Origin of the sequence: Phytopseudomonas dryadis (assembly GCF_004327355.1) — a bacterium.
In the GTDB taxonomy this organism is placed as follows: domain Bacteria; phylum Pseudomonadota; class Gammaproteobacteria; order Pseudomonadales; family Pseudomonadaceae; genus Aquipseudomonas; species Aquipseudomonas dryadis.
Genome location: NZ_QJUM01000030.1, coordinates 1 through 55,561 on the forward strand (window position 1 = coordinate 1; position 55,561 = coordinate 55,561).

The 55,561-nt window shown below is 65.4% G+C and carries 53 protein-coding genes (1 of these 53 cut by a window edge); 23 read left to right on the forward strand and 30 right to left on the reverse strand.

Annotated elements, in window-relative coordinates:
• Positions 1–126: 126 nt before the first annotated feature.
• The 11 genes from DNK34_RS20805 to ccoN (DNK34_RS20855) form a co-directional block, all read right to left on the reverse strand.
• Entirely contained in the window at positions 127–2,562 is a 2,436-nt protein-coding gene (locus DNK34_RS20805; protein WP_425273941.1) for a heavy metal translocating P-type ATPase, read from the reverse strand.
• Positions 2,562–3,068 carry a FixH family protein gene (locus DNK34_RS20810; RefSeq protein WP_131173702.1) on the reverse strand — a complete coding sequence of 169 codons (507 nt, stop codon included), beginning with the start codon at positions 3,066–3,068 and terminating at the stop codon, positions 2,562–2,564. Before DNK34_RS20810 ends, DNK34_RS20805 begins: the two co-directional genes overlap by 1 nt.
• 144 nt (positions 3,069–3,212) lie before the next feature.
• A complete protein-coding gene (ccoG, locus tag DNK34_RS20815) occupies positions 3,213–4,625 on the reverse strand; it encodes a cytochrome c oxidase accessory protein CcoG (protein ID WP_131173701.1) in 1,413 nt (470 codons plus the stop codon).
• Positions 4,626–4,862: 237 nt separating this feature from the next.
• Positions 4,863–5,861, reverse strand: a complete 999-nt coding sequence (ccoP, locus tag DNK34_RS20820; RefSeq protein ID WP_131173700.1) for a cytochrome-c oxidase, cbb3-type subunit III — start codon at positions 5,859–5,861, stop codon at positions 4,863–4,865.
• Complete coding sequence (locus DNK34_RS20825; RefSeq protein WP_131173885.1) at positions 5,858–6,052, reverse strand: cbb3-type cytochrome oxidase subunit 3; 195 nt, start codon at positions 6,050–6,052, stop codon at positions 5,858–5,860. The genes ccoP (DNK34_RS20820) and DNK34_RS20825 overlap by 4 nt, the downstream gene beginning before the upstream one ends.
• Positions 6,053–6,057: 5 nt before the next feature.
• Complete coding sequence (gene ccoO / locus DNK34_RS20830) at positions 6,058–6,666, reverse strand: cytochrome-c oxidase, cbb3-type subunit II (RefSeq protein WP_131173699.1); 609 nt, start codon at positions 6,664–6,666, stop codon at positions 6,058–6,060.
• Positions 6,666–8,120, reverse strand: a complete 1,455-nt coding sequence (gene ccoN / locus DNK34_RS20835) for a cytochrome-c oxidase, cbb3-type subunit I (protein WP_131173698.1) — start codon at positions 8,118–8,120, stop codon at positions 6,666–6,668. Before ccoN (DNK34_RS20835) ends, ccoO (DNK34_RS20830) begins: the two co-directional genes overlap by 1 nt.
• A 522-nt stretch (positions 8,121–8,642) precedes the next feature.
• On the reverse strand, positions 8,643–9,584 hold the full coding sequence (gene ccoP / locus DNK34_RS20840) for a cytochrome-c oxidase, cbb3-type subunit III (RefSeq protein WP_131173697.1): 942 nt from the start codon (positions 9,582–9,584) through the stop codon (positions 8,643–8,645).
• Entirely contained in the window at positions 9,581–9,766 is a 186-nt protein-coding gene (locus DNK34_RS20845) for a cbb3-type cytochrome oxidase subunit 3 (RefSeq protein WP_242675268.1), read from the reverse strand. Before DNK34_RS20845 ends, ccoP (DNK34_RS20840) begins: the two co-directional genes overlap by 4 nt.
• Before the next feature lie 4 nt (positions 9,767–9,770).
• Positions 9,771–10,379, reverse strand: coding sequence for a cytochrome-c oxidase, cbb3-type subunit II (gene ccoO / locus DNK34_RS20850; RefSeq protein ID WP_131173696.1), 609 nt, complete (start codon positions 10,377–10,379; stop codon positions 9,771–9,773).
• Positions 10,379–11,818, reverse strand: coding sequence for a cytochrome-c oxidase, cbb3-type subunit I (gene ccoN / locus DNK34_RS20855; protein WP_131173695.1), 1,440 nt, complete (start codon positions 11,816–11,818; stop codon positions 10,379–10,381). The genes ccoO (DNK34_RS20850) and ccoN (DNK34_RS20855) overlap by 1 nt, the downstream gene beginning before the upstream one ends.
• A gap of 105 nt (positions 11,819–11,923) precedes the next feature.
• Between ccoN (DNK34_RS20855) and DNK34_RS20860 the strand changes: the two genes are divergently transcribed.
• Positions 11,924–12,619: an alpha/beta family hydrolase gene (locus DNK34_RS20860; protein ID WP_131173694.1), complete on the forward strand. Its 696-nt coding sequence runs from the start codon at positions 11,924–11,926 to the stop codon at positions 12,617–12,619.
• A 242-nt stretch (positions 12,620–12,861) separates the two neighbouring features.
• Here DNK34_RS20860 and DNK34_RS20865 read toward each other — a convergent pair whose 3' ends face one another.
• From DNK34_RS20865 to acnA, 4 genes are all read right to left on the reverse strand, one after another.
• Positions 12,862–13,167: a hypothetical protein gene (locus DNK34_RS20865; protein ID WP_131173693.1), complete on the reverse strand. Its 306-nt coding sequence runs from the start codon at positions 13,165–13,167 to the stop codon at positions 12,862–12,864.
• A 72-nt stretch (positions 13,168–13,239) separates the two neighbouring features.
• On the reverse strand, positions 13,240–13,758 hold the full coding sequence (locus DNK34_RS20870) for a hypothetical protein (protein ID WP_131173692.1): 519 nt from the start codon (positions 13,756–13,758) through the stop codon (positions 13,240–13,242).
• A gap of 65 nt (positions 13,759–13,823) precedes the next feature.
• Positions 13,824–15,389, reverse strand: a complete 1,566-nt coding sequence (locus tag DNK34_RS20875; RefSeq protein ID WP_131173691.1) for a methyl-accepting chemotaxis protein — start codon at positions 15,387–15,389, stop codon at positions 13,824–13,826.
• 304 nt (positions 15,390–15,693) lie between these two features.
• Positions 15,694–18,432 (reverse strand): aconitate hydratase AcnA, encoded by a 2,739-nt coding sequence (acnA, locus tag DNK34_RS20880; protein WP_131173690.1) that lies wholly within the window; start codon positions 18,430–18,432, stop codon positions 15,694–15,696.
• Positions 18,433–18,676: 244 nt separating this feature from the next.
• Between acnA and rlmM the strand changes: the two genes are divergently transcribed.
• Both rlmM and tusA read left to right on the forward strand, forming a co-directional pair.
• Positions 18,677–19,732: a 23S rRNA (cytidine(2498)-2'-O)-methyltransferase RlmM gene (gene rlmM, locus DNK34_RS20885; RefSeq protein ID WP_131173689.1), complete on the forward strand. Its 1,056-nt coding sequence runs from the start codon at positions 18,677–18,679 to the stop codon at positions 19,730–19,732.
• A gap of 45 nt (positions 19,733–19,777) precedes the next feature.
• Positions 19,778–20,020 (forward strand): sulfurtransferase TusA, encoded by a 243-nt coding sequence (tusA, locus tag DNK34_RS20890; protein ID WP_131173688.1) that lies wholly within the window; start codon positions 19,778–19,780, stop codon positions 20,018–20,020.
• A 210-nt stretch (positions 20,021–20,230) separates the two neighbouring features.
• Here tusA and DNK34_RS20895 read toward each other — a convergent pair whose 3' ends face one another.
• Together DNK34_RS20895 and DNK34_RS20900 are read right to left on the reverse strand one after the other, a co-directional pair.
• Positions 20,231–21,628: an MATE family efflux transporter gene (locus DNK34_RS20895; protein WP_131173687.1), complete on the reverse strand. Its 1,398-nt coding sequence runs from the start codon at positions 21,626–21,628 to the stop codon at positions 20,231–20,233.
• Positions 21,629–21,717: 89 nt separating this feature from the next.
• Entirely contained in the window at positions 21,718–22,635 is a 918-nt protein-coding gene (locus DNK34_RS20900) for an EamA family transporter (RefSeq protein WP_207401579.1), read from the reverse strand.
• Positions 22,636–22,906: 271 nt separating this feature from the next.
• On the opposite strand from DNK34_RS20900, the gene DNK34_RS20905 reads away from it, so the two are divergent.
• On the forward strand, positions 22,907–23,809 hold the full coding sequence (locus DNK34_RS20905; RefSeq protein WP_165497285.1) for a LysR family transcriptional regulator: 903 nt from the start codon (positions 22,907–22,909) through the stop codon (positions 23,807–23,809).
• Between the two features lie 83 nt (positions 23,810–23,892).
• On the forward strand, positions 23,893–25,041 hold the full coding sequence (gene pdxB, locus DNK34_RS20910) for a 4-phosphoerythronate dehydrogenase PdxB (RefSeq protein ID WP_131173685.1): 1,149 nt from the start codon (positions 23,893–23,895) through the stop codon (positions 25,039–25,041).
• Positions 25,042–25,056: 15 nt separating this feature from the next.
• Here the strand turns inward: pdxB and DNK34_RS20915 are convergent, their stop codons facing one another.
• Positions 25,057–25,236 carry a PA1571 family protein gene (locus DNK34_RS20915; RefSeq protein WP_131173684.1) on the reverse strand — a complete coding sequence of 60 codons (180 nt, stop codon included), beginning with the start codon at positions 25,234–25,236 and terminating at the stop codon, positions 25,057–25,059.
• 197 nt (positions 25,237–25,433) lie between these two features.
• On the opposite strand from DNK34_RS20915, the gene DNK34_RS20920 reads away from it, so the two are divergent.
• Positions 25,434–25,991 (forward strand): DUF1287 domain-containing protein, encoded by a 558-nt coding sequence (locus DNK34_RS20920; RefSeq protein ID WP_131173882.1) that lies wholly within the window; start codon positions 25,434–25,436, stop codon positions 25,989–25,991.
• A 427-nt stretch (positions 25,992–26,418) separates the two neighbouring features.
• Here the strand turns inward: DNK34_RS20920 and DNK34_RS20925 are convergent, their stop codons facing one another.
• Together DNK34_RS20925 and DNK34_RS20930 are read right to left on the reverse strand one after the other, a co-directional pair.
• Positions 26,419–26,706 carry a DUF3509 domain-containing protein gene (locus tag DNK34_RS20925; protein ID WP_131173683.1) on the reverse strand — a complete coding sequence of 96 codons (288 nt, stop codon included), beginning with the start codon at positions 26,704–26,706 and terminating at the stop codon, positions 26,419–26,421.
• Between the two features lie 120 nt (positions 26,707–26,826).
• A complete protein-coding gene (locus tag DNK34_RS20930; protein ID WP_131173682.1) occupies positions 26,827–27,048 on the reverse strand; it encodes a hypothetical protein in 222 nt (73 codons plus the stop codon).
• Positions 27,049–27,477: 429 nt separating this feature from the next.
• On the opposite strand from DNK34_RS20930, the gene dnaX reads away from it, so the two are divergent.
• From dnaX to DNK34_RS20960, 6 genes are all read left to right on the forward strand, one after another.
• Positions 27,478–29,580 carry a DNA polymerase III subunit gamma/tau gene (gene dnaX, locus DNK34_RS20935; RefSeq protein WP_131173681.1) on the forward strand — a complete coding sequence of 701 codons (2,103 nt, stop codon included), beginning with the start codon at positions 27,478–27,480 and terminating at the stop codon, positions 29,578–29,580.
• Between the two features lie 17 nt (positions 29,581–29,597).
• Complete coding sequence (locus DNK34_RS20940; RefSeq protein ID WP_131173680.1) at positions 29,598–29,924, forward strand: YbaB/EbfC family nucleoid-associated protein; 327 nt, start codon at positions 29,598–29,600, stop codon at positions 29,922–29,924.
• Positions 29,925–30,130: 206 nt separating this feature from the next.
• A complete protein-coding gene (gene recR, locus DNK34_RS20945; RefSeq protein ID WP_131173679.1) occupies positions 30,131–30,730 on the forward strand; it encodes a recombination mediator RecR in 600 nt (199 codons plus the stop codon).
• 272 nt (positions 30,731–31,002) lie between these two features.
• Positions 31,003–31,515 carry a sigma-70 family RNA polymerase sigma factor gene (locus DNK34_RS20950; protein ID WP_131173678.1) on the forward strand — a complete coding sequence of 171 codons (513 nt, stop codon included), beginning with the start codon at positions 31,003–31,005 and terminating at the stop codon, positions 31,513–31,515.
• A gap of 3 nt (positions 31,516–31,518) precedes the next feature.
• Positions 31,519–32,481 (forward strand): FecR domain-containing protein, encoded by a 963-nt coding sequence (locus DNK34_RS20955; RefSeq protein WP_131173677.1) that lies wholly within the window; start codon positions 31,519–31,521, stop codon positions 32,479–32,481.
• 205 nt (positions 32,482–32,686) lie between these two features.
• Positions 32,687–35,215: a TonB-dependent siderophore receptor gene (locus DNK34_RS20960; protein ID WP_131173676.1), complete on the forward strand. Its 2,529-nt coding sequence runs from the start codon at positions 32,687–32,689 to the stop codon at positions 35,213–35,215.
• Positions 35,216–35,467: 252 nt separating this feature from the next.
• Here the strand turns inward: DNK34_RS20960 and DNK34_RS20965 are convergent, their stop codons facing one another.
• Complete coding sequence (locus tag DNK34_RS20965) at positions 35,468–36,382, reverse strand: AraC family transcriptional regulator (protein ID WP_131173675.1); 915 nt, start codon at positions 36,380–36,382, stop codon at positions 35,468–35,470.
• 289 nt (positions 36,383–36,671) lie between these two features.
• On the opposite strand from DNK34_RS20965, the gene DNK34_RS20970 reads away from it, so the two are divergent.
• Together DNK34_RS20970 and DNK34_RS20975 are read left to right on the forward strand one after the other, a co-directional pair.
• Positions 36,672–37,409: an SDR family oxidoreductase gene (locus tag DNK34_RS20970; RefSeq protein WP_131173674.1), complete on the forward strand. Its 738-nt coding sequence runs from the start codon at positions 36,672–36,674 to the stop codon at positions 37,407–37,409.
• 156 nt (positions 37,410–37,565) lie between these two features.
• Positions 37,566–37,844 (forward strand): putative quinol monooxygenase, encoded by a 279-nt coding sequence (locus tag DNK34_RS20975; RefSeq protein ID WP_131173673.1) that lies wholly within the window; start codon positions 37,566–37,568, stop codon positions 37,842–37,844.
• Between the two features lie 35 nt (positions 37,845–37,879).
• Here DNK34_RS20975 and DNK34_RS20980 read toward each other — a convergent pair whose 3' ends face one another.
• The 3 genes from DNK34_RS20980 to DNK34_RS20990 all read right to left on the reverse strand — a co-directional run bounded on the left by DNK34_RS20980 (position 37,880) and on the right by DNK34_RS20990 (position 40,305).
• Positions 37,880–38,896, reverse strand: coding sequence for an alpha/beta hydrolase (locus DNK34_RS20980; protein ID WP_131173672.1), 1,017 nt, complete (start codon positions 38,894–38,896; stop codon positions 37,880–37,882).
• Positions 38,897–38,946: 50 nt separating this feature from the next.
• Entirely contained in the window at positions 38,947–39,375 is a 429-nt protein-coding gene (locus tag DNK34_RS20985; protein WP_131173671.1) for an organic hydroperoxide resistance protein, read from the reverse strand.
• 480 nt (positions 39,376–39,855) lie between these two features.
• Positions 39,856–40,305 (reverse strand): MarR family winged helix-turn-helix transcriptional regulator, encoded by a 450-nt coding sequence (locus tag DNK34_RS20990; protein WP_131173670.1) that lies wholly within the window; start codon positions 40,303–40,305, stop codon positions 39,856–39,858.
• 219 nt (positions 40,306–40,524) lie between these two features.
• Here DNK34_RS20990 and DNK34_RS20995 point away from each other — a divergent pair, with 219 nt between their 5' ends.
• Positions 40,525–40,926 (forward strand): hypothetical protein, encoded by a 402-nt coding sequence (locus DNK34_RS20995; protein ID WP_131173669.1) that lies wholly within the window; start codon positions 40,525–40,527, stop codon positions 40,924–40,926.
• 15 nt (positions 40,927–40,941) lie between these two features.
• On the opposite strand, the gene DNK34_RS21000 is transcribed toward DNK34_RS20995, so the two are convergent.
• From DNK34_RS21000 to DNK34_RS21010, 3 genes are read right to left on the reverse strand one after another with little or no spacing between them, the layout of a single operon-like run.
• Entirely contained in the window at positions 40,942–41,373 is a 432-nt protein-coding gene (locus tag DNK34_RS21000; RefSeq protein ID WP_131173668.1) for a hypothetical protein, read from the reverse strand.
• 10 nt (positions 41,374–41,383) lie between these two features.
• Positions 41,384–41,653, reverse strand: a complete 270-nt coding sequence (locus DNK34_RS21005; RefSeq protein ID WP_131173667.1) for a YgaP family membrane protein — start codon at positions 41,651–41,653, stop codon at positions 41,384–41,386.
• A 15-nt stretch (positions 41,654–41,668) separates the two neighbouring features.
• Complete coding sequence (locus tag DNK34_RS21010) at positions 41,669–42,046, reverse strand: Rho termination factor N-terminal domain-containing protein (protein WP_131173666.1); 378 nt, start codon at positions 42,044–42,046, stop codon at positions 41,669–41,671.
• A 421-nt stretch (positions 42,047–42,467) separates the two neighbouring features.
• Here DNK34_RS21010 and DNK34_RS21015 point away from each other — a divergent pair, with 421 nt between their 5' ends.
• Both DNK34_RS21015 and DNK34_RS21020 read left to right on the forward strand, forming a co-directional pair.
• A complete protein-coding gene (locus DNK34_RS21015) occupies positions 42,468–42,866 on the forward strand; it encodes a DUF2513 domain-containing protein (protein ID WP_131173665.1) in 399 nt (132 codons plus the stop codon).
• Between the two features lie 19 nt (positions 42,867–42,885).
• Positions 42,886–45,339: a glycogen/starch/alpha-glucan phosphorylase gene (locus tag DNK34_RS21020; RefSeq protein ID WP_131173664.1), complete on the forward strand. Its 2,454-nt coding sequence runs from the start codon at positions 42,886–42,888 to the stop codon at positions 45,337–45,339.
• 127 nt (positions 45,340–45,466) lie between these two features.
• Here DNK34_RS21020 and DNK34_RS21025 read toward each other — a convergent pair whose 3' ends face one another.
• From DNK34_RS21025 to DNK34_RS21035, 3 genes are read right to left on the reverse strand one after another with little or no spacing between them, the layout of a single operon-like run.
• Entirely contained in the window at positions 45,467–45,706 is a 240-nt protein-coding gene (locus DNK34_RS21025; protein WP_131173663.1) for a hypothetical protein, read from the reverse strand.
• Entirely contained in the window at positions 45,703–46,347 is a 645-nt protein-coding gene (locus tag DNK34_RS21030; protein ID WP_165497284.1) for an NAD(P)H-binding protein, read from the reverse strand. The genes DNK34_RS21025 and DNK34_RS21030 overlap by 4 nt, the downstream gene beginning before the upstream one ends.
• A 10-nt stretch (positions 46,348–46,357) precedes the next feature.
• Complete coding sequence (locus tag DNK34_RS21035; RefSeq protein ID WP_131173661.1) at positions 46,358–46,576, reverse strand: hypothetical protein; 219 nt, start codon at positions 46,574–46,576, stop codon at positions 46,358–46,360.
• A 378-nt stretch (positions 46,577–46,954) separates the two neighbouring features.
• Between DNK34_RS21035 and DNK34_RS21040 the strand changes: the two genes are divergently transcribed.
• From DNK34_RS21040 to treS, 6 genes are all read left to right on the forward strand, one after another.
• Complete coding sequence (locus tag DNK34_RS21040; protein ID WP_131173660.1) at positions 46,955–47,446, forward strand: MgtC/SapB family protein; 492 nt, start codon at positions 46,955–46,957, stop codon at positions 47,444–47,446.
• A 69-nt stretch (positions 47,447–47,515) separates the two neighbouring features.
• Positions 47,516–47,758 carry a hypothetical protein gene (locus DNK34_RS21045; protein WP_131173659.1) on the forward strand — a complete coding sequence of 81 codons (243 nt, stop codon included), beginning with the start codon at positions 47,516–47,518 and terminating at the stop codon, positions 47,756–47,758.
• 91 nt (positions 47,759–47,849) lie between these two features.
• A complete protein-coding gene (ku, locus tag DNK34_RS21050) occupies positions 47,850–48,674 on the forward strand; it encodes a non-homologous end joining protein Ku (protein ID WP_131173658.1) in 825 nt (274 codons plus the stop codon).
• 20 nt (positions 48,675–48,694) lie between these two features.
• Complete coding sequence (gene ligD, locus DNK34_RS21055; protein ID WP_131173657.1) at positions 48,695–51,229, forward strand: DNA ligase D; 2,535 nt, start codon at positions 48,695–48,697, stop codon at positions 51,227–51,229.
• A gap of 724 nt (positions 51,230–51,953) precedes the next feature.
• Positions 51,954–53,963, forward strand: a complete 2,010-nt coding sequence (locus tag DNK34_RS21060) for an alpha-1,4-glucan--maltose-1-phosphate maltosyltransferase (RefSeq protein WP_131173656.1) — start codon at positions 51,954–51,956, stop codon at positions 53,961–53,963.
• A 13-nt stretch (positions 53,964–53,976) separates the two neighbouring features.
• Positions 53,977–55,561 carry the beginning of a maltose alpha-D-glucosyltransferase gene (gene treS, locus DNK34_RS21065; RefSeq protein ID WP_131173655.1) on the forward strand. Its footprint extends 1,745 nt past the window's final position, so the window shows 1,585 of its 3,330 coding nt (coding positions 1–1,585); its start codon is at positions 53,977–53,979; its stop codon lies off the right edge, out of view.

A 55,561-nucleotide genomic window follows, 5' to 3' on the forward strand; every position in this document is an offset into this window, starting at 1 on the left:
CCAGCCTCCAGCCTCCAGCCTCCAGCCTCCAGCCTCCAGCCTCCAGCCTCCAGCCTCCAGCCTCCAGCCTCCAGCCTCCAGCCTCCAGCCTCCAGCCTCCAGCCTCCAGCCTCCAGCCTCCAGCCTCTAGCTTTTAGCCAGACGCAGCGCATTGAGCACCACCAGCAGCGAACTGAAGGACATGCCCAGGGCGGCCCAGAGCGGGGTGATCCAGCCCAGGGCGGCGAACGGCAGCACCAGGCCATTGTACAGCCCGGCCCAGGCCAGGTTCTCGATGATGATGGTGCGGGTGCGTCTGGCCAGGTGCAGGGCGTCGACCAGGCTGCCCAGGCGGTTGCTCAGCAGCACCGCGTCGGCGCTGGTCTTGGCCAGGTCGCTGGCACTGCCCATGGCCACGCTGATGTCGGCGGCGGCGAGCACGGGGACGTCGTTGACGCCATCGCCGAGCATCAGCACGCGGCGACCCTGTTCGTGCAGCTCGCGCAGAACGGCGAGCTTGGCGTCCGGGGTGAGGCCGCCGCGGGCCTGCTCGATACCCAGTTGGCGGGCCACTTCGGCGACCATCGGCGAGCTGTCGCCGGACAGCAGCAGCACCTGCCAGCCGCGTTCCCGGCAGGCGTCGAGCAGCGCGGGCGCATCGTCGCGCAGGCGATCGTCGAGCACGAACCAGGCCAGCGGGCCATGGTCGTCGCCGAGCAGCAGCCATTGGCCCTGGTCGCCGGGGATGGCGGGTGCCGGCTGGCCGCTCAGTTGGCTGACGAACTCCGCCTGACCGATGCGCAGCAGGCGTCCACCGACCTTGCCCTGCAGGCCTAGGCCCGGTTGGTTGTCGACCTGTTCGGCGGCCTGCGCCGGCTGGCCGAAGGCGCGGGCGATGGGGTGTTCCGAGCGGCTCTCGAGGGCGGCGGCGAGGGCCAGGCAGGCATCGCCGTCGAGTTCGCCGAGGGGGTGGATGGCGCTGAGGGTCAGGCGTCCCTCGGTGAGGGTGCCGGTCTTGTCGAAGATCACCGTATCGATCTGGTTGAGGCCTTCGAGCACGTGGCCGCGGGTCAGCAGCAGGCCTTTTCTGTGCAGGGCGCCGGTCGCCGCGGTCAGGGCGGTCGGTGTGGCCAGGGCCAGGGCGCAGGGGCAGGTGGCGACCAGCAGCGCCAGCACCACCCAGAAGGCCCGCGCGGGATCCAGTTGCCACCAGGCCAGGCCGACCAGGGTGGCGACCACCAGCACGATGAGCAGGAACCACTGCGCCACCCGGTCGGCGATTTCCGCCAGGCGCGGTTTGTCGCTCTGCGCCCGTTCCAGCAGGCGCACGATGGCCGACAGCCGGGTGGCGTCGCCGAGGGCCTGCACCTCGACGGTCAGGGCGCCTTCGACATTCAGGGTGCCGGCGGTAACCGGGTCGCCGATGCCACGGGGCTGGGGCAGGTACTCGCCGGTGAGCAGCGATTCGTCGACGCTGGAGTGGCCGGCGACGATACGCCCATCGGCCGGCAGCAGGGCGCCCGGGGGCACCAGCACCTGGTCGCCGCAGCGCAGTTCGCTGAGCAGGATGCGCTGGCTGTGCCGCTGTTCGTCCAGGCGCAGGCACGAGGCCGGCAGCAGCTTGACCAGTTGCGCGGTGGCCGCGGCGGTGCGCTCGCGGGCGCGGCGTTCCAGGTAGCGGCCGCTGAGCAGGAACAGGGCGAACATGCCCACGGCATCGAAATACAGTTCGCCGCTGCCGCTGAGGGTGGACCAGATGCCGGCGGCATAGGCGCCGCCGATGGCCAGGGACACGGACAGGTCCATGCTCAGATGGCGGGTGCGCACATCGCGCAGGGCGCCGCGGAAGAACTGACCGCAGCAGTAGAAGACGATCGGCGTGGTGAGGAACAGGCTGACCCAGCGCAGGATACTGTCCAGCTCGGGGCTCAGGTCGATGTTGAATTCCGGCCAGGTGGCCATGCTCGCCATCATCACCTGCATCCACAGCAGCCCGGCGACGCCCAGCTCGCGCATGGCGCGGCGGTTTTCCCGGGTCAGTTGTTCGGCGGCGGCGTCGGCCTGCCAGGGGTGGGCGGCGTAGCCGATCCGGCGAACCTCGCCGAGCAACTGGCTGAGTGGCAGCTGCGCGTCGGCCCAGCGGATCTGCAGGCGATGGCTGGACAGGTTGAGCCGGGCTTCGGCCACCGCGGGCAGGCTGCGCAGGTGGCGCTCGATCAACCAGGCGCAGGCGGCGCAGCTGATGCCTTCGATCAGCAGGCAGGTCTCGCTCAGTTCGCCCTGGTGCGCGACGAAGGGTCGCTGCACGTCGGCACGGTCGTACAGCGCCAGTTCATCGGGCAGCGGCTGGGGCAGCTGTTGCGGGTTGTTGGCGGTATCGCTGCGGTGCCGGTAGTAGTGCTCCAGGCCGCCTTCGACGATGGCTTCGGCCACCGCCTGGCAGCCCGGACAGCACAGCGCCCGCGACTCGCCGAGGATGCGTGCCTGGAAGCGCCCGCCGGCGGGTACCGGCAGGCCACAGTGGTAGCAGGGCGTCGGTGTGGCCGCGGTCGAGGCCGCCGGCGCGGTCAGTGAGACGTCGATCAGTATTCGTCCCCGAGCAGGATGGTCTTGCTCTGTTCCAGGGTTTCTTCTTCGAACAGGCGCCAGTCCTGCCCGCCTTCCTGGCCGATCAGCTCGACGAAGCGCCGGCCTTGCACGCTGTCCTGCAGGTGGCCGCGGTACAGGCCGTTCGGCTGGCGCTGCAGGACCACGCGGCGATCGCGTTCCGGCTGGGTCGGCGACACCAGGTTGAGCACCAGTTGCTGCGGGCCGCTGTTGCCTTGCAGCTGCAGTTCGGCGACGCCGCTGTCGTCATGCAGTTGCAGGGTGGCGCGCAGTTGCAGGCGCTCGGCCAGGTTTTCGCGCTCCAGGGACTGGTTGATGCCCTTGCCGACATCGTAGTAGTCGTCGGAGATCAGGCCGGGCGGGTTGCGCGTGGCGATGGTCAGCAGGGTCAGGCCCTGCACCACGGAGTAGCCGAGCAGGGCGATCAGGAACCAGGGCCAGAACTGCTTGTACCAGGGGGCGGGTTGTAGGTTTTCATTCATGGCTGGCCTGTTCCTGTACTGTTGTTGGAGCACGGGCGTAGGGTGGATCGGGGCGCGTAGCCAACGCTCTTTTTGTCCACCATGGGGATTGCAGAGTGGTGGACGGGTGAAGCGTCGTCCACCCTACGGAAAATTGCTTCACTCCTAGCGTACGCTGGGGCCGATGAAGCGGCTGGAAGCGTCATTATGGATGCTCTCGTCATCCGTGGCGCGGATGCGGAAGGTGATTTCATTGGCGCTCGACGGCAGGTTCTGCGGGTCGATCGACAGCTCCACCGGCACCGCCAGCACTTCGCCGGCCAGGGCGCGGACCTCGCGGCGGCCTTCGTAGACCAGGCCCGGCAGGCCGTCGGCCTCGATGCGGTAGACGATATCGTGCTGGGCCTTGTTCATGATCTTCAAGGTATAGACGTTCTCGATCCGGCCCTGCTCGTTTTCCCGGTAGAGCACGCGATCCTTGAGTACGTCCAGCTCGACCAGCGAGCGGTTGGTCACGGCCCAGGCGAACACGGCGATCATGGCCAGCAGGGCTACGGCGTAACCGATCAGGCGTGGGCGCAGCAGGCGGGTCTTCTGGCCGGAGAGGTTGTGCTCGGTGGTGTAGCTGATCAGGCCACGGGGATAGTGCATCTTGTCCATGATGCCGTCGCAGGCGTCGATGCATGCCGCGCAGCCGATGCATTCGATCTGCAGGCCGTCGCGGATGTCGATGCCGGTGGGGCAGACCTGGACGCACAGGGTGCAGTCGATGCAGTCGCCCAGGCCCTGGGCCTTGTAGTCGGCGTCTTTCCGGCGCGGCCCGCGACGCTCGCCGCGGCGCGGGTCGTAGGAGACGATCAGGGTGTCCTGGTCGAACATCACGCTCTGGAAGCGCGCGTAGGGGCACATGTAGATGCACACCTGTTCGCGCAGCCAGCCGGCATTGCCGTAGGTGGCCAGGGTGAAGAAACCGATCCAGAACAGCGCCCAGCCGCCGGCCTGGAAGCTGAGCAGGTCGCCGAGCAGTTCGCGGATCGGGCTGAAGTAGCCGACGAAGGTCAGCGCGGTGGCCAGCGACACCGCCAGCCAGATGCCGTGCTTGGCCAGCTTGCGCAGCAGTTTGCGCGGAGTCAGCGGCGACTTGTCCAGTTTCATGCGCTGGTTGCGGTCACCCTCGGTGACCTTCTCCGCCCACATGAAGATCCAGGTCCATACGCTTTGCGGGCAGGTGTAACCACACCAGACGCGGCCGGCGAACACGGTGATGAAGAACAGGCCGAAGGCGGCGATGATCAGCAGCGCCGAGAGCAGGACGAAGTCCTGGGGCCAGTAGGTGGCGCCGAAGATGTGGAACTTGCGCTCCGGCAGGTCCCACCATACGGCCTGATGGCCGTTCCAGTTCAGCCAGACGGTGCCGAAGTACAGGGTGAACAGCAACGCCCCGCCGACCCGGCGCAGGTTGCGGTAGAGCCCGGTGAAGGCGCGGGTGTAGATCTTCGCACGACTGGCATAGAGGTCGACGGCGTCGCCCTTGGCCGGGGCCGGGCTGACGTTCTTGACCGGGATCTGTTGGCTCATCGGTTCCTACCACAACGGTTGGTCGGGCTGTCCCGGCCGATACGTGCCGTCCGGGATCATGCTCGGGCGCTGTTCGCGGCGCCTCGAGCTGTAGCTGCTGCATGCCTGGCAGGGCGCCGTGTCGGGGGTATGGTACGCCCGCCAGCGTGGATCGGCATGCGACTGCCCCAGGCCCGTGCATCCTAGCCGCCTGGGTGGCGCCGCGTCCTGATCCAGGTCAGTGCCGCCGCTGTTGGCTCATTCGGACGCCTCCACATCGGGGCTCTGCGACAGGCTGTAGACGTAGGCGGCGAGCAGGTGCACCTTGTCGTTGCCGAGAAAGTCCTTCTGCGCCGGCATCTGGCCGTTGCGGCCATGGCGCAGGGTCTGCTGGATCTGCGCGAAGCTGGAGCCATAGAGCCAGACCCTGTCGGTCAGATTCGGCGCGCCGAGCGCCTGCATGCCCTGGCCTTCGGGGCCGTGACAGGCGGCGCAGGTGGTGGCGTAGATCTGCTCGCCGGCCGCCATGTCGAGCGGGATGTCGTCCGGATTGTTCAGGCCGGAAAGGCTGCGTACGTAGCCGGTGACGTTGCGGATGCCGTCCTCGCGCAGCACCTCGAGCCAGGCCGGCATCACGCCCTGGCGGCCCTGCATGATCGAGGTCTTGATGGTTTCCGGGTCGCCGCCGTAGAGCCAGTCGGCGTCGCTCAGGTTGGGAAAGCCGTAGGCGCCCTTGGCATCGGAGCCGTGGCACACCGAACAGTTGGAGGCGAACAGGCGGCCACCCATTTTCAGCGCCTGCTCGTCCTTGGCCACTTCGGCGATGGGCATGGCCGCATATCGGGCGAAGATCGGCCCGTACAGGGCATCGGCCCTAGCCATTTCCTTTTCCCACTGGTGCACGCTACTCCAGCCGTCGTTGCGCCGCTCGCCGGCGGCGACCTGCACATCGGTGGCGAAAGGCGTCCGCGCCTGGTTGTCCAGGTAGGCGTAGCCCGGCAGCAGGCCCCTGAAGTTGCCCAGGCCCGGGTAGAGCAGCAGGTAGACCAGGGCGAACAGCAGGGTGCCGACGAACAGCAGGAACCACCACCTGGGCAGCGGGTTGTCGTATTCCTCGATGCCGTCGAAGCTGTGCCCCACGGTCTGCTCGGTGTCGTTCGGGCGCTGGCCCTTGCGGGTGGCGAACAGCAGCCAGGCCATGGCCGCCAGGGTACCCAGCGACAGGAGGGCGACGTACCAGTTCCAGAATGTGCTCATCGCGGGTCGCGGTCCTCGTCGTCTGTGTCGGTTGGCTTCGGCTCGTCGGCGAAGGGCAGGTTGGCGGCGTCGTCGAAGCTCGATTTGCGCTTGCTGCTGTAGGCCCAGAGCACCACGGCGACGAAGGCGATGAATACCACCAGGGTGCCGATGCCGCGAATGGTGCCGATGTCGGTCAGGAAGGCTGGCATGGTGTTCACCGTTTGTTCTTGATCGTGGTGCCGAGCACCTGCAGGTAGGCGACCAGGGCGTCCATCTCGGTCTTGCCCTTCACCGCGTCGGCGGCGCCGGCGATGTCCGCGTCGCTGTAGGGCACGCCGAGAAAGCGCATGGCCTCGATCTTGGCGGCGGTTTCCTTGCCGTCCAGGGTGTTTTCCACCAGCCAGGGGTAGGCCGGCATCTTCGATTCCGGGACGACGTTGCGCGGGTTGTACAGGTGGGCGCGGTGCCACTCGTCCGAGTAGCGCCCGCCGACCCGGGCCAGGTCCGGGCCGGTGCGCTTGGAGCCCCACAGGAAGGGGTGGTCCCAGACGCTTTCGCCGGCCACCGAGTAGTGGCCGTAGCGTTCGGTTTCGGCGCGGAACGGGCGGATCATCTGCGAGTGGCAGCCGACGCAGCCTTCCTTGATGTAGACGTCGCGGCCTTCCAGCTGCAGCGCGGTGTAGGGCTGCATGCCCTCGATCGGCTGGTTGGTGAGGTCCTGGAAGAACAGCGGGACGATCTGGGTCAGGCCGCCGACGCTGACGGCGAGCACCATCAGCAGGGTCATCAGGCCGAGGTTCTTTTCGATCAGTTCGTGCTTCATCAGTGCGTACTCCCGGTGCTGCCGTGGGCGGGAATCCGAGCGCCCGCGTCATGCTCGGCCGGCCTGCTGGCGCGCACGGTCTGCCAGGTGTTCCAGGCCATCAGCAGCATGCCGCTGAAGAAGATCGCCCCGCCGATCATGCGCACCACGTAGCCCGGATGGCTGGCCTCCAGGGCTTCGACGAAGGAGTAGGTGAGCGTACCGTCCTGGTTGACCGCGCGCCACATCAGGCCCTGGGTGATGCCGTTGACCCACATCGAGGCGATGTACAGCACGGTGCCGATGGTGGCCAGCCAGAAGTGCGCGTTGATCAGCGCCACGCTGTGCATCCGCTCGCGGCCATAGACCCTGGGGATCAGGTGGTACAGCGAGCCGATGGATATCATCGCCACCCAGCCGAGGGCGCCGGCATGGACGTGGCCGATGGTCCAGTCGGTGTAGTGGGACAGGGCGTTGACGGTCTTGATGGCCATCATCGGGCCTTCGAAGGTAGACATGCCGTAGAAGGCCAGGGACACCACCAGAAAGCGCAGGATCGGGTCGGTGCGCAGCTTATGCCAGGCGCCGGAGAGGGTCATCATGCCGTTGATCATGCCGCCCCAGCTGGGGGCGAGGAGGATGATCGACATGACCATGCCCAGCGACTGCGCCCAGTCCGGCAGCGCGGTGTAGTGCAGGTGGTGCGGGCCGGCCCAGATGTACAGGGTGATCAGCGCCCAGAAGTGGACCACGGACAGGCGATAGGAATAGATGGGACGCTCGGCCTGCTTGGGCACGAAGTAGTACATCATCCCCAGGAAGCCCGTGGTGAGGAAGAAGCCCACGGCGTTGTGCCCGTACCACCACTGGATCATCGCGTCGGTGGCACCGGCATAGGCCGAGTAGGATTTGAACAGGCTGACCGGCACGGCGGCGCTGTTGACGATGTGCAGCATGCCGGTGACCAGGATGAAGGCGCCGTAGAACCAGTTGCCGACATAGATGTGCCGGGTCTTGCGCTGGGCGACGGTGCCGAAGAACACCACCGCGTAGGTGACCCAGACGAGACCCAGGAGGATGTCGATCGGCCATTCCAGCTCGGCGTATTCCTTGGAACTGGTGTAGCCCAGCGGCAGGCTGAGCACCGCCAGCACGATCACCGCCTGCCAGCCCCAGAAGGTGAAGGCGGCCAGGCCGTCGGAAAACAGCCGGGCCTGGCAGGTGCGCTGCACCACGTAGTAGCTGGTGGCGAACAGGGCGCAACCGCCGAAGGCGAAGATCACCGCGTTGGTGTGCAGCGGGCGCAGGCGGCCGAAGCTCGTCCATTCCATGTCCAGGTTGAGCTGCGGCCAGACCAGTTGCGCGGCGATGAATACGCCGAGCGCCATGCCGATCACGCCCCAGACCACCGTCATGACGGCGAACTGGCGGACGACCTTGTAGTTGTACGCAGCCGGACTGCTGGCTGTGCTCATGCTGGGCTCCACGCTGGGTTGCGGCTATGGGGTTGCAGGCGGCGCGAGTATCCCCGACAGGCTTCGGCAGTGCAATGCGTGGGAAATGTGGTGCAAGCTTTCTGTCGGGCACGGCGTGCAGGTTGTGGTGCTGGCGGGGGACGGGAGAAAGGCGGTTACGGGGCGGCAGACGGAGGAGGTGTGACCCGTTGATCGGCGAGTGAAGTGATATCGGGGCGATTGCTTCCTGGGTATCGCTGCGCTCAACGCCAGGCTACGGATGCGCGCCTGGCTTTTGTAGCCCGGTTAGAGCGAAGCGAAACCCGGGATTGCTTCCTGGGTATCGCTGCGCTCAACACCAGGCTACGGATGGACGCCTGGCTTTGTAGCCCGGTTAGAGCGAAGCGAAACCCGGGATTGCTTCCTGGGTATCGCTGCGCTCAACGCCAGGCTACGGATGGACGCCTGGCTTTGTAGCCTGGGTAGAGCGGAGCGAAACCCAGGTGAGGGCACTCGGCTTATCGCTCCACTCGGGCCAAGGACTTACTCGGCGTTCGCCTCGCTATTGCCCTGGTTGCGGCTCAGGCTGAGCACGTAGGCCGCGAGCAGGTGCACCTTGTCGTTACCCAGGTACTGCTCCTGGGCCGGCATCTGGCCGTTGCGGCCGTAGCGGATGGTCTGCTGCAGCTGCGCCAGGCTGGAACCGTAGATCCAGCCGCCGGGATGGGTCAGGTCAGGCGCGCCGAGCAACGCCAGGCCGCTGCCGTCGGCGCCGTGGCAGGCCACGCAGGTGCTGGCGAACAACTGTTCGCCCTGGGCCAGGTCGGACTGGTCGCCCTCGGGCAACGGCAACTTGGCCAGGCCGTGGCGCACGTAGGCGGCGACGTTCTTCACGCCTGCGTCACCGAGTGCCTCGCCCCAGGCCGGCATGGTGCCGATGCGCCCGTGCAGGATGCTGGTCTTGATGCTTTCGGCGTCGCCGCCCCAGCGCCAGTGCTGATCCGTCAGGTTGGGAAAGCCCACCGCGCCCTTGGCATCCGAGCCATGGCAGATGGAGCAATAGGTGGCGAACAGGCGGCCGCCCATTTTCAACGCCTGCTCCTCCTGAGCCACCTGTTCCAGGGGCATGGCCGCGTACTTGGCGAAGATCGGCCCGTACAGCTCGTCGGCCTTGCTGACCTCGCGCTCCCACTGGGCGACCTGGGTCCAGCCGTCCTCGTAGCCCGGCAGCAGGCCCTTCCAGTTGCCCAGGCCCGGGTACAGGGCCAGGTAGGCCCCGGCGAAGACCAGGGTGCCGAGGAACAGCAGGAACCACCAGCGTGGCAGGGGGTTGTCGTATTCCTCGATGCCGTCGAAGGAGTGCCCCATGGTCTGATCGGTGATGTTCTTGCGCTCACCCTTGCGGGTGGCGAACAGCAGCCAGAACAATGCGACCAGGCTGCCGACCGTCAACAGCGTGATGTACCAGCTCCAGAAGGTGGTCATGGGGTGTCGCTCCTCGATGCAGCAGTCTTGGGTTCGTCGGCGAAGGGCAGTTTGGCGGCCTCGTCGAAGGCCTTGGCGCGTTTGCCGCTATAGGCCCACAGGGTCACGCAGGTGAATGCCGTGAACACCAGGATGGTGCCTATGCCGCGCACGAAGCCGATATCGATCATGTCGAAGAGCATGGTTCTACCTCTTGTTCTTCAAGGCAGTGCCGAGCACTTGCAGGTAAGCGACCAGGGCGTCCATCTCGGTCTTGCCCTTCACCGCGTCGGCGGCGCCGGCGATGTCCTCATCGCTGTAGGGCACGCCGAGAAAGCGCATGGCCTCGATCTTGGCGGCGGTTTCCTTGCCGTCCAGGGTGTTTTCCACCAGCCAGGGGTAGGCCGGCATCTTCGATTCCGGGACGACGTTGCGCGGGTTGTACAGGTGGGCGCGGTGCCACTCGTCCGAGTAGCGCCCGCCGACCCGCGCCAGGTCCGGGCCGGTGCGCTTGGAGCCCCACAGGAAGGGGTGGTCCCAGACGCTTTCGCCGGCCACCGAGTAGTGGCCGTAGCGCTCGGTTTCGGCGCGGAACGGGCGGATCATCTGCGAGTGGCAGCCGACGCAGCCTTCCTTGATGTAGACGTCGCGGCCTTCCAGCTGCAGCGCGGTGTAGGGCTGCATGCCGACCACCGGCTCGTTGACCACGTCCTGGAAGAACAGCGGGACGATCTGGGTCAGGCCGCCGATGCTGACGGCGAACACCATCAGCAGTGCCATCAGGCCGACGTTCTTCTCGACGATTTCGTGTTTCATCAGTGGGCTCCCTCTACCGAGAACTGCGCGGCCGCTTCCAGCTCGGCTGGTTTGCTTGCGCGCACGGTTTGCCAGGTGTTCCAGGCCATCAGCAGCATGCCGACGAAGAAGATCGCGCCGCCGATCATGCGCACCACGAAGCCCGGGTGGCTGGCCTCCAGCGCTTCGACGAAGGAGTAGGTGAGCGTGCCGTCCTGGTTGACCGCGCGCCACATCAGGCCCTGGGCGATGCCGTTGACCCACATCGAGGCGATGTACAGCACGGTGCCGATGGTGGCCAGCCAGAAGTGCGCGTTGATCAGGCCGATGCTGTACATCTGCTCACGACCGAAGACCTTGGGTATCAGGTGATACAGCGAGCCGATGGAGACCATGGCCACCCAGCCGAGGGCGCCGGCGTGGACGTGGCCGATGGTCCAGTCGGTGTAGTGGGACAGGGCGTTGACGGTCTTGATGGCCATCATCGGGCCTTCGAAGGTGGACATGCCATAGAAGGCCAGGGACACCACCAGAAAGCGCAGGATCGGGTCGGTGCGCAGCTTATGCCAGGCGCCGGAGAGGGTCATCATGCCGTTGATCATGCCGCCCCAGCTGGGTGCCAGCAGCACCAGGGACATCACCATGCCCAGGCTCTGCGCCCAGTCCGGCAGCGCGGTGTAGTGCAGGTGGTGCGGGCCGGCCCAGATGTACACGGTGATCAGCGCCCAGAAGTGCACGATCGACAGGCGATAGGAGTACACCGGGCGCCCGGCCTGCTTGGGCACGAAGTAGTACATCATGCCGAGGAAGCCGGCGGTGAGGAAGAAGCCCACGGCGTTGTGCCCGTACCACCACTGGATCATCGCATCGGTGGCGCCGGCATACAGCGAGTAGGACTTGGTCAGGGTCACCGGCACTTCCAGGTTGTTGACCACGTGCAGCAGGGCCACGGTGAGGATGAAGGCGCCGAAGAACCAGTTGCCGACGTAGATGTGGCTGACGTTGCGCTTGAAGATGGTGCCGAAGAAGACGATGGCGTAGCTGACCCAGACGACCGTGATCAGGATGTCGATCGGCCATTCCAGCTCGGCGTACTCCTTGGAGCTGGTGTAGCCCAGGGGCAGGGTGATGGCCGCCAGCAGGATCACCAGTTGCCAGCCCCAGAAGGTGAAGGCCGCCAGCTTGGGTGCGAACAGCGTGGTCTGCGAGGTGCGCTGTACGGCATAGTAGCTGGTGGCGAACAGGGCGCAGCCGCCGAAGGCGAAGATCACCGCGTTGGTGTGCAGTGGCCGCAGGCGGCCGAAGCTGGTCCAGGGCAGGTCGAAGTTGAGCGTCGGCCAGACGAGCTGAGCCGCGATGAGCACGCCGAGCCCCATCCCGACTATGCCCCACACCACCGTCATGATGGCGAATTGGCGAACCACCTTGTAGTTATAGGCGGAACTGGTTGTTGTGTTCATGTCTGGGTTTCCATCCACGGTTATGGGCAGATCATTCGAACCATTCAATCTAGCGCGGTCTTGCATAACCGCACTGGAAAAAAGGTTTTTATAAGCGAGGCAAGCATGAGCAAAGGGCAATGTGCCGGTATTGACGGGGATCAATGCGCGCAGGGGCAGCAGCACGCGGGGCTGCTCTGGGAGCGGCCGGCCGGCGGCAGCGTGGCGACGCTGATTCTCGCCCACGGCGCCGGTGCGCCGATGGACAGTGAATTCATGAGCCTGATGGCGCAGAAGCTCGCCGCCCGTGGCGTCACGCTGGTGCGCTTCGAGTTCGCCTACATGGCCGCGCGCCGGGTGGATGGCAGGAAACGCCCACCCAATCCCCAGGCGCGACTGCTGGAACAGTGGCGCGAGGTGCATGCCGCCGTGCGACAACAGGTCGCTGGGCCGCTGGCCATCGGCGGCAAGTCCATGGGCGGGCGCATGGCCAGCATGCTGGCCGACGAACTGGCGGTCGACGGGCTGGTCTGCCTGGGGTATCCCTTCCATGCCATCGGCAAGGCGGACAAACCGCGGGTCGCCCATCTGGCCGACCTGCGCACGCCGACGCTGATCGTGCAGGGCGAGCGCGACGCCATGGGCGACCGCCACACGGTGGCCGGCTATCAGCTGTCCAGAGCCATCGAGCTGTGCTGGCTGGCCGCCGCCGATCACGACCTCAAGCCGCTGAAGGTCTCCGGCTACAGCCACGAGCAGCACCTGGACACGGCTGCCGATGCGGTGGCGGCGTTCCTGAGGCAAGCAGGGCCATGCCCCTGACCCTGCTGTCCATGGGCTTCGGCGCCATGCCCGGTCGCTGCGCAGGGCCTTGATCCTATACCTTGATGCGTTGAGAGCGACCGCCCATTGTGGGAGCCGCGCCCTCGCGGCGAATGGAGCAGGCGACGTGGATGTCGCGGTGTGTCGACCATCGATTCGCGCCAGGGGCGACGTTCCTACGCGGTTGCAGCAGGTATTCCGGTTGTCGCGTCTGAAGAGGCGATGGTGCCCGCATCAGTGCTTCAATCCAGCAGCCGCTGCCCGCAATGCAGGCAGTTGGGTGTCACGGGGTCGTGCCGGTCGCCGCTGACGCTATCGGATTTGTGATGGGGGGATTCGCCGCAACCCGGGCAGGCGTAGCGCTGCAGCGCCTGGTGCTGACGCTGCAGGCTGAGCGATACGCCAGCGATCAGCAGCGCCAGGGCGACGAGCAGCACGCCCTCGGGGCGGAACAGGGCGAGGGCGAACAGCGCGATGACCAGTACCGCGAGCAGCGATTCGAGAAAGTCGACGTGCCTTCTTGTACGGTTGTAGTGCTCCGGGGTCATGGCTGACGGGCTCCAGAGGTAGGCATGGCTGAATCCTGCCGCTGGCGGGGGCGTCTGGCAACCCCCGGGACCTTATCGGCGTGTTGCGTGTTCCTGCTCGCAGCGCTGCTGCAGGTCGCCCTCGCCATCGTTCAGCCCGGCATAGACCGCGCACGGCCAGGCCAAGCCGCCGTAATCCTCGTCCAGGTACCAGTACGGCGGCTCGGCCGCGCAGATCTGCAGGTGCTCGACCTGCCAGTGCCCCGCCGTGCGCTGTACCACCGCCCACAGCATCTTGTCCAGTTCTGGCTCGCAGCCGGTGGCTTTGGCCCAGTCCAGCGAGCGCCCAGCCGGGCCGACCAGCTCACCCACCAGCAGCGCCCAGTCGCCATCCTGATTGAGCCTGTCGACCTTGATCCGTACCGCCTGATTGGCCTGCTGCGCGGCGGCCGGGCGGATGGCGTCGAGGATCTGTTGGCGCTGGCTTGGGGCGGGACTCCCTGCCGAGACCGGGTTGTGCGCGAAGGCCAGCGCCGTGCCCAGGGCAAGGAGCGCAGGCGGGAATCGCCGGAGGCAGCTGCGCCGGTTACCGCGATTATCGAGTGTCGCCATGGCTCTACGCGCAGTCCTTCATCGTTCGGCGGATTATGCCCTTGGGGCGCCTTGTCCGCCTGTTTTCAACGATTGAACCGCGCCACCAGCGAATACTGCCCCTGGGCCGTGCTGGTCAGGGATTCGCTGAGCAGGGCGGTGCTATGGGCCTCGCCGGCGGTCTGGTTGGAGAGCTGGGCGATGGTGGAGATATTGCGGCTGATCTCGTCGGCCACGGCGCTCTGTTGTTCCGCGGCGGCGGCGATCTGGTCGGCCATTTCGGTGATATTGGCCACGGCGTCGCTGATGCCGGCCAGGGCGTGGTCGGCCTGCTGGACCCGTTCGACGCCTTCGTCGGCCTGTTTGCGGCCCATTTCCATGGTCAGCACCGCTTCATCGGCGGTGCGTTGCAGCTTGGCGATCAGTTCGTGGATCTGCCCGGTGGACTGGGCGGTGCGCTGGGCGAGGGAGCGCACTTCATCGGCGACCACGGCGAAGCCGCGGCCCATCTCGCCGGCGCGGGCGGCTTCGATGGCGGCGTTGAGGGCGAGCAGGTTGGTCTGGTCGGCGATGCCTTTGATCACGTCCACCACGCCGCCGATCTCGTTGCTGTCACGGGCCAGGCGGGTAACGGTTTCGCCGGTTTCGCCGACCGATACCGACAGGCGCTGGATCGCTTCGCGGGTTTCGCTGGCGATACTGCGGCCTTCGAGGGTCAGGCGGTTGGCTTCCTGGGTGGCGATGGCGGTGCGGGCCACGTTGTTGGCCACTTCCAGGGTGGTGGCGGCCATCTGGTTGACCGCCGTGGCGACCTGGTCGGTTTCCTCGCGCTGGCGCTGCAGGCCGGCCGAGCTGTTGTGGGCCAGGGCATCGGCCTGTTGGGCCTGTCTGGCGAGGTTCTCGGCGCTGTCCTGCAGGCGGGTCAGGCAGGTCTTGAGGCGTGCTTCCTGGCTGAGGATGGACATCTCCAGGCGCCCCTCGACACCGCGGCTGTCGGTATACATCTGGGCGATCAGCGGGTCGGAGGTGGTCTGCTCGGCCAGGCGCAACAGGCGCTTGATCCCCCGGTTCTGCCAGGCCAGGCCGAGCAGGCCGAGGGGCACCGAGAGTATCGCCGCGGCGATGAAACCCCAGTGGCTGTTGAGCCAGGCGCCGACCAGAAAACCGACCTGGCTGACCAGAATGAAGGGCAGCCAGGCCTGCAGCACCGGCAGCCAGCGATCACGCCCGGGCACCGCCGCCTTGCCGGCGTTGATGCGCTGGTAGAGTGCCTGGGCCCGGCCAACCTGCTCGGCCGTGGGTTTGCTGCGTACCGACTCGTAACCGGTGACCTGGCCGCCGTCGAGAATCGGGATCACGTAGGCATTGACCCAGTAATGGTCGCCGTTCTTGCAGCGGTTCTTGACGATGCCCATCCACGGCCGGCCATCCTTCAGGGTGTGCCACATGTGTTCGAACACGGCCGGCGGCACGTCGGGGTGACGCACCAGGTTGTGCGGTGCGCGTAGCAGTTCGTCGCGCCCGAAGCCGCTGATCTCGACGAAGGCGTCGTTGCAGTAGGTGATCTGGCCTTTGAGATCGGTGGTCGAAATCAAGCGTTGCTGTACCGGAAACGTCCGTTCGTTACCGCTGATCGGCTGGTTGTTACGCATGGCATCTACCCTGATGGTCTTTATCGTTGGCACGTGGCAGGGCAGCAGTGTAACCGGAATCGGAACGGGATCACATTTTGACGCCGGTAAAACGGCGATCCATTGGAGTTGCAACGCCAAGGTCGGGATGCCTGCGTTGACTGTGGCGACTCGGTAGGGTGGAAGACGCTTTTTCCTTCCACCGTCACACCGATAGACATCCATCGGCGCATTCCCGGGTATCGCTTCGCTCCACCCGGGCTACGGGCCGAGGGCCTGCAACCTGCAGCCGCCGCATCCTTGCGGCGACCATGCAGGTTGCCGATCAGTTGGCGATCAACTGACGCAGCACGTAATGCAGGATGCCACCGGCCTTGAAGTACTCGACCTCGTTGAGGGTGTCGATGCGGCACAGCACCTCGACGCTTTGCCGTTTGCCGTCGGTATGGGTGATTTCCAGGGTGAGCGGCATCAGCGGGCGTATCTCGACGCCATCCAGGCCCTTGATGCTGAGGGTTTCCCTGCCGCTCAGGCCGAGGCTCTTGCGGTCCGCTCCTGCGCTGAACTGCAGCGGCAGCACGCCCATGCCCACCAGGTTGGAGCGGTGGATCCGTTCGAAGCTCTCGGCGATCACCGCCTTGACCCCCAGCAGGTTGGTGCCCTTGGCCGCCCAGTCGCGGGAGGAGCCGGTGCCGTACTCCTTGCCGGCGATGACCACCAGCGGCGTGCCCTGCTGCTGGTAGCGCATGGCGGCGTCGTAGATGGCCAGTTTCTCGCCGCTGGGGACGTGCAGGGTATTGCCGCCTTCCTCGCCGTCGAGCATTTCGTTGCGGATGCGGATATTGGCGAAGGTGCCGCGCATCATCACTTCGTGGTTGCCGCGACGCGAGCCGTAGGAGTTGAAGTCCACCGGCTCCACGCCCTGCTCGCGCAGGTAGCGGCCGGCCGGGCTGTCGACCTTGATATTGCCGGCCGGGGAGATGTGGTCGGTGGTCACCGAGTCGCCGAGCAGGGCGAGGATGTTGGCGTCGTGCACGTCGCCGATGGGCGGCGGCGCATCGGCGATATCCTCGAAGAAGGGTGGGTGCTGGATATAGGTCGAGTCGGCCTGCCAGGCATAGGTATCCGACTGCGGCACCTCGATGGCCTGCCACTGTTCGTCACCCGCGAAGACCTCGGCGTACTCCTTGCGGAACATCGCGGTGTCGACCTGCTGCACCGCCTCGGCGATTTCCTGCTGGCTCGGCCAGATGTCGCGCAGGTACACCGGCTTGCCGTCGCGATCCTCGCCCAGGGGCTCGTCGGCGATGTTCACACGCACGCTGCCGGCCAGGGCATAGGCCACCACCAGCGGCGGCGAGGCCAGCCAGTTGGTTTTCACCAGCGGGTGCACGCGGCCTTCGAAGTTACGGTTGCCGGAGAGCACCGAGGCCACGGTCAGGTCGCCTTCCTGGATGGCTTTCTCGATCGGATCGGGCAGCGGCCCGGAGTTGCCGATGCAGGTGGTGCAGCCATAGCCGACCAAGTCGAAGCCGAGTGTGTCGAGGTATTCGGTCAGGCCGGCGGCGGCGAAGTACTCGGTCACCACCTTGGAACCGGGCGCCAGGGAGCTCTTGACCCAGGGTTTGCGTTGCAGGCCTTTCTCCACGGCCTTCTTCGCCAGCAGGCCGGCGGCCATCATCACGCTGGGGTTGGAGGTATTGGTGCAGGAGGTGATGGCGGCGATCACCACCGCCCCGTCGTTGAGGTTGTAGGTGTAGCCGTCGTGCTGGTATTCGATGCCGTTCTGCGCCGCGTTGCCCACGGCGACTCCGCCGCCGCCCTCGCTTTCCAGGCGGCTTTCTTCCTTGGCGGTCGGTTTCAGTTGCAGGCCGAGGAAGTCCTCGAACGCCTTGCTCACCTGGGGCAGGGCGACGCGGTCCTGCGGGCGTTTGGGCCCGGCCAGGCTGGCCTCGACACTGCTCATGTCGAGGGCCAGGCTGTCGCTGAATACCGGCTCGAAGCCGGCATGGCGCCACATGCCCTGGGCCTTGCAGTAGGCCTCGACCAGTTTCACCGTCGCTTCCGGACGACCGGAAAGGCGCAGATAGCCGAGGGTGATCTCGTCGACCGGGAAGAAACCGCAGGTGGCGCCGTATTCCGGGGCCATGTTGGCGATGGTGGCGCGATCCGCCAGGGGCAGGTCGGCCAGGCCGTCGCCGTAGAATTCGACGAACTTGCCGACCACGCCCTTCTTGCGCAGCATCTGGGTCACGGTCAGCACCAGGTCGGTGGCGGTGATGCCTTCCCTGAGTCGGCCGGTCAGCTTGAAGCCGATCACCTCGGGAATCAGCATCGACACCGGCTGGCCGAGCATGGCCGCCTCCGCTTCGATGCCGCCGACGCCCCAGCCGAGTACGCCGAGACCGTTGATCATGGTGGTGTGCGAGTCGGTGCCGACCAGGGTGTCGGGGTAGGCGTAGGTCACGCCGTCCTCTTCTTTCGTCCACACCGTGCGGCCGAGGTATTCCAGGTTGACCTGGTGGCAGATGCCGGTGCCCGGCGGCACCACGCTGAAGTTGTCGAAGGCGCTCTGGCCCCAGCGCAGGAAGGCGTAGCGCTCGCCGTTGCGCTGCATCTCGATATCGACGTTCTCGCCGAAGGCCGCGGGGCTGGCGAACTTGTCGACCATCACCGAGTGGTCGATCACCAGGTCCACCGGCGACAACGGGTTGATCTTCTGCGGGTCGCCACCGGCCTTGGCCATGGCATCGCGCATGGCTGCCAGGTCGACCACCGCCGGTACCCCGGTGAAGTCCTGCATCAGCACCCGGGCGGGGCGGTACTGGATCTCGCGGTCGGAGCGGCGTGCCTGCAGCCAGTCGCTCAGGGCCTGCAGATCCTGGCGGGTGACGGTCTTGTCGTCCTCCCAGCGCAGCAGGTTTTCCAGCAGGACTTTCAGCGATACCGGCAATCTGTCGATATCGCCGAGCTGCCTGGCCGCTTCGGGGAGGCTGAAGTACTCATAGCGCTTGCCCTCGACGTCCAGTGTGCGGCGGCAATTCAGGCTATCGATGGAAGACATCGTGCATCTCCTTGTGGCTTGCACGGTACAAGCCGGTCTGGTTATGGCAGAGTCTCTGCTGGCTCTGCTCGATGGTACCCGCGGCCCTCGTTGCGAGGCGGCCTGAAGGGCGCAAAGGGCCTGTTCAGCGGGCCCGGTGAATACCGGGATTCTGTGCACTGGACCGGGAGCAGGCGCCGAGGGTTCCAGTTTTCGCTATCATGCGCGGCTTGCGCCGAAACGGGAACACCCTCTGAGAGCCCCCATGAATACCCTGTTGCTGCACTGCCGTCCCGGTTTCGAGAGCGAGGTCTGCGCGGAAATCGCCGAACACGCCGCCCGCCTGGAGCTGGCCGGTTACGCCAAGGCCAGGCCCGATACCGCCTGCGCCGAATTCATCTGCAGCGACCCGGGCGGTGCCGAGCGACTCATGGCCGGGGTGCGCTTCAGTCAGTTGATCTTCGTGCGCCAGTGGGCCCGTGGCGGCTTCATCGAACTGCCGGAGAAGGATCGTATCAGCGTGTTGCTGGCGCATCTGGCCGCCTACCCGGCGTTCGGCAGCCTGTGGCTGGAGGTGCTGGATACCAATGACGGCAAGGAACTGTCGGGCTTCTGCAAGAAGTTCGAAGCGCCGCTGCGCAAGGCGTTGACGGCCGCCGGCAGGCTGGTCGAGGACGCGCGCAAGGCGCGCCTGTTGCTGACCTTCAGAAGTGGTCGCGAGGTCTTCGTCGGGGTCGCCGAAGCGAACAACTCGGCGCTGTGGCCCATGGGCATCCCGCGGCTCAAGTTTCCCCGCGAGGCACCCAGCCGTTCGACGCTCAAGCTCGAAGAGGCCTGGCATACCTTCATTCCCCGCGAGCAGTGGGACGAACGCCTGTCCGACGAGATGACCGCTGTCGATCTCGGCGCCGCGCCAGGCGGCTGGACCTACCAACTGGTGCGCCGCGGCATGCTGGTCACCGCCATCGACAACGGGCCGATGGCCGAGAGCCTGATGGACACCGGCCTGGTGCAGCACCTGATGGTCGACGGTTTCACCTGGAAGCCGAAACATCCGGTGGACTGGATGGTCTGTGACATCGTCGAGAAACCGGCGCGCAGTGCGGCGCTGCTGGAAGCCTGGATCGGCGAGGGCCACTGCCGCGAAGCGGTGGTCAACCTCAAGTTGCCGATGAAACAGCGCTATGCCGAGGTTCGACGCTTGCTCGAGCGCATCGCCGAGGGCTTTGCCGCGCGCAGGATCAAGGTCTCGATCGCCTGCAAGCAGCTCTACCACGACCGCGAGGAAGTCACCTGCCACCTGCGCCGTCTGAGCAAATAGGCGGGCCGCCGCCCGCCGTTACCAGAATCTGTTGCGGAGTCCCCGATGCCTGATGCCATTGCCGATGACACCCTCGACGCCACCGGGCTGCTCTGCCCGGAGCCGGTGATGATGCTGCACAACAAGGTGCGCGATCTGCCGGCTGGCGGCCTGCTCAAGGTCATCGCCACCGACCCCTCGACCCGCCGCGATATTCCCAAGTTCTGCGTGTTTCTCGGCCATGAGCTGGTGGCGCAGAAGGAGGACGCGGGCAGTTACCTGTATTGGATTCGCAAGAAGACTGACTGAGTGGTTCAAGGCGATAGCGGCCTTCGGCCTTCGATAAAAGCGCTTGAGGCTGGAAAGCTGGACGAAAGAGCCCATGGGGTTTGCTTGTCGTTCAGGCGTAGGGTGGACAACGCTCTTTTTGTCCACCATTGCGATTGTGGAGCGGTGGACGGGGGCGGGCCGCGTAGGTGAAACGTCGTCCACCCTACGGCCGTTTGCGCCTCAATCCGGTCATTTCATGTCGACGCCTCTTCGTGCCTCGACGAGCCGGATGCGCCGGCGAGCGCTGCTTTTGAGGCGTAACGTCAGCATCAGGGCGGCGCAGGTCAGGCCGACGATCAGGCCTTGCCACAGCCCGGCGGGGCCGCTGGCCGGGCCCAGCAGGTCGCTGAGGCCGAGCAGGTAGCCCACCGGCAGGCCGATGCCCCAATAGGCGAACAGGGTCATGATCATGGTCGCGCGGGTATCCTGGTAGCCGCGCAGGGCGCCGGCTGCCGTGACCTGGATGGCGTCGGAGAACTGGAACAGCGCGGCGTAGACGATCAGGCTCGCCGCCAGGGCGATGACCTCCGGCGCCGGCGTGTAGATCTGCGCGATCTGTTCACGCAGCAACAGCATGCCGCTGGCCGACAGGCAGGCGTAGGCCAGGGCGGTGCCCATGCTCACCCCGGCGGCGAAGCGCGCCTCGCGCGGTTGCCCACGGCCCAGGGCCTGGCCGACGCGTACGGTGGCGGCCATGCCGATGGAATAGGGGATCATGAACACCAGCGAGCTGAAGTTCAGGGCGATCTGGTGGCCAGCCACCACGGTGGCGCCCAGGCCGCCGATCAGCAGGGCGATGACGGCGAAGATGCTCGATTCGGCGAACACCGAAATGCCGATGGGCAGGCCGATGCCCAGCAGACGCTTGATCAGCGCCCAGCGCGGCGGATCGAAGCGCTGGAACAGCTCGCTCGACCGGTACACCGGGTCCCGGCGTACCCACCAGAGCATGCCCAGCAGCATGAACAGCATCACCAGCGCCGTGGCCCAGCCGCAGCCCACGCTGCCCAGCGGCGGCAGGCCGAGCTTGCCGTAGATCAGCACGTAGTTGAGGGGGATGTTCAGCAGCAGGCCGAGCAGTCCCAGCACCATGGCCGGGCGGGTTCGGCCCAGGCCGTCGCTGTAGCAGCGCAGCACATGGAACAGCGCCACGCAGGGAAAACCCAGGGCCACGCCGTGCAGATAACCCATGGCCGGCTCGATCAGATCCGCATCGACCTGCATCAGGCGCAGGACCAACTCGGCGTGCCACAGCAGCGTGGCGGCGATGCAGCCGACGGCCAGGGCCAGCCACAGGGCCTGGCGCACCAGCGGGCCGATCTCGGCCTGCTGGCCGGCACCGAAGCGCTGCGCCACCTTGGGCGTGGTCGCCAGCAGGATGCCGGTCATCAGCAGGAACAGCGGTACCCAGATCGAGTTGCCCAGCGCCACGGCGGCCAGGTCGCGGGCGCTGAAGCGCCCCGACATCACCGTGTCGACGAAACCGATGGAGGTGTACGCCAGTTGCGCGATGATGATGGGCGTGGCCAGGGCCAGCAGCGTGCGCAGTTCGGTGCGTACGCGCCGCAGGCGTGATTCGGCAGGCATGGAGGGTTCGCAGTCGTACATGGAAAACCGCGCAGTCTACGCCTTGACGCTGTGGTCAGGAAAGGCGCCGGGGTGAAGCGAATGCCATCTTATGGTTTGGCGGCGGATTGCTGGTTTCTCAACGCACCAATCGAGGCGGCGACCACGCACACCACACCGACAACCTGCATGGTGGAAAGCGCCTGCGAGAGAATGAGAAAGCCGAGCAATGCACCGATCGCCGGTTCCACGCTCATCAGCAGTCCGAAGGACATTGAGCTGAGCTGGCGCAGCGCCTGCATTTCGAGGATGTAAGGCAGCAGGGGCACCAGGATCGCCAGGCCTGCTCCGTAAAGGAACAGCTCCGGGTTGCGCAGTTCGGTGGCGCTGCTCAGGCCGATGGGGGTCATGATCAGAGCCGCCGAGAGTAGTGAGACCGAAAGTCCTTGCAACCCCTTGAACTGGCTGCCCACCCGTTTCATCAGCAGTATGTAGCCGGCCCAGCCGATGGCGGCACCGAAGGAAAATAGCAGGCCTCGGGTATCGGTGACCCAGGCTGTACCGTTATAGGCGATCAGCAGGACACCGACCAGCGAAAGCGCGGGCCAGGTGTAGGCTCTGTAACCGGAGAGGCCGAGCAGGGCGACGCTGATGGGGCCGAGGAAGTTGATGGCGATCACCAACCCCAGTGGGGCGCTCTGAATGGCCGCGAATACGGATGTCGTCATCAGGGCCATGGCTGCGCCGAGCGAGAGGGCCGCGACCCATTGGCGTCGGTCGAAACTGAGGAAGTTCGGGCGGGCGATCAGGTAGACGATGACGGCGGCGAAGCACAGCCTGATCCAGGTGGTTGTATAGCTGCCAAAGTTTTCCATCACTCCCAAGGAAAGGGAAGCGCCCAACTGGATACTGAACATCGACGCCAGGCAGAACAGAACCGCAACGCTTCTGCTAATTCGAAAGTGCGGGGTTCTGCCCTGTTGTGGCGGTATGTGGCCGGCTTTTCTTTCTTCCATGGTGTCTTGCATGTGCGCCTCAAGCAGCGTCTTCCTACGTTAGTTAGGCAGGAGGTATCAGGACTTCCGATTGGTTTTCGCGTGGACGCTCGTTGCTTGTTTGGTGTCATTCACTCTAAGCAGGAACTTACCGGCCCGCTTTGCCCAAGGCGATCAAGTTATTCTTATTCAAGAATTAGTTATTCTTAATTCAGTCTGTTCGGATGGGCCGCCGCGATGAGGGCGATGCTGCAGGTGTATAGTCGCGCCCATTGGCGAGTGGGGCATGAATGGACGCACGTATATGAAATCTGATCTGGACAGCGATCTGCTGCGGGCCTTCGTGACGATCACGAATATGGGCTCTTTCAGTCGAGCTGCGGAGGTATTGCATAGAACGCAGGCTGCCCTCAGCCTGCAGCTGAAGCGGCTGGAGGACGATCTTGGGGTGAAGCTGCTGGAGCGCTCGCCCAAGGGAGTGACGGCCACGGCAGCCGGCGAGACGCTATTGCCTTATGCCATTAAAATCCTGAGCCTGAGCGAGGATGCCAGGCGCATGATCGCTTGCGTGAGCGAGGTGGAAACCATCCGCATCGGCATGCTGGAAGACATTGCCATCGGGACTTTGCCCAGGGTGCTGGAGCGTTTCACCAAGAGTCATCCGGGCGTGCGCCTGGAAATCATTGTCGGCGACAGCAAGAGGCTCTCCAGGCTGTTGAGTGAATCGAGGCTGGAAATCGTGATCGCTGACAAGGAGCATGTCGAGGCACTACCGGCGCTCACCTGGCACGAGAGCCTGGTCTGGGTCTCCGCGCACGACTTCCAATTGCCGCAAAGTCAGGAAACGCCGATCATCGCCTTCGGTAGCGGTTGTCCCTGGCAGGAGCGGGTCCTGAAAAAGCTGGATGCCCACGGCGTTCCATGGCGGGTGGTTCTCAGCACTGCCAACCTCAGCGCCATCGGTTCCTCCGTCGAGGCGGGTATCGGGATTTCCTTCATGCTGAAATACAGCGTCAACAGTGCGTCATTGCGCATCCTGGGTGAGTGCGATGGGTTGCCGGATAACGATATGGTGGAAATCGGTATTTTCCTGCGGGGTGAGGGCACCCATTCGCCTCAGCTGACCCGTCTGTTCGAGGTCGTTTCTTCAGAGCTGGCAGTCGGGCGTGGCGGTGAGCTTGGCCAATGGCGTCAGGCTTGCGGTTGAACGTATTGACGATGAAGCCTTTGGTCGCTGTTCTTGTGAGCGCGGCCACTGCATAGAATACGCGCCGAACTGCGGAGACCCCCATGCGAATAGTCGCGGACGAAAACATACCCCTGCTCGATGCCTTCTTCGGTGGTTTCGGCGACATTCGCCGGTTGCCCGGCCGTGCCATCGACAGTGCCACCCTGGAGGATGCCGAGGTGCTGCTGGTGCGCTCGGTCACCCGCGTCGACCGTGCCCTCCTGGCGGGGAGTCGGGTGCGTTTCGTCGGTACCTGCACCATCGGTACCGATCATCTGGATCTGGATTACCTGGCCGAGGCGGGCATTGCCTGGAGCAGTGCGCCGGGCTGCAACGCCAGAGGCGTGGTCGACTACGTGCTCGGCAGTCTGCTGGCGCTGGCCGAGCGTCAGGGCGCCGTACTGCCGAGCCTGACGTACGGCGTGGTCGGGGCCGGCCAGGTCGGCGAACGCCTGGTGCGGGTGCTGCGTGGGCTGGGCTGGCCCGTGCTGGTGTGCGATCCGCTGCGCCAGCGCGCGGAGGGCGGGGACTATGTCGAGCTGCAGCAGATCGTCGAACGCTGCGATGTGATCAGTCTGCACACGCCGCTGGTACGCGGCGGCGAGTTCGCCACCCATCACTTGTTCGATGCCGAGCGTTTGCGTCAGCTCAAGCCCGGTGCCTGGCTGATCAACGCCAGTCGTGGCGCGGTGGTGGACAATGTCGCCTTGCGTGAGCGGCTCGCTCAGGGAGCCGATCTGCATGTGGTGCTGGACGTCTGGGAGGGCGAGCCAAGGGTGGATGCCGAGTTGGCCGCCCTGTGCCGGATCGCCACCCCGCATATCGCCGGCTACAGCCTGGACGGCAAGCTGCGCGGAACGGCGCAGGTCTATCAGGCCTTCTGCCGGCACCGGGGGCTGGCGCCGCACGTGGCGCTGGAGTCCTTGATGCCCGGGCGCTGGCTTTCTTCGCTGAGGCTGCAGGCGGGCAGCGATCCGGCCTGGGCGCTGACCACCCTATGCCGTGCGGTCTACGATCCGCGGCGTGACGATGCGGATTTCCGGCGCAGCCTGCAGGGCGATGCGGCGGCGCGTGGCGCGGCCTTCGACCTGCTGCGCAAGGCTTATCCCGTACGCCGGGAAATCGAGGGGCTGGATATCGAGCTATGTGGCGAAGATGCGCGGCTGCACGACCTGACCACCGCGCTGGGCGCCAGGGTGATCAGGTTGTGAGGGCGCACGGCCGGTTCAGGAGGCCGGGTCTTGCTCGGGCTTGCCCAGATCCTTGTCCAGCTTGTCGCAGGCATCCTGGATCATGTGCTCGGTGATGGGTATCTCGCGGCCGTCAGGGTCGATGACGGCACCGTTGAGCAGCTCTTTCGGCGCCTGAGTGGCTGGCTGTGCGCTGGGGTGTTCGCTGGGGCTCATGGTTGTCTCCTCATCGGGTATTCGCACTGTCCGGAGAGTGCCCGGCGGACAGTGTATAGCGGTGTCCATGTCTCCCTACATGGGGTGTCAGGAACCACTTTGGCAAAAAAGTGCGGGCTTAGAAAGGCAATCCGTCGTACAGCTTCGTTCAGCGAGCCGATGGCGGACGATCGAGGAGGGGTGTGGTGAGGTTATGGATGCTGCTGTTGGGCTGCCTGCTGGTTGCGCCGGCCTGGGCCGTCGAGGCGCAGAAGCTGGTGAGCGCCGCTCGCGAGCAGGTCGGCGTGACGCTGTCCTATGATCCGCAGTACCGCCGCCTGGCCTATCCCGGTGGTGATGTGCCGCTGGAAACCGGGGTGTGCACCGACGTGGTGATTCGCGCCTTGCGCCAGCAGGGGCTGGATCTGCAGAAGGCGGTGCACGAGGACATGACCGCCAATTTCGCCCGTTACCCACGGCACTGGGGCCTGACCCGGCCGGATCGCAATATCGATCATCGCCGCGTGCCCAACCTGATGACCTGGTTCGCTCGCCAGGGCCTGGCCGTGCAGAGCAGCGCCGAGGGGGGCGATTACCGCCCGGGCGACATCGTCATCTGGAATCTGGGACGCGGCCTGACCCATATCGGTATCGTTTCCGATCGGCACGGCGCCGATGGCGAGCCACTGATCCTGCACAACATCGGCGCCGGCACACGGGAAGAGGCCATCCTGCTGCGCTTCCCGATCATCGGCCACTACCGCTTCGAACCCTGAAACGCAGGTCATAAAAAGCCCCGCGGCACCAGCCCGTATGGCCGAGCGCAATAGTTTTCACGCAGTCTGTGATCGGATAAGGCTTTGCCTCATCTCCCATTCTGGGGAGCTGGGATGTATAGAAAAGCGGCAAACCACCGGCCGTGTAGGAGCGTCGACCTCGGCGCGATGCGATGGTGGTCATTCCACAGGCTGTGTCACGGCCATCGATCGCCGCAGGGGCTCGGCTCCCACAGGGCCTGATCAAGCCGCCAAACGCTTAACTGGCATTATCGAGCGATGGCCACTGGTAGAACGATGAAGCGTGTTCCACCCTAGGGAAGCAGACCGGTAGCCTGGTGTTGAGCGCAGCGATACCCAGGGCAGCTCCCGGGTGTCGCTGCGCTCGACCCGGGCTACTTTGGGGGCCAGGACGGGGGGCAGGGGCTCAGGCGTTGTGATAGCTGAGCACGCTGTCCTGCTCCTTCAGCGCCTTGCGCATCTCGGCCGGGATGTTGCCGGCACGCACGGCCAGCTCCAGGCGGATGTCTTCCAGGCTCTGGGCGAAGGCTTGCGAATCGTTGAGTTGCAACACTTGCAGCACCCGGCTGTAGGCGGTGGTGTCCGCTTCGTCCAGCAGGGAGAGAACGATGCTGCCATCCGGGCGGGGTGGGCTGAAGGTGGCACGCAGGGGGGCGAATAGCTGCTCGACCAATTGGCGATTACCATTTTCCATTACCGAACTCCATCCTAAGGGTGAAACCCTATGATCCCCCAGGGGGGATTAAGTTCGATGATGGCCGGTATTTCTGCTCAAAATGGTGACTTCTTCCGCAATTTTGCGCGGTTCTTGCCGTTACAGCGCGAGCGACTGGCGGGTGCGCTCGATGACGTTCTGCAGCGAGTCACCGCTGTATTGGCCGGGGTACAGGCGCTGGCTGTGCTGCGCCACGCCGGTGTGATCGACCACGGTGAAGCTGAAACTGCCTTTGCGAGCCGCCAGGATATGGCAGGCCAGGGGCGCGAAAGCGCTGGATAGGGTGCGAATGGCAACCTGAATCTGGTGATGTGTATTCATTTTTTGGGTATTTCCTAAAACAACGGGCGCGTCATTGCGCTAAATGGTGCTCCAGACATTGACTGGATCATCTGATCGGAGCGGACTGCGCGCTGTAAGTTCAGCCTTGTGGCACGAACATCGAGCGGGTCGGTACTTCGGAAGGCTGGCTTGAGTCAGCGCTGGTGCGAGACGGCCAGATCAGTCAGCAGGGTGGATCGTGGCGGGTGAGTGCATCGCTTGGATGCCGACAGGCCAGGAAACCATCGAGGGGGCCGTTGAAGGCCGGGTGACTTGCAGCGTGGTACGAACGCTGCGGATCATACGGGCTTGGACGATTTTTATCCAGCGCGATTTTCATCTTTATATGTCTGCCGACGGACGTCGCGCCGCCGATGCGATTTGCGCTAGCATTAGTCCTCTTCTGCTTTCCTCTGGCGACGGTTTTCGATGAGTTATCAGGTTCTTGCACGTAAATGGCGTCCGCGCTCGTTCCGCGAAATGGTCGGCCAGACCCATGTGCTCAAGGCTCTGATCAATGCGCTCGACAGCCAGCGCCTGCACCACGCCTACCTGTTCACCGGCACCCGCGGGGTGGGCAAGACCACCATCGCGCGGATCATCGCCAAGTGCCTGAACTGCGAAACCGGCATCAGCTCCACGCCCTGCGGCACCTGTTCGGTATGCCGGGAAATCGACGAAGGTCGCTTCGTCGACCTGATCGAAGTGGACGCCGCCAGCCGCACCAAGGTGGAGGACACCCGCGAGCTGCTGGACAACGTGCAGTATTCGCCGAGCCGGGGGCGCTTCAAGGTCTATCTGATCGACGAAGTGCACATGCTCTCCACCAGTTCCTTCAATGCGCTGCTCAAGACGCTGGAGGAGCCGCCACCCCACGTCAAGTTCCTGCTCGCCACCACCGACCCGCAGAAACTGCCGGTCACGGTGCTGTCGCGCTGCCTGCAGTTCTCCCTGAAGAACATGCCACCCGAGCGCGTGGTGGAGCACCTGACCCATGTGCTCGGCGCCGAGAACATTCCGTTCGAGGACGATGCGCTGTGGTTGCTCGGTCGCGCGGCCGATGGCTCGATGCGCGACGCCATGAGCCTGACCGACCAGGCGATCGCCTTCGGTGAAGGCAAGGTGCTCGCCGCCGATGTGCGGGCCATGCTCGGCACCCTCGACCACGGCCAGGTATACGGTGTGCTGCACGCGCTGCTCGAGGGCGATGCCCGAGGGCTGATCGAGGCCGTGCGCCATCTGGCCGAACAGGGCCCGGACTGGAACGGTGTGCTGGCGGAAATGCTCAATGTGCTGCACCGCGTGGCGATCGCCCAGGCGCTGCCGGAGGCCGTGGACAACGGCCAGGGCGATCGCGAGCGGGTGCTGCAGCTGGCCCAGGCACTGCCTGCCGAGGATGTGCAGTTCTATTACCAGATGGGCCTGATCGGCCGGCGCGACCTGCCGCTGGCGCCGGACCCGCGCAGTGGCTTCGAGATGGTGCTGCTGCGCATGCTGGCGTTCAGACCGGCGGACAGCGAAGGTGCTCCGAGGATTGCGCTAAAGCCCCTCGGGATCAGCCAGGCCACGACTGATCCCCGCCCCAACCCAGTGGCCGGTGCGGCCAGTGCCGCGCCGGTTGTCGCCCTGAACGGCGCCCCGGCCCCTGCCGCCGACGCGGCACAGCCTGCGCCCGAGCCTGACCCCGTGGTTGCCCCTGCCGCAGTGCCGGCCGCCGCCGCGATCACGCCGCCCTGGGAAGAATCGCCGGCGGCAGCCGCCGTGGTCGAGACGCCTGCCGCCCCGGTGGTCGAGGCTGTTCAGCCTCAGGCCGTCGCCGAACCCGCGGCCTCGATCGCGCCGCCTGTCGTCCAATCAGAGCCAGAGCCAGAGCCAGAGCCAGAGCCAGAGCCAGAGCCAGAGCCAGAGCCAGAGCCAGTCGCCGTGGCCGCGGTCGAGCCCGAACTGGCCGACGTACCGGTCATCGACAGTGAAGACCTGAATCCGCCCGACAGCGACGATGAGCCGCCGCCCGGCGACTACGAGTATGTCGAGATGGACGCCCAGGGCTTCGAGTACGATTTCGCCGACGTCGGCAGTGACCAGCCCGCCGCGCCTGAGCCCGACCCCGAGCCGGCCGCACGACCGGCCACCGGCCTGGCGGCGCAGTGGCTGGAACTGTTTCCCAAACTGGGGCTGTCCGGCATGACCGGCAGCATCGGCGCCAATTGCAGCCTGATCGCCGTCGAGGGCGACAAGTGGCTGTTGCACCTCGATCCGGGGCACAGCGCCCTGTTCAACGCCACCCAGCAGCGGCGTCTCAACGATGCCCTGAACCAGTACCATGGCCGTGAGCTGCAACTGAGCATCGAACTGATCAAGCCCGAGCAGGAGACCCCGGCCCAGGCAGCGGCGCGCAAGCGCGCCAACCGCCAGCGCGAGGCCGAAGCCTCGATCCACAACGATCCGCTGGTGCAGCAAATGATCGAACAGTTCGCCGCCTCCGTGCGTGCGGACAGCATCGAACCCGTCGATACCATCGTCAATCCCTGACTACCGAGGACAACATCATGATGAAAGGTGGCATGGCCGGCCTGATGAAGCAGGCGCAGCAGATGCAGGAAAAGATGCAGAAGATGCAGGAAGAGTTGGCCAACGCCGAAGTCACCGGTCAGTCTGGTGCCGGCCTGGTCAGCGTGGTGATGACCGGACGTCACGACGTCAAGCGCATCAGTCTCGACGACAGCCTGATGCAGGAAGACAAGGAAATCCTCGAAGACCTGATCGCCGCCGCGGTCAACGATGCCGTGCGCAAGGTCGAGCAGAACAGCCAGGACAAGATGTCCGGCATGACCGCCGGCATGCAGTTGCCGCCGGGCTTCAAGATGCCGTTCTAAGGCGCAAGCGGCCTTCGGCCTTCGATCAAAAGCGCTTGAGGCTGGAAAGCTGGACGAAAGAGCCTGTGCGGTTTGCTTGTCGTTCAGCCTTCAGCCTCTAGCGCTCTCATCGGCCGTCCGCTTTCGCCTTGAAGCACCCATAGGATCGAGTCGCGTAGCGACGCTTTGCCGTACTATCTTCCCGCTTTTATCGTCGAGCCCCGCACATGAGCTTCAGCCCGCTGATCCGCCACCTGATCGATTCCCTGCGCATCCTGCCCGGGGTCGGGCAGAAGACCGCCCAGCGCATGGCCCTGCAGATGCTCGAGCGTGATCGCAGCGGTGCCCTGCGCCTGGCCCAGGCGCTGACCCAGGCGATGGAAGGGGTGGGGCACTGCAAGTCGTGCCGCAGCCTGAGCGAGGACGAGGTCTGCCCGATCTGCCTCGACCCGCGCCGCGATGACAGCCTGCTCTGTGTGGTCGAGGGGCCGATGGATGTCTACGCCGTGGAGCACACCGGCTTTCGCGGGCGTTATTTCGTGCTCAAGGGGCACCTGTCGCCCCTCGATGGCCTGGGCCCGGAGGCCATCGGCATTCCCGAGCTATTGGCGCGCATCGATGCCGGCCAGTTCAGCGAGGTGATCCTGGCCACCAACCCCACGGTCGAAGGCGAGGCGACTGCCCACTACATCGCCCAGTTGCTGGCGGGCAGGGGGCTGGTGGCTTCGCGTATCGCCCACGGCATGCCGCTGGGCGGCGAGCTGGAGCTGGTCGACGGCGGCACCCTGGCCCATGCACTGGCCGGGCGCCGCCCCATCAGCCTGTAGCCTGGCAAGGGACCCAGGGGCAATCGCGCTATGGCGTTAGGGCATGGCCCGCACTCGATGAAAAGCGCTGGAGGCTGGAAAGCTGAACGAGAAACCGTTGTTTCGCATCGTCCTCGAGCCGCTTTTCGTTCAGCCTCCAGCTTTCCAGCGCTGTTTCCGGCTGTTCGAGCGTATCGCGCGATTGCCCCGGCAAGGGGTACGAGCCGCTGTAATTTGATCTTGAGAAGCATTACCATTCGTGCCTTGTTCAGATGCGGTGCCAGGTGCGCTCAATGTCGGTCGGCGAGATTTCCCCTCAGCAGTCTCTGCAACATCTGTATCGCGAGCACAGTGGCTGGCTGATCGGTTGGCTGCGCAAGCGCCTGGGCTGCGCCGACAATGCCGCCGATCTGGCCCAGGACACCTTCCTCCGCCTGCTGGCCCGAGAGCGCGAGCTGCCGGCGCTGCGCGAACCCAGGGCCTACCTGTCGACCATCGCCCATTCCCTGCTGGTGAATTTCTGGCGCCGCCAGGCCATCGAGCAGGCCTACCTAGACGCCCTGGCCCGACAGCCGGAAAGCCTGGCGCCGTCGCCCGAGGCCGGCGAACTGATCATGGAGACCCTGCTGGCCATCGACGCCATGTTGCTGCGCTTGCCGGACAAGGTGCGCCAGGCCTTTCTGCTGTCGCAGCTGGACGGCCTGACCTATGCCGTCATCGCCCGGCGTCTGCAGGTCTCCGAGCGCATGGTGAAGAAGTACATGGCCCAGGCCATGCTGCACTGCCTGATGCTGGCCGAGGCCTGAAGCGTGTCGGCCGATTACCGCGCCCTGCAACAGGCCGCCGAGTGGTTCGCCGTGCTGGCCGATGCGCCGGTCAGCGAAGCCCAGCGCCAGGCCTGGTGCCAGTGGCTGGCCGCGCGCCCCGAGCATGCGGCGGCCTGGCGGCGGGTGGAGGCGATCAGCGGCCAGTTCGCCCGCCTGCCTGGCGATGAGCGCCGCCAGGCGGCGGGGCAGGCGCTGCGTGGGCCGCTCAAGGGCCGTCGCCAGGTATTGGGCCTGTTCCTGCTGCTCGGCGGTGCCGGCCTGCTCGCCGTCGGCGGCGGCGCCCGGCTGCCCTGGCGCGCCTGGGTGGCCAGCGAGCGAACCGGCACTGGGGAGATCCGCGACACGCGCCTGGCCGATGGCACGCACCTGTGGCTGAGCAGCCGCACGGCGGTGGATGTGGACTATGGCGCGTCGTTGCGGCGCCTGCAGGTGTTGCGCGGCGAAGTGCTGATCGACACTGCCCGGGACAGCGTGCAACCGCCGCGGCCGCTGGTGGTCGACAGCGCCCAGGGACGCCTGCGGGCGCTTGGCACGCGCTTCAGCGTGCGCGAGGGCGACGGCTTCACCCAGCTCAGCGTATTCGAGGGCGCAGTACGGATCGAACCGTTCGGCGCCGCTACGCGCCAGGTACTGGGGGCTGGTCGCCAGGTGCGCTTCGACCGCGACGGTATCGCCGCCAGCGAGCCGGTGGATCAGGGCCGCCAGGCCTGGAGCCGGGGCATCCTGCTGGCCGACGACATGCGCCTGGGGGATTTCGTCGAGGAGCTGGGCAATCATCTGCCGGGGTACCTGGGCTGCGATCCCCGGGTGGCCGATCTGCGCCTGGTCGGCGCCTATCCCCTGGCCGATGGCCAGCGCATTCTCGATGCCCTGCAGAACAGCCTGCCGATTCGGCTCAATCGGCGCTTGCCCTGGTGGGTGACGCTGGAGCCGCTGGATGGCTAGATAGCCCGAACCCTCACCCCCGGCCCCTCTCCCGGGGGGAGAGGGGAGCAAGGCGGGCGCGGCCGTGCTGGAACGTCAACAAACCCTGAGCAACGCCGCATAAGAATATTTTCATTCAGCGGTTCCCCTTTTCCTTTCTCGCCTGGCTTCAGTTGCATCCGGCACGCGCGCTACGCGCGGCCCTACCTGCAACGGAGAACTTTTCATGCATTCGAGTCGCTCCCTGTTCATCCCCTCGACGACGTACCTGCGCCGCTCGATTCGTCTGGCCGCACTGACCTTGACAGCGCTGTCGCCGTCCCTGCTGATGGCGCAGAGCGTGGCCTCCGATGTGGCCTACCAGCAGGGCGCGCGCAGCTACCAGATACCGGCCGGGCCGCTGTCTTCGGCGTTGAGCCGTTTCGCCGGCGAAGCGGGGGTGCTGTTGTCGGTGGACGCGCGTCTGACCGAAGGCAAGCTCAGCCCCGGCCTGCAGGGCAGCTATGGGATCGAGGCCGGCTTTGCCGAACTGTTGCGCGGCAGCGGTCTGCAAGCCGTGGCCGATGGCAACGGCGGCTATTCGCTGCAGGCCGCCGGCCAGTCGAGCGCGGGCAGCCTGCAACTGGGCGGCACCGATATCAAGGCCTTCGCCCTGGGCAACGCCCTGGGCAGCATGGAGGGCTACAACGCCACCCATAGCAGCGTGGCGACCAAGACCAGCATGCCCTTGCTGGAAACCTCGCAGACCGTGTCCGTGGTCACCCGCAAGCAGATGGACGACCAGGGTTCGCGCAGCGTCGCCCAGGCCCTGCGTTACACGCCGGGCCTGATGAGTACGCCGTATGGCGCCACCACCCGCTACGACTACGTGGCCATGCGCGGCATCAACGATGGCTCGGTGGACAACCTGTTCCTCGACGGCCAGAAACTGCTGGGCGACAGCGGTACCTACAGCAGCCTGCAGGTGGACCCGTTCTTCGTCGAACGGATCGACGTGCTCAAGGGGCCGTCTTCCGTGCTCTACGGGCGCAGCCAGCCGGGCGGCCTGGTGGCCCTGACCAGCAAGAAACCGGAGTACGAGACGCGCCGGCACCTTCAGTTTTCCTACGGCTCCCACGATTACAAGCAGACGGCGTTCGATTTCACCGGGCCGCTGAACGATCGACAGGATGTCGCCTACCGGCTGGTCGGTGTGGTCAAGGATGCCGGTACCCAGGTCGATGGCGTCGAGGAGCAGCGCTACGCGCTGATGCCGTCGCTGAGCATCGACTTCAGCGAGGATACCCGCCTGACGCTGCTGGCCATGCTCCAGCACGACCCCAAGAGCGGCTACCACGGCGGCCTGCCGGCGGCGGGCTCGGTGACTTCCTACAACGGCCAACGTATTTCCCGCCACTTCTTCGAGGGCGACGATGACCTGGAGAAGTTCGAGCGTGACCAGCAGATGCTTGGCTACCAGCTCGAGCATCGCTTCAACGATGTGCTGTCGGCCCGGCAGAACTTCCAGTACCTGGATTCCACGGTGAAGTCCGGGCAGGTCTACCAGTATGGTTACAGCCTGGATCAGTACGTGCCCTATGGCGGCGTGGGGGATCTGCACCGTCCCTACTCGGGTGGCGATGAGGTGCTGCACGCCTGGAGCGTGGATAACCAGTTGCAGTTCGAGTTCGACACCGGCGCGCTCAGCCATACGCTGGTCACCGGGCTCGACTATCAGCGGCGCAAGGCCAAGGTCGCCTACAGCGGTGGCCTGGGCAGCGAGGCCAGCCTGATCAACCCCTACGGCAGTGGTCGGCCGGCGGTCAGCTACGACTACTACCACCAGTACGACGAGTTGCGTCGTCTGGAGCAGACCGGCCTGTACCTGCAGGATCTGATCGCCCTGGGCAACTGGCGCCTCTCCCTCGGCGCGCGTCAGGACTGGGTCGACGTGTCCTTCGATCACACCCGCGATCCGAGCTATGGCGATCAGGCCGACGAGGCCCGGCAGGAGCAGTTCACCGGGCGTGTCGGCGTGCTCTACGCCTTCGACAACGGCGTATCGCCCTACGTCAGCTATTCGGAGTCGTTCAACCCCAATACCACCAGCGCCTACAACCTCAATGCCAGCGGCGGCTACGACATCAGCCTGCTCGATCCGACCAAGGGCAAGCAGACCGAGGTGGGCATCAAGTACCAGCCGCCGGGCACGGACAACCTGTTCACCCTGTCCTACTTCGACCTGACCCAGTCCAACCTGGCGAGCAAGGATTCCAACGAATACTTCTTCCGCTCGGTGGGCGAGGTCAGCTCCCGTGGCGTCGAGTTCGAGGCTCGCTTCAGCCCCCTGGACAACGCCAACGTGCTGGCCAGCTACACCTATATGGACGTGGAGTATTCCAGGGATGTGATCAACGCCGCGGGGGTGAACAACCGTGGCAACCGCCCCAACGTGGTGGCGCGCAACATGGCCAGCCTGTGGGCCGACTATACCTTCGAGGCCGGCCCCTTGGCGGGCGTGCGGATCGGTGCCGGCGCGCACTATTTCGGCAGCAGCTGGGCGGATGCGGAAAATACCCTGCAACTGCCGTCCTACACCCTGTTCGACGCTTCCCTGGGCTATGACCTGGCGCGGCTCGGCCTGGATGGCGTCGGCGTGCGCCTGAACCTCAACAACCTCACCGACGAGAAGTACGTCGCCGCCTGCAACTCGCTGCTGCAGTGCTACTACGGCGAGGGGCGCAATGTGATGGGAACGGTTTCCTACGATTTCTGAACATCAGGTATCGCGGCATGCCGCGATCATGGTGGGCAGAACAAAGGCGGAAGCAGCCATAAGCTGCAAGCCTCAAGCTTCAAGTTAAAGGCGGGAGCGGACGTTGAGCTGCAAGCCACAAGCTTCAAGCTAGAAGCGAGGCAACCTGTAGGATGGGTGAAACCCATCAATATGCCGATGGGTTTCACCCATCCTACGTCCGCTTCCGCCTTGGAGCCGCCACCTGGCATTCACCCGCTTTATGGCCGCGGCTCAGCCGGCGTTGCGCAAGCGGTTCAGGTCGCGCAGCGGCGGGGCGCCGAACAGGCGGCTGTATTCGCGGCTGAACTGCGACGGGCTTTCATAGCCGACGCGAAAGCTGGCCGAGGCCGCCTCCAGGCCTTCGCAGAGCATCAACCGCCGCGCCTCCTGCAGGCGCAACTGCTTCTGGTACTGCAGCGGGCTCATGGCGGTAACCGCCTTGAAGCGATGGTGCAGGGTGGATGGGCTGAGGCTGACCTCGCGCGCCAGTTCCTCGATTCGCAGGGCCTGGTCGAAATGGTTGTTGATCCATTCGATGGCCCGGGCGATGCGGTGGCTCTGGCTGTCGGCCATGGCGAGCTCGCGCAGGCGATGGCCCTGGGGGCTGCGCAGCAGCCGATAGAAGATCTCGCGCAGCGCCAGCGGCGCCAGCATGTCGGTATCGCGCGGCGTATCGAGCAGCCGCAGCAGGCGGATCAGCGCATCCAGCATCGGCAGATCCAGGCGGTCGACGAACAAGGCACAGTTCGCTCCGGGATTGGGCTCACCGATCGGCCCGGCCTCGGCGAGCAGATTGCCGATCAGGGTCGGATCGATGTCCAGTCTCATGCTCAGGTAAGGCTGCTGCGGCGTCGCCTCGATCACCTGGCCGGTGACCGGCAGGGTGACCGAGGCCACCAGGTAGTTGAGTGGATCGTAGATGTACTGTTCGGCCCCCAGGCGGATGTCCTTGCGCCCCTGGGCGATGACGCACAGGCAGGGGCGGTACAGCGTCGGCATGGGCAGGCTCGGCTGCGTGGCGCAGGCCACGCCGAGGCCGGCGATGGCGGTTTCGTGGATACCGTCAATCGGGCTGAAGCGTTGAATGAGCGCCGCCAGCTCGGTCTGGCGTATGGCGAAATCGTCTGGGCTTTCGGGCAGTGTCATGGTTCGCTCCTGATGTACCGAGCAGAGCCTATCCGGGTTTCCGGGCGTCGTCTCGCGTGCCCGACAGGTGTTGCAGGATCAGGCAATCATCTGCCCGGAATAGGCAATTTCTTGCTGCTGCAACTGCCTCTTATGGTCGTATTCGCCCGGTCGGGGCGCGTGCAGGCCAATCGCCTTTGCAGTTTCAGGCAATAATGGGCCAGTAATCGACTAACGTTGATGGGCCCCGTGCCCCTAACCTCTGGAGCTGTTGCGGCAGTCCTGCCGCTTGCCTGCAGAGGATCGTGTCATGCCGGACATAGAAGAAAAAGTCGTTCTGATCACCGGCGCCAGCAGCGGTATCGGCGAAGCCTGTGCACGCCTGCTGGCGCAACAGGGTGCCCATGTGCTGCTCGGCGCACGACGCGGCGAGCGCCTGGAGCGGCTGGTGGAGGACATCCGCGCGGCGGGTGGCAGCGCGGCCTGCCAGCGTCTGGACGTCACCGATGCCGCTGACGTTCAGGCTTTCGTCGACAACGCACTGAGCCGTTTCGGGCGGGTCGACGTACTGATCAACAACGCGGGCGTCATGCCGCTGTCCAGGCTCGAGACCCTGCAACTCGAGGAGTGGAACCGCATGATCGACGTGAACATCCGCGGCGTGCTGCACGGCGTCGCCGCGGCCCTGCCGGTGATGCAGCGCCAGCGCAGCGGCCAGTTCGTCAATATCGCCTCCATCGGCGCCTACCAGGTGGCGCCGACCGCCGCCGTCTACTGTGCGACCAAGTACGCCGTGAGGGCGATCAGCGATGGCCTGCGCCAGGAGGTGGGCGGCGATATTCGCGTCACTCTGGTGTCGCCCGGGGTGGTCGAGTCGGAACTGGCCGAGAGCATTTCCGATGCGCCGACGCGCGAGGTCATGCGCGAATACCGCAAGGTCGCCATCGGTGCCGACGCCATCGCCCGGGCCGTTGCCTACGCCATCGGGCAGCCCGCGGACGTCGATGTCAGCGAACTGGTGGTGCGGCCTACCGCCAGCCTGCATTGAGTCCCAGGCAGAGTTGAGGCCCCGCATGGACCAGTACCCCATGTTGCCACTCGCCCTCGGCAGTCCGCCTCGGCGCGTCATCGACGCCGCCCAGGCTCTGGGCGAGGCCGCCGCCGGGCGCGATGCCTTTACCTGTGAAAAAGGGAGATTGTGACGATGCAGACCCATATCACCGTGCTTAACGCTGTTCCCGGGCGCTCCGATGAACTGGGTGCCTGCCTGGCCGTCTTGCCGGAATCCATGCGTCGGCTCGATGGCTGCCTGGCCTTCGAATTGTGCCGGGACGGGCACGATCCGGCGCAGTGGCAGCTGCGCGGCAGCTGGCAATCGACCGCCGATCTGCACCGCTACTTCGCCACACCGCTGGTGCAGCAGGTGCTGGACAAGGCCTGGCGTGAGGGTGTGATCCAGTACCTGGACAGTCGCACGGCATGACGGCAATGTCCCGGCGGGGCCGGGACGGCTGGCGGTCATTCGAGGTGTTGCTTCAGCGCCGCGGCGGCCTGTTGCATGGCGCTGCGGGCGCCCTGAGTCTGGCTGAGCGCATTGAGCAGGCCAAAGTCGTGGATCATGCCGTTGTAGCGCACCGCGGTCACTTGTACGCCGGCTGCGTCCAGCTTGCGGGCATAGGCTTCGCCTTCATCGCGCAGTACGTCGAACTCGGCGGTCTGTACCAGTGCCGGCGGCAGGCCCTCGAGCTGTTCGAGGGAGGCCCGCAGCGGCGAAGCATGGATCTGCGCGCGCTGTTCCGGGTCGCGGCTGTAGTTGTCCCAGAACCACTGCATCATGGCTTTGCTGAGAAAATACCCCTCGGCAAACTGCCGGTACGAGGCATTGTCGAAGCGGGCGTCGGTCACCGGCCAGAGCAGGGCCTGGAAGCGGATCGCCGGAGCCCCTTTGTCCTTGGCCATCAGGCTGACCACGGCCGCCATGTTGCCGCCGACGCTGTTGCCGGCCACCGCCAGGCGCGTACCGTCGACCTCGATCTGCTCGCCATGGCTCGCCACCCAGCGGGTCGCCGCATAGGCCTGATTGATCGCCGTCGGGTATTGGGCTTCGGGTGACGGCGTGTAATCGACATAGACCGCGGCCGCGCCGGAGCCGACCACCAGGTCGCGGATCAGGCGTTCGTGAGTCGGGTAGTCGCCCAGCACCCAGCCACCACCATGGAAGAACATGAACACCGGCAGGCGGCCCTGGGCAGCGGCGGGGCGCACCACTTTCAACCTGATCTCATGCCCGTCCACCCTGATGGTCTTGTCGTGGACCGTGATGCCGGAGACATCCACCTCGACGCTGGCCTGGGCCCCGGCCAGTACGGCCCGTGCCTCCTTGGGCGGCAACTGTTGCAGCGGCTTGCCGGCGCCAGCCGCCAGGGTTTCGAGAAAGCCCTGGGTCTGGCGCTCAACGCCAGGGCCGCCGGCCGCGAAGGCGCCGTCGATGGCCAGCGCGAGTACTGCGATGGAAAGGCTGTGCTTGATGTTCATGGGTATTTCCTCGGAATAGGTTCGCCTGTTGCGGCCAACCGTCGTTGTGCTCAGTCGACCAGGGTCAAGGTGACGTCGATGTTGCCGCGGGTGGCGTGGGAGTACGGGCAGACGATATGCGCCTTGTCGATCAGTGTCCGGGCTTCCTCGGGGTCGAGGCCCGGCAGGCTGATCTTCAGTTCCACTTCGATGGCGAAGCCGGTGGGCACGGCGCCGATACCGACGATGCCTTCGATCCAGCTGTCGGCGGAGACCTTGTGCCGGTCGCGGGCGGCGACGAACTTGATGGCACCGAGGAAGCAGGCCGAGTAGCCGGCGGCGAACAGTTGTTCCGGGTTGCTGCCCTGGCCGCCGGCGCCACCCAGTTCCTTGGGCGTGGTGAGGGCTACGTCGAGCACGCCGTCAGAGGAAACGGCACGACCTTCACGGCCGCCGGTGGCTTCTGCAGAGGCGCGGTAAGCGATGTTTTCGATAGGCATGGGGCGATTCCTGAATAGAGAAATGGACATGGATTGGAGTTGCGATAAATATTTGTGCGCAAACTAAATCCATGGGTGGAATCTAGGTGGGATTTATTTTGCGCGCAAGATATTTTTTGATTTTTTACCGATGTGCTTCGAGACGCCGCAGTGAGTGGGCGCCGGGTAATACGGCAAAAAGGCGGAAGTGGCCTTCGGCCTTCGATCAAAAGCGCTGGAGGCTGGAAAGCTGGACGAAAGAGCCTGTTGTCGTTCAGTTGTAGGGTGGATGACGCTTTTTTCATCCACCATTTCGATCGCAGAGCGGTGGACGGGGCGGGCCGCGTAGGTGAAGCATCGTCCACCCTACGAACTTCGATCAAAAACGCTAGAGGCTGGAAAGCTGGACGAAAGAGCCTATGGGGTTTGCTTGTCGTTCGGCCTCCAGCCTCTAGCGCTCCTATCGGCCGTCCTGTCTGTATCTAAGACCTTGATGGGGGCTTAGATACTGCCGCGCAGGTTGTTGCGCAGTGCGATCAGCTCTTCTTTCAGGGCGTTGAGGCGTTGCGCCGTCTGGGCGCTGGCCGTGAGGATGCAGCCGGGGATGCGCCGCGCCTGTGCATGAAGGGCGCGCCCCTTGTCGGTGAGTTTCAGGTGCACCACGCGTTCGTCGACGCTGCTGCGCGTGCGTTGCAGCAGGCCTTCGCCTTCCAGGCGTTTGAGCAGGGGGGTCAGCGAGCCCGGGTCGGTGAGCAGGCGCGCGCTGATGTCGCCGACGGTGATGCCATCCCGCTCCCACAGCACGAGCATGGCCAGATACTGCGGATAGGTCAGCCCGAGTGCCTGCAGCAGGGGTTTGTAGACCTTGGTCATCATCAGCGAGGTCGAGTGCAGGGCGAAGCACACCTGGTTGTCGAGCAGCAGGTCGGCGCAGGTGTCGTCGGTGGTCATGGGCACTCCGGATCATGGTGGGGGTCGACGCAATTTAGCGTGCCAACAGCCGTGATGCCAATTGAGGTGCCCGTCAGCGTGTGACCGGGTCTGGCCGCCGGGCGTGCCGCAGTGGCCGAGGCCGCCGCTGAACCGCAGCGTTGTCCATGGGCCGTTTGTCGCAGCCGTGCGCATGAGGCTGCCCTGTTAGAATGCTGTCTTTTTCGACAGGGGGACGTCATGAAAACGATGATCGGATGGATGGCCGCTGTGTTGCTGGTCGCCGGCTGCAACAGCGTGCCGCCACCGCCTGTGCTACCCGAAACGGGCGCGAGCAAGGCCGGGAAGAACGAGCCGGAGCGGGTGCTGGTGGATATCTCCGCAGCCGACGAGCGTGCGGCGAAGGCCAAGCTGTTCACCGCCGTCGATCGCGCCGGCCTGCGCTTCGGCCCCCTGTTCGGCACCGCGGCCAATGCCCAGGGCGAGGATCTGGCCGTGTGCGGCTTCGCCAGCCGTGGCCATGGCGACGGTAACCTGTACTTCGCCTATTACAACGGCGAATTGCTGCTGAGGGACGAGACCGCCCCCCATGGCGCCAGTATCGAGAACCAGTTCCTGGCGCTGATCTGCTCGCACGACTGAACAGTGCCCGGTCGCCTAAGGCGAGTCCTGCCAGGTGCCACCGCCGTTCTCGCAATCCAGCCGGGTCTGGGCCTTGTCCGCCACGCTGTAGTAGTAAGTGATGAGCCGGGCGTTTTCCGGCACCTGGCCGATGCCGCTGCTGGCGCGATCGCTGCCGGCGCTGTGGTCGGCCAGCGAAGCCTGGGTCAGCCTGGCGCTGCACTGGCCGAAGTGGCCGCTATCGCAGCGTTGTACCTTGCGTTTTTCGGTATCGAGCATGTCCTTGCTCTCGTTGCTGCACGACCAGTCGATCGAGCCCGCGGGCATGTTGCGGTACTCGTAGCAGCTTTCGTTTTCCGGGCTGGGAATGCGCTCGCTGGCCGAGCGCGTGCTGACCTGGCAGGCATCGGCCATGGCGTAGCTGCAGGCCAGGCTGGCGACCAGGGCCGACAGGGGTTTGAGCAGCATCTTCAGTTCCTCAGGGCGACAGGGCGCCGATCAGCTTGGTTGGCGACGGCAAGCGCTTGAGCGTCGCCGCCGGTGTCGTGGTCGCCATGCGCTGCTTGGCCGGGCAGAAGCCGGTCACGCCGCGGTAGACCCCCAATGCCCCGGCGGCGATATCGGCCAGGCCGAAGATCCCCTTGACCATCAGTCCCTTGCGAATCAGTAGTGCGCCGCCGGCAATCGACAGGACGCGCTCCAGAGGAGCCAGGTTGGTGCCTTGCTTGTGCTTGCGCTGCTGACGCATGGTTCGTTACTCCTTTCAGGACGCTTTCTTCAGGGCACTGATCAATTCGGCCTTGCGCATGGTCGAGCGTCCGGGGATCTGCCGGGCCCTGGCTAGGTGCAACAGTTCCTGCTTGCTCTGGGTTTCCAGAGGCGAATCCGCCCGCGGATTGCCACGTCGGGTCGAGGCCGCCTGGCGGGCGGAGTCGCGCCGGGCGCGGGCCTTCTGCGCGGCGCTGGTGGCGTTGCCGGAGCCGCCGCGGCGTTCGCCGCCGCCCGACTGCTTGTTGACGGTCGCCCAGGCCCTGGCCTCCGCCTCTTGCTTGGGTACGCCGCGGTCTTCGTAAGAGGCTTCGATTTGCGCGGCCTTGTGTTTTTGCGCAGCGGTATATTTGCTCTTGCTTCCTCGTGGCATGACGCGTCTCCTCGGTAGGAATGGGGGTACGGCCTGTTGCGCCCTCTCAAGGGCATGCCTTTCAACATGTTGGCGGCTCGAGAAAGAGCGCTGGATGCTCGAGGCTGGACGAAATGCGGCGTTGCTCCTCTCGTCCAGCCTTCAGCGCTCTTTGCGGCTTTAATGGCTGTTGTTACCCGATAGCCGTCTTTCGAAGACGTTGAAAGGCATGCCTCTCAAGGGTTGTGAATGACACGACGCGGGCGAGTTCAGGTCGCGGGATAAGTGGTCGTTCGCGGGGCGCATGCGTCGATGGATTGAACTCTGCCGCGAGTGCCGGACTCATTGCTTAGTGTCTTTTCGAGGGCGGGGTGATCGCGTGCCGATCGTTCTGCCGATGACGCCAGCTAGAGCCGCCGATAGAACCAGAGGGGGATGAACGATGAAGAGAGATTGGGAACTGATCCGTGAGCTGTTGCTGCAGATCGAAGCGCTTGAAACCGGGCACCATTTTTTCCCGCAGGCGGTCAACGAGCATTCGGCCGAATCGGTCGGTTATCACATCCACCTCATGTGCCAGGCCGGCCTGATCGAATGCTCCCAGCACCATCCGTGGAATGGCGGCCCCGTGTCGATCGCCAACGGCCTGACCCTGACCGGGCACGACCTGCTCGACGGCATCCGCGAGGACTCGCTGTGGGAGGCGAAAAAGGCCTTTCTGCAGGCCCGTGTCGGCGGCATCACCTACGAAGGCCTGAAGGGATCGCTGCCCGCCGGCGCCATGCTCTATGCTGGCGATAGCACCCAGGATGAGGGCCATAACGGTCACGTCTACAACTGACTCATGGAGTGAACCCGCAATGGCCGAGGAACCCCGTGCCCACGACCCCGTCGATACCTTTCGCCAACTGATTCTGGCCAAGCTCAAGTATGCGGTGGGCAAGGACCCGGGCAATGCCTTCGGCCATGACTGGTTCGAGGCCGTCGCCCTGGCCGCCCGCGATCATCTCGTCGACCACTGGGAGGAAGCGTCCCTGCAGGTCGAGCGGCAGGAGCAGAAGCGGGTCTATTACCTGTCCCTGGAGTTTCTCATCGGCCGCCTGCTGGTCGACAGCCTGAGCAATCTCGGCCTGCTGGATACCGCCCGTGAGGCACTGGCCCGGTTGAACGTGGACTTCGAGCAGATCCGCAACCTGGAGCCGGATGCGGCGCTGGGCAATGGCGGGCTCGGGCGCCTGGCGGCCTGCTTCATGGAAAGCATGGCGACCCTCAATATCGCCGCCCACGGCTACGGCATCCGCTACGAGCATGGGCTGTTCCGCCAGGTGCTGGTCGATGGCTGGCAGCAGGAGCATACCGAGACCTGGCTGGATTTCGGCAACCCCTGGGAATTCGAGCGCCCCGAAGTCAGTTACAGCGTCGGCTTCGGCGGCAGCGTGGTGAATATCACCGAGCCGGGCGAGGTGCCGCGCCACGAGTGGCAGCCCAACGAGATGGTGCGCTCGATCGCCTACGACACCCCGGTGGTCGGCTGGCGCCACTCCAGCGTCAACACCCTGCGCCTGTGGCGCGCCCGGGCCGAGGAAGACCTGCAGCTGGAGCGTTTCAACGCCGGCGATCACTTCGGCGCGGTGGTCGACGTGGTCAAGGCCGAGAGCATTTCCCGGGTGCTCTATCCCAACGACAGCACCGAGGCCGGCCTGGAGTTGCGCCTGCGCCAGGAGTTCTTCTTCGTCTCCGCCTCGCTGCAGGACCTGATCAAGCGCCACCTGGATCAGCATGGCGATATCCACACGTTGCCCGAGCGCGTCGCCATCCAGCTCAACGACACCCACCCGGCGATCGCGGTGGCCGAACTGATGCGCCTGCTGGTGGACGTGCACCGGCTCGAGTGGTTCGAGGCCTGGACGCTGACGGTGGCCACGCTGTCCTATACCAACCACACCCTGCTGCCCGAGGCGCTGGAGTCCTGGCCGGTGTCGCTGATGGAGCGACTGCTGCCGCGGCACATGCAGATCATCTACCTGATCAACGCCTATCACATCGATTCGCTGCGGGCCAAGGACATCCACGATTTCGACCTGCTGCGCTCGGTTTCGCTGATCGAGGAAGAGCATGGCCGGCGCGTGCGCATGGGCAACCTGGCGTTCCTCGGCTCGCACAGCATCAATGGCGTTTCGGCGTTGCACACCGAGTTGATGCGCAAGAGCGTATTCAGCGATTTCCATCGCCTGTACCCGCAACGCATCAACAACAAGACCAATGGCGTGACGCTGCGGCGCTGGCTCTATCAGGCCAACCCGCAGCTGACCGAACTGCTGGTCGGCGCGGTCGGTGACGAGCTGCTCGACTCCCCGGAAACCGTGTTGCGCAAGCTCGAGCCCTTCGCCGCCAAGGCGTCGTTTCGCAAGCAATTCGCCGCCCAGCGCCAGCACAACAAGCGCGCGCTGGCGGCGCTGGTGCAGGAGCGCATGGGCATCAGCCTGGATACCCAGGCGATTTTCGACGTGCAGGTCAAGCGCATCCACGAATACAAGCGCCAGTTGCTCAACCTGCTGCACACCGTGGCGCTGTACCAGGCGATGCGCAACGACCCGACCACCGACTGGGCGCCGCGGGTGAAGATCTTCGCCGGCAAGGCCGCCGCCAGCTATCACCAGGCCAAGCTGATCATCAAGCTGGCCAACGACATCAGCCGCACCATCAACGTCGACCCGACGCTGCGTGGCCTGCTCAAGGTGGTGTTCATCCCCAATTACAACGTCAGCCTGGCGGAAGTCATCATCCCGGCCGCCGACCTGTCCGAGCAGATCTCCACCGCCGGGCTCGAGGCGTCGGGCACCAGCAACATGAAGTTCGCCCTCAACGGCGCGCTGACCATCGGCACCCTGGATGGCGCCAATGTGGAGATGTCCGAGCAGATCGGTCGCGAACACATGTTCATCTTCGGCATGACCGCCCAGCAAGTGGCGACCCGCTCGCGTCGGGACCTGGGCATGGCGGCGGAAATCGCGGCGTCGGAGCGCCTGGCCGGCGCCATGGAGGCGATTCGCTCGGGCATCTTCTCGCCGGATGATCCGAATCGTTATGCCGGGCTGATCGATGGCCTGATCGCCCATGACCGCTTTCTGGTCTGTGCCGATTTCCAGGCCTACTGGGATGCCCAGCGCCAGGTCGACGCACTGTGGCGTACGCCGGATCGCTGGTGGCACTCGGCGGTGCTGAACACGGCCCGGACGGGGTGGTTCTCCTCCGATCGCACGATTCGCGAGTACGCCAGCGATATCTGGAAGGTGCCCGGTATCGAGAAGTGAGCCCATCGGCAGCCCGCGCGAAGCGTTTGCGCTTTGCGCGGCTGCCTTCGTCAGGATAGGGACAGTTGGGAGTTGGGAATGTGGCTGCGCGTGCAGCCGTCGTTGCGCGGGCGTTCGTGGCGTCGTTTCAGTGCGCGTGCTGCTGGGGCAGGTGCCGGTACACGCGCTCGCGTACCCGGGCCCGGCGTGGGGCATGCTGCTTGCGCCGCGCGCTGGCCGTCTGCGGTTGATGGCGGTTCTGCTCCTGGGCGGCCAGTTGCGCTTCGAGCTGGTGCCGGTGCACCAGGCGCAGCATGGCCCACAGCAGCGCGGCTGACAGCAGCAGCCAGCCCGAGATCATCAGCAGGATGTAGCTTTCCGGGTTCATAAGGCCTCCTCGGCGCGCAGTCGGCGTTCGGCGGACGTCTCGATGTGCAGGCGTTGGTGAACGTTCGTCCCTTGCAGGCACTCGTCCATCACGCTGCTGGCGAAAGGTTGCAGGGCGATGACCGTGTCGCGCTGGACGCTGTGCGCGGGGTGCAGACAATCCTCCAGGGTGAGCCAGGGGCCGATCTGCCTCGGTGTATCCACCAGCGTCCAGGCAATCGGCGATTTGAACAGGCTGTGCTGCAGGTGCTCGACGCGCTCTGCCGGCAACGCCCGATCGTCCTGCAGCCAGGCATGGTCGGCAATCAGCAGCAGGCGTTCGACACCGGCCACGGCCAGGCCGTCGAGCAGGGCGATGGTGCTGTCGTAGATACGGCTGAAACCGGCGGCCTCGTTGCCGTCGGCGAGGTGGGGGCTGCTCAGCACGGCGATGACCGCGTCCATTCCGGCCACGCTGCGGCCCACGCTGTCGGCCTCGAAGGGCGTGCCGTTGCGGGTACTGAGCCCGGGGCTGGCGGCGATGGCGTTCAGCTCATCGACGATGGCCGTGGCGTTCAACTGCCGGCTCAGGGTCTCGGCCAGCAGGGCGTTGGCCAGGCTGCATGGCGCACCGTAGAGGGCAACCTTGTGGATACTGTTCATCTGCATCTGCTCACGTCTGCCGGGCCTGGCCCGGCTCCTGGCTGGTCGCCTTGCCCAGCGGTTGCACCTGGATATCGGTGATGTCGCTGGGCAACGCATCGCTATGCAGCGATTCGATGTGATAGCGCGCCTGCTCGGGCGTCAGCGCCGGCGCCTCGGCCTGCACCTCGGTGGAACGGCTGTGTTTTCCAAGCCTGTAGCTGACGACAAAAAAATGATTCTTCGACATGGCCTACCTCTGTGTTGCCTGCTCCCGGACAGCCAGCGCCGCCGTTCGCAGCGCTGTCGTGGCCCGGTCATGGCATTCGTGCGAGGCGCTGCCAGGCGCTTCTCTCGAATGGGGTCATCGTGGGCCGCCACTTACTCTATCCAGACCGGCTGCCGAGACGCTTGGTTCAGGTTGTTTGCTGGCCGTTCGGCGTGAAATAGAGCAAACCTCTGTGCCCGGCGGCAGTCGATAGTCAGGTGCTCAAGGGAGCGTTTGGGAGGTGGTCATGGGCGGTTTCAGGAACTGGCGGAGTCACCACTGCCGGTCGCAGGTGCTGGACGAGAAGGGGCGCTGCGCTGTTCGGGTGCGGCAGGGCGCTGGCCCGCTGGGAGCGCCGTCGTGAGTTTCTGGGATGCGGTGGCGGCCACCCTGGCCGCCGAATTCTCCGATCTGGACAACCCCGAGCAGTTCACCCAGGTAACGCTGCGCCTGTTGCTGGCCGCGCTGCTCGGCGGTCTGCTGGGCCTGGAGCGGGAAACCCATGGCAAGGCGGCCGGTATCCGCACCCACATGCTGGTGGCCATGGGTTCGGCGCTGTTCGTGCTGGTGCCGGCGCAGATGGGCGCGGAGCATGACGCCATGAGCCGGGTGATCCAGGGCCTGGTGGCGGGGATCGGTTTCCTCTGCGCCGGCACCATCATCAAGAAGGGCGATTCCCAGGCCGAGGTCAAGGGCCTGACCACCGCCGCCGGTATCTGGCTGACCGCGGCCATCGGCATCACCGTCGGTATGGGGCGGGAGGCCACTGCGGTCCTGGTCACCCTGCTGGCGCTGTTCGTCTTCAACACCGTGCCGCACTTCATCACCTGGCTGGAGAAACGCTCCAGGTGAAACCAGGGGGAACGCCTGTCGCCAAGCGGACTCGAACGAATCAGGCTCGGAAAAGAAGTGGAGTTCGTCATGTTCAGAAACTTCAAGGGATGCATCGCTTGGACGGACGCGATGAAAGATGGCCAGCAGTACGTCGGCCTGATCGAGTACCAGCCCAAGTGCGCCGGCGCCGGCGTGCAGATGCTCTGGGTGATAGCGCCCGGCTGCATCTGCGAGAGCGAGGCGGAAACGGCGGCCGACAACATGCTGCGCGAGATCCGCGACATCACCGTCGAGGGCAGCGTCATCTACCGTGACGGCGTGACACTGTAGCGCGCCCGCCGAACCTGCTGGCGGGCGGATCACTGAAACTTTTCCTTTTCCCGCCCAGTCGTCCGTTAACGAGTCGATGACGGGGACTGACATGGCTAGAGCAATCTGGAAGGGGGCGATCAGTTTCGGTCTGGTGCATATCCCCGTGGCCCTGGTGTCGGCGACGACGTCGCAAGGGGTGGATTTCGACTGGCTGGATGCGCGCAGCATGGAGCCGGTGGGTTACAAGCGCATCAACAAGAACAGCGGCAAGGAAGTCGACAAGGCGCATATCGTCAAGGGCGTGCAGGTGGAGAAGGGCCGTTATGTGATCCTCAGCGAGGAGGAGATCCGTGCCGCTCATCCCAGGTCCACGCAGACCATCGATATCTTCGGCTTTCTCGACGCCGCCGCCATTCCCCTGCAGCACATCGATACCCCCTACTACCTGGCGCCCGACAAGCGTGGCGAGAAGGTCTACGCCTTGCTGCGCCAGACCCTGAGCGACACCGGCAAGGTGGCCCTGGCCCATGTGGTGCTGCACACCAGGCAGCACCTGGCCGCGCTCATGGTGCTGGAGCCGGCCCTGGTGCTGGTCATGCTGCGTTGGCCGGACGAAGTGCGCGGCCTGGACACGCTGCAACTGGACGAGGCGGTGACCGACGCCACGCTGAGCAAGAGCGAGCGCGACATGGCCAAGCGCCTGGTACGGGACATGGATGTCGACTGGCAGCCCGAGACCTACCGCGACACTTTCCGCGACAAGATCATGCAACTGGTCGAGAAGAAGGCCAAGGCCGGCAAGATCGAAGACATCGAACGCGATGAACGGCAGGACAGCCGCAAGGGCGCCGATGTCATCGACCTCACCGAGCTGCTCAAGCGCAGCCTCGGTGGCAACCCATCCAAGCCGGCGCGCAAGCGTTCCAGCAAGTGATCGAGGCGAGGTGATCGACCGTGGCCAAGCCAGTGAGCGACTACAACCGCAAGCGCAATTTCGAACTCACCGACGAGCCCCGCGCGCCAACCCGGCGCGGCAAGGCCAGGCCGGCCCAGGGCGCGCTGCGCTTCGTGGTGCAGAAGCACGATGCGCGCAACCTGCATTACGACTTCCGCCTGGAGCTCGATGGCACCTTGAAGAGCTGGGCGGTGCCCAAGGGGCCGAGCCTGGACCCCAGCCAGAAACGCCTGGCGGTGCATGTCGAGGATCATCCGCTGGATTACGCCGGCTTCGAAGGCAGCATTCCCCAGGGCAGCTATGGAGCGGGCGATGTGATCGTCTGGGACCAGGGGATCTGGCAGCCCCGGGGCGATCCCGTCGCGGCCTATCAGGCGGGCAAGCTGAAATTCACCCTGGTCGGCGAGAAGCTCACTGGCGACTGGGCGCTGGTGCGCACACGCTTGCGCGGCAGCGGTGACAAGCAGCAGTGGCTGCTGATCAAGGAGCAGGACGAAGTGGCGCGGCCCGCCGACGAGTACGACATCGTCAGCGCGTTGCCGGCCAGTGTGATCAGCGGTGCGCTGGTCGGCGGCATGCAGAAGCCGGCCAATCAGCCACGCGCCGTCGCGGCCAAGGCCACCAGCAAGCGGGCCAGGCGTTCCGATGAGCTGCCCGAACTGCTCTCGCCGCAATTGGCCACACTGGTCAGCGAGCCACCGTCGGGCGACTGGGCGTACGAGATCAAGTTCGACGGTTACCGCATCATGGCCCGTATTCGCGCTGGCGAGGTACGCCTGTACAGTCGCAATGGCCATGACTGGACCCAGCGCCTGCAGCGCCAGGCCGAGGCCCTGGCCGCACTGGGCCTGGGCGACAGCTGGCTGGATGGCGAGGTGGTGGTGCTCGATGCCGAGGGGCTGCCCGACTTCCAGCGTTTGCAGGGCGCCTTCGATGAGCAGCGCAGCGATGACATTCTCTATTACCTGTTCGATGCCCCGTTTCTCGATGGCCGGGATCAGCGCGAGCTGCCGGTGGAACAGCGGCGGGCGGCGCTGGGCAAGCGGCTCAGCGCAGGGCAGGGCGTGCTGCGCTTTTCCGCAGCCTTCGACGCCGCCCATGGGGATGTGCTGCAGAGCGCCTGCGCCCTGGGGCTGGAAGGGGTGATCGGCAAGCGCCTGGGCAGCCGCTACGTCTCCCGGCGCAGCCCGGACTGGATCAAGCTCAAATGCCGGCAGCGCCAGGAGTTCGTGATCGTCGGTTATACCCGGCCACAAGGCAGCCGCAGCGGTTTCGGCGCCTTGTTGCTGGCGGTCAACGAAGCCGGCGGGCTGCGCTATGCCGGCCGGGTCGGCACGGGCTTCAGCGAGGCCGTATTGCGCCAGTTGCGCCAGCGCATGACGGCGCTGGAGCGCAAGGACACGCCCCTGCACGAGCCGCTGAGCTCGGCCCAGGCGCGCGCGGTGCACTGGGTCGACGGCGAACTGGTCGCCGAGGTGACGTTCGCCGGCTGGACACGCGACGGCCTGGTGCGCCAGGCGTCGTTCATCGCCTTGCGCAGCGACAAGCCGGCGGCGCAGATCGTGCGCGAGCGGCCACGGGCAGCCGGCGAGCTGGACAAGGCGCCGCCGCCGAGTCGCAAAAGCGCTGCGCGCGATACGCTCGCGGGCGTTTCCATCAGCCATCCGCAGCGGGTCATCGACGCCGACAGCGGCACCTGCAAGGTGGAGCTGGCGCGGTTCTACGCCGGCATCGCCGAGTGGCTGCTGCCGCACCTGCGCAAGCGCCCGGTCTCGCTGCTGCGTGCGCCGGAAGGCGTGGGCGCCGAGCAGTTCTTCCAGAAACACGCCGGCCAGTCGAGCATCCCCCATATCAAACAGCTGGATGCAGCCCTGGACCCCGGCCATGCGCCCCTGCTGGAGATCGACAACCTGGCGGCCCTGGTGGGGGTGGTGCAGATGGGCACCGTCGAACTGCACACCTGGAGCGCCACCTTGCCGCGTATCGAACAACCGGATCGGCTGGTGCTCGATCTCGATCTCGACCCGGATCCGGCGCTGCCCTGGCGCAGCGTCGTCGAGGCCACCCAGTTGTGCCTGTCGGTGCTCGACGAACTGGGCTTGGACAGCTATCTGAAAACCAGTGGCGGCAAGGGCATGCACCTGATCGTGCCGCTGGCCCGGCATGCCGACTGGGAGACGGTGAAGGCCTTCGCCAAGGCCATTTCCGCCTTCATGGCCCATGAGTTGCCGGAGCGTTTCAGCGCCCGTATGGGGCCGAAGAACCGGGTCGGCAAGATCTATCTGGACTACCTGCGCAACCAGCGTGGCGCCAGCACCGTGGCCGCCTATTCGGTACGCGCGCGGCCGGGCCTGCCGGTGTCCGTGCCGATCCGTCGCGACGAGTTGCAAGCCTTGCCCGGCCCGGCGCACTGGCATGTCGGCAACCTGCTGGAGCGGCTCGAGCGACTGCCGTCCGACCCCTGGACGGGGTATGCCAACCGCCAGCGCATCAGCCGGGAGCTGTGGCGGAAGCTCGGCGCCGAGGCGCCCTGACGGGAGGCTGCAAAATCACGGTATGGCCACGATTCGCCGCGAGGTCGCGGCTCCTACGGAAAAGCGGCAAACCCACTCTCCGCGCAGGAGCGTCGACCCCGGCGCGATGCGATAGCGGCCATCACGCAAAATCCGTGGCGGGGCCACCATTCGCCGCGGGGTCGCGGCTCCTACGGGATCGCGGCAAACCACCGATCGTGTAGGAGCGCCGACCCCGGCGCGATGCGATTGCGGCCAGCACGCAAAATCCGTGGTATGGCCACGATTCGCCGCGGGGTCGCGGCTCCTACGGAAAAGCGGCAAGCCCACTCTCCGCGTAGGAGCGCCGATCCCGGCGCGATGCGATGGCGGCCATCACGCAAAATCCGTGGTATGGCCACGATTCGCCGCGGAGGCGCGGCTCCTACAGTCGTAGGATGGGTGGTAACCCATCGGTAATCGATGGGTTGGCAGCTACATGGTTGGTCCCATCTACTACCTGTTTGCCGCGCGCCAGCGCTGCGTCGAAGAAGGCCCCCGCGGATTAGACCGCTTGCCTGCCGCAGGCGCTTTTATCGGCGCGGAAACTCTGAACTTTGCCGCCGCTCGCGAGTTCGGAAATAGACCTGCCCACGGCCTGGATGCGCGCCGTGGATACGGCGCGTGCCACCCCGCGTAGGGTCGTGCGGCAGTGGCCGTGCGATGAACAGCTTATGCGTCTGCAAGGCGTGAGGAGCCCGTTTCGATGTCGTCTCCCTATCTGCAACAACCGTCCGCCTTGTCCTCTGCCGAGCTGTCCGTGCAGCAGGCCCTCGAGCTGCCGCGGCTGGCCATCGAGGCCGTCGAGCCGCAGGTGGAGCAGGGCCGTTTCGCGGCCAAGGCCATTGCCGGCGACGCCGTGACGGTCAGCGCGGTGATCTTCGCCGACGGCCACGACAAACTGGCTGGCGACGTGCTTTGGCGCGAGGTCGGGGCGCAGGACTGGCAGCGCGCGCCACTGAGTTTTCTCGGCAATGATCGCTGGCAGGCCTCCTTCATCCCGCAGCGCGTCGCCCGGGTGGAGTTTCTCATCGAGGCCTGGTGGGATGTGTACGCCAGCTATTGCTACGAACTGACGAAAAAATTCGGTGCCGGCGTGCCCATCGACCTCGAGTTGCAGGAGGGCGAGCAGTTGTTGCGCCAGGCCGCCGCGCGTGCCCAAGGTGAGCTGCAACTGACGATGCAGGCGCTGATCGACGCCTTGCTCGACACCCAGAGCATCGACGAGCGGGTGGCGCTGCTGCTGGCGCCGGAAACCCAGGCCGCGGTGGGGCGCTGCGAGGGGCATCCGCACCGTACCCGCAGCGCCGCCTACCCCCTGGATGTGGAGCGCCCCCTGGCGCGCTTCGCCAGTTGGTACGAGCTGTTCCCGCGCTCGGTCACCGACGATCCGCAGCGTCACGGTACCCTGCGCGACGTGATCGGACGGCTGCCGGACATCCAGGCCATGGGCTTCGATGTGCTGTATTTCCCGCCGATTCATCCCATCGGCAGCACCCATCGCAAGGGCCGCAACAACTCGCTGAAGGCCGGCCCGGACGATCCCGGCAGCCCGTACGCCATCGGCAGCGCCGAGGGTGGGCACGAGGCCATTCATCCGCAACTCGGCAACCGCGAGGATTTCATCGCCCTGGTCGAGGCCGCCCGCGAGCACGACCTGGAAATCGCCCTGGATTTCGCCATCCAGTGTTCGCCCGATCATCCCTGGCTCGAGCAGCATCCCGGCTGGTTCAGCTGGCGCCTGGATGGCAGCATCCGCCATGCGGAGAATCCACCGAAGAAGTACGAGGATATCGTCAACGTCGATTTCTACGCCGAGGACGCCGTGCCCGACCTGTGGCTGGCGCTGCGCGACGTGGTGCTCGGCTGGGTCGAACTGGGCGTCTACCAGTTCCGCGTCGACAACCCCCACACCAAGCCATTGCCCTTCTGGGAGTGGCTGATCGCCGATATCCGCAAGCGCTACCCCCAGACGATGTTCTTCGCCGAGGCTTTCACCCGCCCGGCGATGATGGCGCGCCTGGGCAAACTGGGCTTCACCCAGAGCTACACCTATTTCACCTGGCGCAACACCAAGGCCGAGCTGCAGAGCTACCTCACCGAGCTCAACCAGGCGCCCTGGCGCGACTGCTACCGGCCGAACTTCTTCGTCAACACGCCGGACATCAATCCCTTCTTCCTGCAGCACAACGGCCGCGCCGGTTTCCTCATCCGCGCGGCGCTGGCCACCATGGGCTCGGGCCTGTGGGGCATGTATTCCGGCTTCGAGATCTGCGAGGCGCTGCCGGTGCCGGGCAAGGAGGAGTACCTGGATTCGGAGAAATACGAAATCCGCCCGCGCGACTACCAGGCGTCGGGCAACATCGTCGCCGAGATCGCCCAGTTGAACCGCATCCGCCGGCTCAATCCCGCGCTGCAGACGCACCTGGGGTTCCAGGCGTACAACTGCTGGAACGACAACATCCTGTACTTCGGCAAGCGCACCGCCGATCGCGACAACTTCATCCTGGTGGCCATCAGCCTCGATCCGCACAACGCTCAGGAGGCGCACTTCGAGTTGCCTCTGTGGGAGCTGGGGCTGGAGGACGACGCCATCACCCAGGGCGAGGATCTGATGAACGGCCACACCTGGCAGTGGCATGGCAAGACTCAATGGATGCGCATCGAACCCTGGCATCAGCCCTTCGGTATCTGGCGCATTCGCACGGCGAGCTGAGAGGTCATACCCAATGGCAAGGAAAACCCGGCCCGCCGCGTTTCTCAACGATCCACAGTGGTACAAGGACGCGATCATCTACCAGGTGCACGTGAAATCCTTCTTCGATGCCAACAACGACGGCATCGGCGATTTCGCCGGCCTGATCGACAAGCTCGACTACATCGCCGACCTGGGCGTCAACACCCTGTGGCTGTTGCCGTTCTATCCGTCGCCACGGCGCGACGATGGCTACGACATCGCCGAGTACCGCGGCGTGCACCCCGACTACGGCAACATGGCCGACGCCCGGCGTTTCATCGGCGAGGCGCACAAACGTGGCCTGCGGGTGATCACCGAACTGGTGATCAACCACACCTCCGACCAGCATCCCTGGTTCCAGCGGGCCCGTGCCGCCAAGCCCGGTTCCAGGGCGCGCGATTTCTACGTGTGGTCGGACAGCGACCAGAAGTACGACGGCACGCGGATCATCTTCCTCGATACCGAGAAGTCCAACTGGACTTGGGATCCGCTGGCCGGGCAGTACTACTGGCACCGCTTCTATTCGCACCAGCCGGACCTCAATTTCGACAACCCCCAGGTGCTCAAGGAAGTGCTGGCGGTGATGCGCTTCTGGCTGGACATGGGCGTCGACGGCCTGCGCCTGGATGCCATCCCCTACCTGATCGAGCGCGACGGCAGCAACAACGAGAACCTGCCGGAAACCCACGAGGTGCTGAAGAAGATTCGCGCCGAGCTGGACGCCAAATACCCGGATCGCATGTTGCTGGCCGAAGCCAACCAGTGGCCCGAAGACACGCAGTTGTATTTCGGCGGCCAGGAGGGCGGGCCGGGCGACGAATGCCACATGGCCTTCCATTTCCCGCTGATGCCGCGCATGTACATGGCCATCGCCCAGGAAGACCGCTTCCCGATCACCGACATCCTGCGCCAGACCCCGGACATTCCGGACAACTGCCAGTGGGCCATCTTCCTGCGCAATCACGATGAGCTGACCCTGGAGATGGTCACCGACCACGAGCGCGACTACCTGTGGAACTACTACGCCGCCGATCGCCGCGCGCGCATCAACCTCGGTATCCGCCGTCGCCTGGCGCCGCTGGTGGAGCGCGATCGGCGGCGCATCGAGCTGCTCAACAGCCTGCTGCTGTCGATGCCCGGTACCCCGACGCTGTACTACGGCGACGAGATCGGCATGGGCGACAACATCTTTCTCGGCGACCGCGACGGCGTGCGCACCCCCATGCAATGGTCGCCGGATCGCAATGGCGGCTTTTCCCGGGCCGACCCGGCCAGCCTGGTGCTGCCGCCGATCATGGACCCGCTGTACGGTTACCAGAGCATCAACGTCGAGACCCAGTCGCGCGATCCGCACTCGTTGCTCAACTGGACCCGGCGCATGCTGAGCATCCGCAAGCAGCACCAGGCCTTCGGTCGCGGCGCCCTGAGGATGCTCACTCCGGCCAACCGCCGGGTGCTGGCTTACCTGCGCGAGTTCCAGCTCGCCGACGGTCGCCAGGAGCTGATCCTGTGCGTGGCCAACCTGTCCCGCGCGGCGCAGGCGGTGGAGCTGGAACTGTCGGCCTTCGATGGCAAGG

What these genes read in the sequence shown, in the direction of transcription:
- DNK34_RS20995 (WP_131173669.1), top strand. Translation starts at nt 40,525, where the DNA reads ATGAAAACGATGATCGGATGGATGGCCGCTGTGTTGCTGGTCGCCGGC.
- DNK34_RS20825 (WP_131173885.1), bottom strand. Translation starts at nt 6,052, where the DNA reads ATGCCAGCCTTCCTGACCGACATCGGCACCATTCGCGGCATCGGCACC.
- DNK34_RS20925 (WP_131173683.1), bottom strand. Translation starts at nt 26,706, where the DNA reads ATGGAAAATGGTAATCGCCAATTGGTCGAGCAGCTATTCGCCCCCCTG.
- DNK34_RS20960 (WP_131173676.1), top strand. Translation starts at nt 32,687, where the DNA reads ATGCATTCGAGTCGCTCCCTGTTCATCCCCTCGACGACGTACCTGCGC.
- DNK34_RS21020 (WP_131173664.1), top strand. Translation starts at nt 42,886, where the DNA reads ATGGCCGAGGAACCCCGTGCCCACGACCCCGTCGATACCTTTCGCCAA.
- DNK34_RS20975 (WP_131173673.1), top strand. Translation starts at nt 37,566, where the DNA reads ATGCAGACCCATATCACCGTGCTTAACGCTGTTCCCGGGCGCTCCGAT.
- DNK34_RS20990 (WP_131173670.1), bottom strand. Translation starts at nt 40,305, where the DNA reads ATGACCACCGACGACACCTGCGCCGACCTGCTGCTCGACAACCAGGTG.
- DNK34_RS20930 (WP_131173682.1), bottom strand. Translation starts at nt 27,048, where the DNA reads ATGAATACACATCACCAGATTCAGGTTGCCATTCGCACCCTATCCAGC.
- ccoG (WP_131173701.1), bottom strand. Translation starts at nt 4,625, where the DNA reads ATGAGCCAACAGATCCCGGTCAAGAACGTCAGCCCGGCCCCGGCCAAG.
- pdxB (WP_131173685.1), top strand. Translation starts at nt 23,893, where the DNA reads ATGCGAATAGTCGCGGACGAAAACATACCCCTGCTCGATGCCTTCTTC.
- DNK34_RS20895 (WP_131173687.1), bottom strand. Translation starts at nt 21,628, where the DNA reads ATGCCTGCCGAATCACGCCTGCGGCGCGTACGCACCGAACTGCGCACG.
- DNK34_RS20905 (WP_165497285.1), top strand. Translation starts at nt 22,907, where the DNA reads ATGAAATCTGATCTGGACAGCGATCTGCTGCGGGCCTTCGTGACGATC.
- ccoP (WP_131173700.1), bottom strand. Translation starts at nt 5,861, where the DNA reads ATGAGCACATTCTGGAACTGGTACGTCGCCCTCCTGTCGCTGGGTACC.
- DNK34_RS20870 (WP_131173692.1), bottom strand. Translation starts at nt 13,758, where the DNA reads ATGGCGACACTCGATAATCGCGGTAACCGGCGCAGCTGCCTCCGGCGA.
- DNK34_RS21005 (WP_131173667.1), bottom strand. Translation starts at nt 41,653, where the DNA reads ATGCGTCAGCAGCGCAAGCACAAGCAAGGCACCAACCTGGCTCCTCTG.
- DNK34_RS20860 (WP_131173694.1), top strand. Translation starts at nt 11,924, where the DNA reads ATGAGCAAAGGGCAATGTGCCGGTATTGACGGGGATCAATGCGCGCAG.
- ccoN (WP_131173695.1), bottom strand. Translation starts at nt 11,818, where the DNA reads ATGAACACAACAACCAGTTCCGCCTATAACTACAAGGTGGTTCGCCAA.
- DNK34_RS21000 (WP_131173668.1), bottom strand. Translation starts at nt 41,373, where the DNA reads ATGCTGCTCAAACCCCTGTCGGCCCTGGTCGCCAGCCTGGCCTGCAGC.
- DNK34_RS20980 (WP_131173672.1), bottom strand. Translation starts at nt 38,896, where the DNA reads ATGAACATCAAGCACAGCCTTTCCATCGCAGTACTCGCGCTGGCCATC.
- DNK34_RS21060 (WP_131173656.1), top strand. Translation starts at nt 51,954, where the DNA reads ATGTCGTCTCCCTATCTGCAACAACCGTCCGCCTTGTCCTCTGCCGAG.
- ccoO (WP_131173696.1), bottom strand. Translation starts at nt 10,379, where the DNA reads ATGAAACACGAAATCGTCGAGAAGAACGTCGGCCTGATGGCACTGCTG.
- DNK34_RS20845 (WP_242675268.1), bottom strand. Translation starts at nt 9,766, where the DNA reads ATGCTCTTCGACATGATCGATATCGGCTTCGTGCGCGGCATAGGCACC.
- ku (WP_131173658.1), top strand. Translation starts at nt 47,850, where the DNA reads ATGGCTAGAGCAATCTGGAAGGGGGCGATCAGTTTCGGTCTGGTGCAT.
- acnA (WP_131173690.1), bottom strand. Translation starts at nt 18,432, where the DNA reads ATGTCTTCCATCGATAGCCTGAATTGCCGCCGCACACTGGACGTCGAG.
- DNK34_RS20940 (WP_131173680.1), top strand. Translation starts at nt 29,598, where the DNA reads ATGATGAAAGGTGGCATGGCCGGCCTGATGAAGCAGGCGCAGCAGATG.
- ccoN (WP_131173698.1), bottom strand. Translation starts at nt 8,120, where the DNA reads ATGAGCACAGCCAGCAGTCCGGCTGCGTACAACTACAAGGTCGTCCGC.
- DNK34_RS21035 (WP_131173661.1), bottom strand. Translation starts at nt 46,576, where the DNA reads ATGTCGAAGAATCATTTTTTTGTCGTCAGCTACAGGCTTGGAAAACAC.
- recR (WP_131173679.1), top strand. Translation starts at nt 30,131, where the DNA reads ATGAGCTTCAGCCCGCTGATCCGCCACCTGATCGATTCCCTGCGCATC.
- DNK34_RS20920 (WP_131173882.1), top strand. Translation starts at nt 25,434, where the DNA reads ATGCTGCTGTTGGGCTGCCTGCTGGTTGCGCCGGCCTGGGCCGTCGAG.
- DNK34_RS21025 (WP_131173663.1), bottom strand. Translation starts at nt 45,706, where the DNA reads ATGAACCCGGAAAGCTACATCCTGCTGATGATCTCGGGCTGGCTGCTG.
- DNK34_RS21045 (WP_131173659.1), top strand. Translation starts at nt 47,516, where the DNA reads ATGTTCAGAAACTTCAAGGGATGCATCGCTTGGACGGACGCGATGAAA.
- DNK34_RS20865 (WP_131173693.1), bottom strand. Translation starts at nt 13,167, where the DNA reads ATGACCCCGGAGCACTACAACCGTACAAGAAGGCACGTCGACTTTCTC.
- DNK34_RS20950 (WP_131173678.1), top strand. Translation starts at nt 31,003, where the DNA reads ATGTCGGTCGGCGAGATTTCCCCTCAGCAGTCTCTGCAACATCTGTAT.
- ccoO (WP_131173699.1), bottom strand. Translation starts at nt 6,666, where the DNA reads ATGAAGCACGAACTGATCGAAAAGAACCTCGGCCTGATGACCCTGCTG.
- DNK34_RS21010 (WP_131173666.1), bottom strand. Translation starts at nt 42,046, where the DNA reads ATGCCACGAGGAAGCAAGAGCAAATATACCGCTGCGCAAAAACACAAG.
- DNK34_RS20965 (WP_131173675.1), bottom strand. Translation starts at nt 36,382, where the DNA reads ATGACACTGCCCGAAAGCCCAGACGATTTCGCCATACGCCAGACCGAG.
- dnaX (WP_131173681.1), top strand. Translation starts at nt 27,478, where the DNA reads ATGAGTTATCAGGTTCTTGCACGTAAATGGCGTCCGCGCTCGTTCCGC.
- DNK34_RS20875 (WP_131173691.1), bottom strand. Translation starts at nt 15,389, where the DNA reads ATGCGTAACAACCAGCCGATCAGCGGTAACGAACGGACGTTTCCGGTA.
- rlmM (WP_131173689.1), top strand. Translation starts at nt 18,677, where the DNA reads ATGAATACCCTGTTGCTGCACTGCCGTCCCGGTTTCGAGAGCGAGGTC.
- tusA (WP_131173688.1), top strand. Translation starts at nt 19,778, where the DNA reads ATGCCTGATGCCATTGCCGATGACACCCTCGACGCCACCGGGCTGCTC.
- DNK34_RS20900 (WP_207401579.1), bottom strand. Translation starts at nt 22,635, where the DNA reads ATGCAAGACACCATGGAAGAAAGAAAAGCCGGCCACATACCGCCACAA.
- DNK34_RS21015 (WP_131173665.1), top strand. Translation starts at nt 42,468, where the DNA reads ATGAAGAGAGATTGGGAACTGATCCGTGAGCTGTTGCTGCAGATCGAA.
- DNK34_RS20985 (WP_131173671.1), bottom strand. Translation starts at nt 39,375, where the DNA reads ATGCCTATCGAAAACATCGCTTACCGCGCCTCTGCAGAAGCCACCGGC.
- DNK34_RS20810 (WP_131173702.1), bottom strand. Translation starts at nt 3,068, where the DNA reads ATGAATGAAAACCTACAACCCGCCCCCTGGTACAAGCAGTTCTGGCCC.
- DNK34_RS20915 (WP_131173684.1), bottom strand. Translation starts at nt 25,236, where the DNA reads ATGAGCCCCAGCGAACACCCCAGCGCACAGCCAGCCACTCAGGCGCCG.
- DNK34_RS21030 (WP_165497284.1), bottom strand. Translation starts at nt 46,347, where the DNA reads ATGAACAGTATCCACAAGGTTGCCCTCTACGGTGCGCCATGCAGCCTG.
- DNK34_RS20970 (WP_131173674.1), top strand. Translation starts at nt 36,672, where the DNA reads ATGCCGGACATAGAAGAAAAAGTCGTTCTGATCACCGGCGCCAGCAGC.
- ccoP (WP_131173697.1), bottom strand. Translation starts at nt 9,584, where the DNA reads ATGACCACCTTCTGGAGCTGGTACATCACGCTGTTGACGGTCGGCAGC.